Below are 57,671 nucleotides of genomic sequence, written 5' to 3' on the forward strand. Positions count from 1 at the left end.
CCCCCTCGCGCCCGGTTCGGGGTCTTCTCGTATACGGCGGGGACGGTAGTGCTCTACCGGTGGTGGGGATGCTTGGGGCTGGCTGGCAACGGCGGGGATGGTGATCTCGCCGGTGACTCGGTTGGGCTGGTTGCGGGGGTGGTGTGCTGGCGGGGATGTGGGGTGTGGGGAAGGCATGCGGGGGTGGTGGGATGCTGGGTGTCCAGGGCATGGGGATGGCATGGGGATGGCCTGGGGGTCGGCGGTGGGCTGTGCGGCGGTGAGCCTGCGCCAGATTTCCGCCGCTAGTGCTTCTGTGACGGTGCGTTGATGGCGGCGCAGGAAGCTGCCCCCGGTGATGTCGTACGGCTCCGCAGCGTCTGCGCGCCGGTCGGTGACGCTGCGTTTCTCTTTCCCGTCGAGGTCCAGGAGGAGGCGGAGCGCGCGTGCTTCGCTCCCGCCGATGGCGGCAACGCTGGCTTTGATGATCGCGTGGGCGGTGAAAGCCCTGCGGAGAAGCGCGTCGGGTTCCTCGGGCTCAACTCGCGGCGGAACGATCATGTCTGTTAGCTGTCGGCGTACATCAGGGGTGATCATGTAGGTGGGCAACCGGATACCGTTGCGGTAGCAGAGGGTTAGGACTGTGGTCAGTTCTGTCACGTCGGGGGGCATGGCGATCCTTTCTTGTCTCGTGTTGGCGCGTCCGCGTGGTGTCCGGGTTCCGTCCGCGTGCCGTCCGGCCACTGACTATGCACGGTGCGTGTCTGTGCTCCGTCTGCGTTCCGTCCGGGTTGGGGACATGTAGAGCGGACTGCGTCCGTGGCTGGTCTGGGTCTGGTCTGTGAAAGAGCCGCGGACAAGCCGCGTCTTGTCCTAGGACGTGGGATTCCTGGTCCGCAGGATGGGGTGTGTGAGGCGGTCGGCTTCACGGTCTTCGTTCCTGGAGGGTTTTCCCATGCCCCGTTACTATGTGCGGACCAGCTTCGGGTTCGGCTGGTGGGTAGCTTTCTTTTGGTGCCTGTACCTGAGCCTTTTTCTGTTTTCTGAGGCGTCGGCCGCGATCCCGTTCATCCTCGTCGCCGTGATCGTCATTGCCGTGATCCGGCTGGTCGGAAAGGCGATGTGGTGATGCGGCGGCGTGTCGAGCTGGCCTCCGAAGAGATATCCCGGCGTCATCAGGCGCTGTTCGTGCTGGCGCTGGTGGCGTGGTGCGCGGGGATGTGCGCGCTGTCGTTGGCGGCGACGGTGGTCGTGGAGGTGCTGCACCGTCCGGGGCCTGGTCCGGTGTCGGTGACCGTCGCGGCCGGTGATGCCGGTGATGCCGGTGATGCCTGGTGAGCGTGGAGAGTCTGCCGGATTTGGACATGCTGTGGATGGGGCTGTGCTCCACGATCCGTCACGGCGCCACGGCCGCACGGTTGGGGGCATATACCCCCGTGGTGGTGGATGTGCTGGAGCCGGGGGTGACGCCGTGGGCGGCGCGGATGCTCGCGGCTGAGGATCTGATCCGGAACGCGGCGGCGGGGCTGGATAGTCCGGAGGATCGGGCGGTGCGGCTGCTGCTCGGGCTCTCCCCCGGAACGGCGGGTTTGCGCGTCAGTACGCGGCGGGNGCGGGCGGCGGNTGCGCTGCGGNTCGCACCGGCGAGCCTGCGGGGTGACCGTGAACATGCGTTGATGTGGGATCTCGCGGTGCAGGTATGCAAACTGCTCCTCCAGCGTTAGCACGAGGGGCACGGGCGGGGTACAAGGCTTTCCTGTACCCCGCTTTTCCGTGTGCCGGGTGCGCTGGTTGTGCGTGCGGACTGCGTGAAAAGCGGGTGGCCGGCTGGCGCACTTTTCACGCACAACCTAGAAGATTTCGGCGCACTACCCCGGGAGACCATGAGATCAGGCCGCTGACGGGCGGCACCAGAAGATACCAATGATCAGGGGTGACGCGATGCGGGTGATTCCCGTGGACGTGACGGCGTTTTCCGTGGTAACCGCAATGGGTCCGGCTGCGCCGGTGATAGACCGAGAGTCCGGCAGCCAGCGAGGGAACGCGGATGGGCTGCCGTTGTGGACCGTGCCGGTTGCAGTCGCGATGGCGGACGGCACAGCGGAAGTGATCACGGTCCGGATCGCGGGGGAGGCGCCGACGGTACAGCCGGGGACGCCGGTACGGCTGACGGGCCTGGTGGGCCGCTCCTGGCAGATGCAGGGCCGTCACGGCATCTCGTACTCAGCGGCCTCGATCACCGGGGTGTCAAGCAAGAGCTAGGGCTACCCGGTTCGGGGGTGGCGGTGCCCTGACCGTGTGCCGCCATCCCGGCCGGTCCTGCTCGTGCGCGCAAAGGAGTAGGTGTGTCGGTGCTACGGATCCGGCCCGGCCGGATGCGGAAAGATCAGTTTCGGCTGTCGTTGCGGCCGTCGGTGCCGGAACTGCTGGTCCGGTACGGCCTGCGGCATATCTGGGGATGGCGCCGTGAGGTGCTGGCGCTGCTCGTGCTGCTGATGGTGCCGCAATCGATCATCGGCCGGTTCGGTTCCTTCTGGGGACGGGGGCTGCTCCTCGGCCTGGTGCTGGTCGTGCTGGTCGTGCCGGTGCTGCGCCGGGCGGTGGTCGGCTGGCTGCTGGGTGGGCGGCTGCGGCGACGCTGGGCGGCCGCTTGCCATGCCTGCCGGGTGGAAACACCGTCTGCTGGGGGCGGTGGGCGTGTTCCCCGGATACGGCGGGCGCGGCGGGGCGCGGCGGGCTGGCATCTGCGGCTGGTCCTGTCACCAGGCCTGAGCGTGGACGATCTCCAACAGGCGGCGGGGAAGCTGACGGCCACGCTGAAGCTGCGGGAGGTGCGGATCTCTCCGGATCTGGACCGGGCGGACCGGGTCGGCCTGGTGTTGGTGCGCCGTGAGGTGCTGGGCCGGGCAGTCCGCGCGGATCTGCTGCCCGCCGGTGCGGCCGGTGAGCTGGACGCCCTACCGATCGGGGTGCGGGAGGACCGCCGGGCCTGGCTGCTGCCGCTGCGCGGGTCGCATGTGCTCATCGCCGGGGCCACCGGGGCCGGTAAAGGCTCGGTCATCTGGTCGATCATCCGGGCGCTTGCCCCGTCGATCCGCGGGGGCGTCGCGGAGGTCTGGGCGTGTGACCCGAAGGGCGGCATGGAACTCGCCTTCGGGGAACCTTTGTTCGCGCGTTTCGCCGTAACCGCGGCGACGATCGCGGATCTCCTCGAAGATGCCGTGACGGTCATGGAGCGGCGCACGGGCCGGCTACGCGGGGTGGCCCGGTCCCACACACCCACCCCGGACGATCCCCTGATCGTGATCATCATCGATGAGGTCGCGAGCCTGACGGCCTACGTATCCGATGCGGAAGTCAAGAAGCGGATCGCGGTTGCGCTGCAACTGTTGCTCTCCCAGGGCCGGGCACCGGGGGTCGTCGTCGTCGGTGCGCTGCAAGACCCCGGCAAGGATGTGTTGCCGTTCCGGGACCTGTTCCCCGTCCGGGTCGCGCTCCGGCTCACAGAACCAGTACAGATCAACATGGTGTTGGGAGAAGGTGCCCGGGATCGAGGCGCGCTTTGCGACCGCGTTCCCCGGGGCCTGCCCGGAGTCGGCTACGTCCTGGTGGACGAAGACCCGACCCCCGTCCGGGTCCGCGCCGGATGGCTCACCGACGACGACATCCGGACCATGGCCGCGCAGCACGCTCCGGTCCATCCCACCACCCCGATGGAACCGGCGGAAGGGTGGCGACCACAACTGCCCTCGATGCCCTCGATGCCGTCCATGCCCCCTTGCGACCCCCGCGCAGCCTCCCCACCCTGCACCACCCCCACCGGTCCCCGGGACGTGGACGACCCGACGATTCCGCTGCGCGCATGGCGGCGACCCCCGCCACCCCCGGCGCTGCCCCCGGCTCCCCCGCCGGTCACCGCGGACGACGGCTCACCAGCCGCTGAACAAGCATGGGCGCGCTGGGAAGAGCAGTTTCGGCGGTCCGACTGACCATCTCACGCCGATGACCGCGGCGCGTTCCCCCTCCATCTGATTCCCGCATGTGGGTGGTGTGGCTCTGCCACACCCGAAAGGAGTCACGGAAAGTGGCGGAGTCCGTACAGGTTGCGGTAGCCGGTGGCTGTGTTTCTCCGATTCGCCTGAAGGGCCACACCGATCATGTGGATGTCACGTCCGGGGAGGTGCGGCGGGCGTTCTCGGCGGCGGGTCTGCCCGGCGGGGNGGTGCATGTGCGGTGCAACAACCGGCGGGAGTCGGTCTGCCCGGCGTGTTCGGCGACGTACAAGCGGGATGCCCGGCGGATCGTGCTGTCCGGGCTGGCCGGTGGCACGAGCGTTCCCGACACGGTCAGCGGTCATCCGGCGCTGTTCGTGACGTTGACCGCGCCGAGTTTCGGGCCGGTGCACTCCCGCCGGTCCCGGGGGAAGCGGGGTGAGGCGCGGGCGTGCCGGCCTCGGCGGAGCGAATGCCCGCATGGACGGCCGGCGGGCTGCCACGCCCGGCACGGGGACGGGGATCCCACGCTCGGACAGCCGCTGTGCCCGGACTGCTTCGACTATCCGGGCGCGGTCATCTGGAACTCGCTCGCGCCGGTGCTGTGGAAGGCCACCCGGGACGCGACCGAATCCGCCGTAGCGGCGGCGGCCGGTCTGACGGTGGCCGGTCTGCGCCGTCAGGTACGGATCACCTTCGTGAAAGCCGTGGAAATGCAGGCCCGGGGCCTGGTCCACCTGCACGCCGTCGTCCGGGTCGACGGGCGCGGCGAGGACCCGGATGACCTCGTGGCCCCGCCCGGGTGGGCGACCACCCGTCTGGTTGCCGACTGTCTGCGGGCTGTCGTGGCAGAGGTATCGGTGACAGCGCCCGACCCGCACGATCCGGCCGGAACGCTGGCGGTGCGCTGGGGGGTGCAGGTCGATATTCGGCCGGTCGCGTTGGATGGACCCACCACCTCGGGGAAGATCGCTAACTATCTGGCGAAATACCTGACGAAGTCCGTCACGGCCGGGGGGCTGCTGGACCGGCCGGTGCGTAGCCTCGCCCATCTCGCCCGGCTCCCCCTGCACGCGCATGCGCGGCGGATGGTGGAAACCTGCTGGCAGCTTGGCACCGATGAAACGTTCGCGGCGGCNCTCGACGAGGCGGCCGGACGGCTTCCGGGCCGGTTGCCGGGGTTGCTGCGTTGGTCCCACGCGTTTGGCTGGGGTGGACACTGGATCACGAAAAGCAGGAAGTACAGCACGACGTTCGGCGCGTTGCGCGGCGCGCGGCGGGTCTACGCACGGCTGATCGGCGGGGCGCTGTCCGGTCGGGGGNTGGTGGNTGCGTTCGGCCGTCCGGACGGGGACCCGAACACGGTGGCCGTCGGGGTATGGCGGTATGCCGGGCGGGGCCTGCTCACCGATGGTGATATCGGTCCGGCCGGTGCGGGACCCCCTGTGTCACCTGCTGGGAGGTCAGCCCCTGGGCGGGGTGAGCCGTGAGCATCGACACGATGCTGCCGTTTGACGACTGGGACCCCGGCGGCGGCCGGCGCGAACCGGCCGGGCCGGTGGCCGTGCCGGAAGAGATGAGCACCGAAGGTGCCGATCCGCCTGTCACCCCGACCATCGGGCCAACCGCCGGGAAGGCCGTCACGCCGCGACCGGTGGGGGTGGGCGGGCGGGCCGCCGGACAGCCGTCCGCCACCCCGGGGCATAACGGACAGCGTTCGAATGGTTTTGTTCCGCCGTGTAAGGGGGTGCGGCGGGGGATACCGTCTCCAGACGAGTGGGGACGGGTCCAAGCGGCTCACGCGCCGCGCTGGTCGGCCCGGCAACGCGCGCACGCGGCTGCCCCGGTGTGCTCATCCGTGGCCGGACGATCGGCGTGCCGGTGTGCTCGCCACCGTGCCCGCGAGGGTCATCGACGGCCGGGTCGAGCACACGGTCAGCCCCGACAACCGCCGGGGCTGGCGCGGCCGGGATGTCGGGCTGGGCCTCGTCGTCGCCGTGTCCGCCCGTGGCCTTCATCAGCGTCACGAGCGCGAAGGCGACGACCGGCCACACCGCCATCGCCGGACGCCACGCTCCCGGATGGCCGGCGAGCCTGCCGCCGTCGCTGCGGACCAGGGCGGCGGTCAGGTTGCAGGCGGCGGAGAAGCCGAACGCGGCGATCGTGACGAGAACTGGCCAGAACAGACCGCCGCCGGTCCGGCGGCGGTGGCGGACCTCGAGGACGGCGGCGACGGCCATGGCCTCGCCGGTGCCGGTGATGACGACCGCAGCCCACAGCGGCTGGCCGGCCCACTCGGCGACGCGGCGACCGTGTGGACGCCGGCAACGGCGAACGCGCCGGCGCCGAGGAGGAACGGCAGCGCCCGGCGAGCAGTGCGCTCAAGCCAGCCCGGCCGGTGAAACGTGATCACTGGGATTCCTCCTTGCGGTCGAGCGCGGCGACCCGCAGGTCGAGGTCCGCCAGCACGGCGCGCCCTTCGCTGATCGCGGCAGCCGTCTGTCTGGACAGGTCCGGGTCGTCGGCGACGAGTCGCCGGGCAGCGGTCCGGACGAGGAAGGCGACCTCGGCGGCGACGTTCGTCCGGGCGACGGCCAGCGATGCCCGCTCGTCCGCCAGGCCGCTGGCCGGCTCGCGGGTGCTCACTTCCGCCACCCCGCTCCGTGCCTGCGCCGGCCACAGCCACGGCGGTTCATCGGGCATCGCCCGTGAGGTTGTCGGCCTCGGCGCGCAGGCGGTGCCACGAGCCGATCAGGGCTGATCGGTGTTGCCGCAGGTCGTCGAGGTCGGCGTCGGGCGGTGTGTCGCCGCCGTGGATCACCTGCTCGGTGGCGGTGATCGCGGCGTCGTAGTTGTCGGCGAGGGCGCGCAGCTGCGCGGCCAGGACTCGGCGGTCGAGGTCGGCCGGTTCCCGGTGCGGCCCGGGCAGCTTGGCGCTCATCGGGCCGTCTCGCTGGCGGTCCACTGGGCGGTCGCGCCGAGCGCCCTCAGCTGGGCGGTGGTGTGCCGCTCGGCGCTGTCGACCCGGGTCCAGATACCGGCGCCTTCATGTCGCCACGTCCAGCGGGCGCCACCGATGACGACCTCGGAGATAGTGCCCTCCGGGTCGTCGTCGCCCGGCTTGCCGTGGTCGTAGCTGCGGGTGCAGCCGCACCAGCGGCAGCCGCCCACCTCGTCGACGTCGCTGTGCTCAGCGCCCAGATGGCCGCACGGCGCGCCGTCGATGCCAAGGCAGACCACCGAGTCGACGCCTGCCAGGGCAGCCGGGGCGAACGCGACCAGCGATCCGCAGGCCCCCGCCTCACGCCACCCGTCGCCGCGGTGCTCGGCGACCAAGGCGCCACACTCGCAGCGCTCCACCACGATCGGCGGGCTGGGCGTCTTGTCCGTCACGGGCCCTCCTGCGCCGACATGTCCTGGGCTGGCGTCTCCCACGGTAGAGGGAACTGTATAGACAGTCAATACCGTCACTCTGGTAGTGACTGTCAAGACCGTCTCCCAGTACGGTCTGGCCATGGCGCCCGAGGAGCGGATCTACCGGAGGATCGAGGCGGACCTGCGCCGTCAGATCGCGGACGGCACCTTGCCGCCAGGCGCGAAGCTCCCGCCTGAGAAGGCGCTCGCCGAGCAGTGGGGGACGTCGCGGCCGACCGTGCGCCAAGCGCTCGCTCCGCTCGAAGTCGAGGGGCTCATCGACCGGCGGCCACCCTTCGGGACGTTCGTCCGGCGCCGCCCAGCCCTCGACACCCAGCACGTCATTCGAGACCGCGCTGTCTACCGTGACGAACGCGGCTACTACTTCGACCCCGCCGCGGTCGACTGGGTCGCGCTCGTCCCGCCGTCGCTGTCGCGCGGCCCGGCCCCCGCCGACATCGCGCGGATACTCCGCCTACCCGACGCGAACGCCGAAGTCGTCATCCGCGACCGGCGGATGGGGCCACCAGGGGGTGAAGTCCTCCAGATCGCCACGTCCTACATCCCCGCCGACCTGGCACACGGGACCGTCCTCGAAGCGATCAACAGCGGGCCAGGCGGGATCTTCGACCGCATGGAGCAGGACATGGGACTCCACCTGTCCTGGGAGGATCTCTACGGCGCGCGGATGCCGACCGGCGACGAAGCCGCGATCCTCGGGATTCCCGCTGGCGTACCCGTCTTTCGGATCATCTGCGTCACGCGCGATGAGTCCGGCCGCATCGTCGAGGTCAACGACCGGCGGATGTCCGCGGAATGGTTCATGGTCGCTCGCCCTCTGGCGAGGGCCGCCGAGGCGTAGGCCGTCNGGCCGGCCGGCGACCNCCCGCCGGCCGAGACGGGACCGCCGGTCATGAGGCGACCGGCCCGAAAACCGACCACTCTGCGTGGTCACCATTCGATGCCGCGCAGGTGCTCCCTTCGGTGCGCGCTTCGTCGCCGCGCTCTTCGGGGATACTCCCGCCGGACCGCTGCCGGTTGCTGTCTGTGACGTCGATTCGCCACACCCAGGGGCCCGCCATGCTGGATTTCTCGGATCGGACTCCGGCCTTGCGCTTCGCGCGCTTGAGCTGATCGGTGCTGAACCCGTCGGCTCGGCCGGCCTTCTCGATGTCCCTCGGCGACGCCTCGCCACCGTGCCCGGTCAGGTAGTCGCGTAGCCAGTCGGCGGCTTCCGCGCGGTCGGCTTCGGCGTCGGGGTCGGGTGCACTGGAGGAGCTGAGCACGTCGGCGACGGTCCGGTCGGTGCGTCCGGTGAAGTGGAGCCGGCCGACGTGAGACGTGCCGCGCCCGGTTTCGACGACCGCGCTCGCGATGCCGTAGGTGAGCGAGGGGAGATCGTCCCTGCCGAGCGAGTTCTTCACCTGCGTCATGACACGACCGCCGGCAGCCGAGGCGTCCTCCGAGTCGTCCCGGGCGAAGCCGAACACGGCCCGGGGAACGTCCTTGAAGGCCCCGGAGCCGGTGATGAGCTGGGCTACATCGGTGCCGCTCGACTTGTTGAAGTGGGCGATTCCCAGGATGACGGCGCCCGTGCGGTCCGCGATCCCGGCCAGCGGGTCCAGCGCGCGGCGAACCTCCCGGGTTCGGTGGCTGTCGAGTGTGGCGTCGAGCGCCGACATCAGCGGGTCGATCACGACGAGCGCGGCACCGAGATCGGTGATCGTCTCTTCGAGTAGGTCGTTGTCGACCGGCAGGGAGAGCGCGACCTCGGCGTCGTCGTCCTGGACCACGTCGAACCGGGCGACCTTGGAGCGGTCGGCACCGGCCGCGATCAGACGCGGGACGAGGGTGTGTTTCCAGGAGTCCTCGACGGCGGCATAGAGCGCCGGCCGTGGCGTGCCGTAGAACGAGCCCGGGAGCAGGCCACGGCTGACCTGAGCGGTGATCCACAACCCGAACGAGGACTTCCCGGTGCCCTCTCGGCCCGCGGCGAGCGACAGAGCACCCGCCGGGATCCGCCCCTCGCCCTCGTCCGTCCAGGCCCACACGACCGGCTCAGGGTCGATCGTGTCTGCCCACGTCACGCGGGCGCGCCGGCCCGAACGAGCAGGGCGGCCCCGCGAGGCGAGCACCTTGACGACGTCGCCGGCGACCTGGTCGACGTCAGCGCCCTTCCCGATCCGCTCGGCGGCGAGCGCGAGCGCCTCGGCCGTCCGGCGCCGGTCGCCTGCAGCCGCCACCTTGGCGACGTAGTACGGCACCATCGCCAGGTTGGGGACCACGGCGACCATGTCCGTCAGATCGGTGCTCTGAAGACCGTGATGGGGCGTGGCCCGATCCGCTGCCGCGCGGCGTCCGACCTCCGCCCACACGGCGCTCGGGTCGGGTGGGACGTCGGCCGCCCAGAGCTCGACGATCACCCGGTAGATCACCCGGTGGGATGGCAACCGGAAGTCCGCGCCTTGGTCGAGCCGGGCGATCGCGTCGACCATCGTCGTGGGGTCGGCGTACATCAGCGCGCCGAGCACGACCCGCTCGGCGTGAACGATTTCGTCCTCGTCGGCGGTGCTCACCGGCTGGCCGTGCCGTCGGTGCCGCGCGGCCGGCGCCTGCGCCAGCGGGTGGCAGGCGCGCTGGAGACCACGTCGAGGCCGATCTCCCACAGCGCTCGGTCCTCGACCTCCCAGGTAGACCAGCCGGCCGTCGAGGGCCTGGCCGAGGTCACGCGGCGGTCGGCTCGATACCGAGCAGCTCCAGCAAGGGCCGAACGGGGACCAGCCAGCGATCGCCGTTGTGGATGACGCGGGTCGGCCAGGTACCGGCGCGGACCATGGCCCTGGCCTTGGTCAGCCCCATGTCGAGGATCGACGCCGCCGTCTCGACGTCCACGATGACCGGCAGCGCACGCAACTGCTCAGCGCTCCACTGCCCCTGCGCGCCCGGATCTCGGCCACACTCAGCCGACCCCGCTGCCCCATCTCTCCCGCCCCGGCATCCTGTGCTCCCACGCGCAGCCTCCCCGGTCAAATTGGATCAAATTATGAGCATCTGTGAGTACAGACCCAGAACTACCCGTACGATCGCCACATGTCAACTAGGACCGGGCGCGATCGCCTACTGTGCCTGTATGCACAACCCCGACTGGTCGGAGAGGCAGGCCCGAGTGATCGGCGCTGAGATCCGGCGCCAACGGACCCGCCTTGGACTGAGCGCGCAGCAGGTGGCCGACCGCTGCTCGGAACTGGGACTCCAGATCAGCAGATCGCTGATCGCGAACACGGAAAACGAGCGACGGCCGGGCGTGACCGTCGCCGAGCTGGTCGTTCTCGCCGCGGTGCTCGGGGTCCCGCCCCTGCAACTGCTGTATCCGCTCGGCCACGTCGAGACCGTCGAGGCTATGCCCGGCCGAGTGGTCCCTACCTGGGACGCGGCGCGGTGGTTCGCTGGCGATGCGTCGCCGGATGGCCTACCGCCGTGGGCTCAGGTCAGCACGCAGGAGATCTTTCGTAGGCACGCAGCCGAGATCAACTACACCATCGCCGCGCGAGGTGAGGCTGAGCGCGTCGCTGAGAGGGTGGCGAGCGCGAGAGCCCGCATGGTGCCCGGCGGCGTGTCGGACGGTGAATATCACGCTGCGAGAATGGCTGCCAGCCGCGCACTCGAAAGCGCGACCAGCGAACGTTTCATTGCGGAGAAGACTGCTCGCCGGGCGGCTCAGTACCTGAAGCGGCTTCGGGACGCCATCCGGGCGACCGGCCTGACCCCGCCGCCGCTGCCGCCCAGCCTCGCCGATGTCGACAGCCTCGATCCAGGCATGCCTGAGAACGTGGGTGGGGGTCCAGCACCGAGCGGCTCCGACTGGCTGCGTGTACTCCTCTCCGAGCCGGAGGAAGGCGAGTGAAGCCGACGGTCAAGCATCTGTGTGGGTGCCGCGACCCCGAGACCCGGACGGCATATCCGTACGGGCAGTGCCCGAAGCTGTCACAGCGGGGCCATGGGTTCTGGGAATGGCGCGTCTACGTGCCCAAAGAACTGCAGACCCTCGTCGGCAAAAAGGAGCTGAAAGGCAGGGAGCCGTCGAAGACGGCGGCGGAGAAGGCTGCCGACGAGGCGATCGGGACGGTCCGCGCCGGGCAGCGCCACGCCGGCGGCCTCACCGTCAGGACCTACCTGGCCGAGCAGTGGCTGCCATCGAAACGAAAGCTGCGGCCGTCCACCCGGGCGCGCTACGAGCAGTTCATCCGGCTCTACCTCGTCCCGTACCTCGGCGACCTGCCGCTCGCCGGACTCCAGTCCCATCACATCGACACGATGTTCCGCCGGATCGAGGAGACCAACCCGACCCGGCGTAACCCCGTCGGGCCGGCGACGCTCGGCGACATCCGCGACATGCTGCGGGCGACGCTCGGCGACATCCGCGACATGCTGCGGGCGGCGCTGAACCACGCGCTACGCCAGCGGATGATCCCCTTCAACCCCGCCGTGACTGTCGAACTGCCCGAGCACGCGGCACCCGAGGTTGAGCCCTGGGAGGCGGAAGACGTCGGCGTCTTCCTCGACGAGGCGGCCGGCGAGCGGCTCTTCGCGCTCTACGAGCTCGCCGCACTGCATGGGCTGCGCCGCGGCGAGCTGTGCGGGCTGACCTGGCCCGACCTCGACGTGCTCACCGGGGTCCTACGGATTCGCCAGCAGATCACCCGGTCGGGCAAGGAGACGCACGTCGGGCCACCGAAGACGTCAGGCAGCAAGAACAAGGTCGATGTCGACGCGGGCACAGTCGACAGCCTGCTCGCCTGGCAGGTCGCCCAGGAGCAGGAGCGCGCCGATGTTGGCCTGGCGTGGAACAACGGCACGCTGCCGAACGAACACGGCGTCCCGACGCAGCTCCGCGACCTGATCTTCACGCGGCCAGACGGGCGCCACCTGGACCCGGAATACGTGACCCGGCACATGCACGTCATCGCGAAGCGGGCCGGCCTGCTGGGCACAGTGAAGGTCGCCGCGGCCGTCGGTGCGACCGAGGTAGCGATCGGGAACCTCTACCGGAAGGCCGCCGGCGACTGGAACGTCTACGTCGGCCGGGAGGACGCCGGCCACACGGTGCGGGTCGTGGGCGCGCACCGGGTAGGCGGCCGGTATCTCCTCACACTCGCCGAGCCGCTGTCGGTCGTCCTCGATGCGGGGACCGAGCTTGGCCGAGGGCTGCTCCCCCGCCGTCGTCTCCACGATCTGCGCCACGGAAGCGCCAGCATCCAGCTGGCCGCAGGCCTCGATATCACGATCATCTCGAAGAGGCTTCGTCACTCTTCGCCAGCGATCACGGGGAAGATCTACGCGCACATGCTTCGGTCGACGGGCCAAGCCGCGGCCGAGGCGGTCGCCGCGGCGATCCCTCGCCGTAGGCGCGTCGCCCAGCCATCGCCCAGCGAGCCTCCGGCCGGACCCCGCGTGGTGCGGCCGGCTGGCGTCGATGCTGGTCAGGGCACGAAAAAGGCCCGGCCAAAGGCCGGGCCTCTCGTGGAGGTGGCGGGAATCGAACCCGCGTCCTCCGGCCCCGACACAGGGCTTCTCCGGGCGCATCCTGCTACTTGTTTCTCAGCCTCGTCGGACACGCAGGCAAGCCGACATAGGCTCAGTCGCTGTTTGATGTCCCGACCGACCCCGCGACCAGGTCAGCCGGTGATCCTCCTAGCGACGTCAGATTCTGGGCCGGAGGCTCTCCCAGACTGACGACTACCTAGTCCCTCTTAAGCGGCGAGCGCGTAAGTGGGGGTAGTGGGCTGCGTCTTGTTGGCAGCTGTTGTTCTGAACGGATCGTTAACGAGATAACCGCTCATCCTCGGCCCGCTTCCCCTGCCTCGACGTCCGGAGTCGAAGCCGGTCACCCCCAAGTTCTGATCAGTTACGACGTTTCAGTGTACCGCAGACGCAGACGCAGACGCAGACGCAGACGCAGACGCCGGCACCAGCCAACAGACGCTCCTGCCAACCCGACCCATCGCGCGCGTCACTGCGTCCAACGCTCGGACGCCGGCTCCATGTTCCCACGTCGGGCACCCCGCGTACCAACGGGTTTCCGATGTGGCGGCTGTGGCGGGCGTGGCGGCCGCGCGTCACAGCGGCCCGGCCCCGTGGGCATGCCGTCGCGGGCAACGTCGTTGTACGGAGTTGTTGTATGGATAACGGCTACCAGACGACCAGCGCCTCGGGAGATCACCGTGGAGATCAAGGAACTGGGACATCTCGTCCTCTACGTCCGGGACATCGAGCGTTCCAGCGCCTTCTACCGGGACGTACTCGGCTGGCGGCAGATCTTTCCCGACCCGGCGGGCGCGGACGGCAACCCACTGCGGGCCCCGGCCGCCGCGTTCTCCTCCGGACGCACCCACCACGAGCTGCTCCTCATCGAGGTCGGCGAGGACGCGGCGGCCATACCCCAGGGCCGGCGGGTGGGATTGTACCACTTCGGGCTGAAGGTTGGCGACAGCGACGACGAGCTGCGCGCGGTGCTCGCCCGTCTGCACGACGCGGATGTGACCGTCGTCGGCGCGTCGGATCACACGGTCACCCACAGCTTGTACATCCTCGACCCGGATGGCAACGAGATCGAGCTCTACATCGACGTTCCCGGGGTCGACTGGCGGAGCACTCCCGCGCTCGCCGCGGCTCCGGTCCGTCCGTTGCGGCTCTGATCAGATCAGAAGATCAGATCAGAGCCGCCGAAATCAGAGGCGCCGGGAGTTCCCGCCTTCCGCCGCACGGGCCGTCGCTCGGTGAAACTGTGCCCATGCGACCGTCCCCCGACCAGCGTCGGCGGCTGCCGACTCTGCTGGTGGCGTTGGCGATCCTCAGCGGTCTCGTCGACGCGGTCAGTTTTCTCGGACTCGGCCGGGTGTTCGTGGCCAACATGACCGGAAACGTCGTCCTGCTGGCCTTTGCGCTGGCCGGGGCCCCGGGCCTGTCCGCCGACCTGTCGGCGCTGGCCCTGGCTGGCTTCCTGGCCGGAGCCGTCATCGCCGGACGGATCGGCACGGTGACCATAATCGGCGGTCGCCGCTTCTCGTGGTTGATCATCGCGATGGCCGCGCAGACCGGGCTGATGGCCGGCGCGCTGATCGCCACGCTGGTCACCCAGGGACTCGGTACGGAACCCGAGATCCCCGAGATCCCCGGGGCCCGGCCCTATGCCGTCATCCTCCCGCTGGCCCTCGCGATGGGCCTGCAGCACGCGACGGCTCGGCGGATGGCCGTTCCGGACATCCCGACGAATGTGCTGACCAGCACGTTGACCGGGATCATCATCGACTCCCGGCTCGGCGGAGGAACGGGCCGCGGTGGGGCGCGGCGGACGCGGCGGTTCGCCGGCCCCGTCGCCATGTTCGCCGGAGCCCTGATCGGGGGCCTGTGCCTGCTCCATCTCGGCCGGATCGTCCCGCTCGTCCTGGCGACCGGTACCGTCGCCGGCTGCCTGATCGCCACCGTGACCGGCACCGTTGCGGCGCCATGATCAGGAAGCCGGAGAGACTTCGCCACCCGCGCCGCCCGGCCTGGTCGCACGGCGCCGCTGCCGGATGACGACCGTCGTGTCGAGACCGCCCTCGCCGTCCGCCTGGGCAGCTGCGAGATCCCGCTCAGCCAGCTCGATCATCGGCAGCGGGATACCACGCCGGCCCGCCTCGGCAAGGCAGATCCGCAGATCCTTGCGCATCCAGTCGACCGCAAACCCGAAATCGAACTCGTCGCGCACCATGGTCTGACCACGATTCGCCAGGTACCACGAGTTGGCGGCGCCGCCGGCCACGGCGGAAAGCACCAGATCGGTGTCCAGACCGGCGGCAATAGCAAAGTTGATGGCCTCGGCCGCCCCTTCGACGGCTCCCGCCACCAGAATCTGATTGACCATCTTGGTGAGTTGTCCGCTACCGACCGGCCCGATCCTCGTGATGGTCGCGCCGTAGGCGGCGAGCACCGGCCTGGCCCGCTCGATCGTCTCAGGATCCCCACCGCACATGATGCTCAGCCGGCCGGCCATGGCACCCGCCTCCCCGCCGGAGACCGGGGCATCGACGAAACCGACGCCGACCTCGGCGGTGCGCGCCGCGATCTCCTCCGCAAGTTCCGCGGAGGTCGTCGTGTGATCGACGATGATCGCACCAGGCCGAAGCGCCCCCAGCACCCCGTCGGCACCGAGGACGACCTCGCGGACGTCGTCATCGGCACCGACGCAGAGGCAGACGACGTCGACCTCGGTCGCCGCGGCGGCGGGCGACGGCGCGATCCGGCCGGAATGTTCCTCGGCCCAGCGTGCCGCGGTCGCGGCCGTGCGATTGAACGCGGTGGTGGAGAACCCGGCCCGAACCAGGTGACCGGCCATGGGAAATCCCATCGTGCCCAGTCCGACGAAGGCAACACGCATGAACGTCACTCCTGTTTCGCCCCCGATGGCGTCCACCGGGATCGGTCGGTCATGAGAGTCGGTCGGTCATGAGAGTCGGTCGCCACCGCCCCGACATCCGATACCCCCGACATCCGATACCGGGGTGCAGACGAAGGCCCAGGGAGCTCCACGCAGCCTCGTCATCACCACGGTGACGGCCGGTCCACCGGGAATCAGATCACGACGGCGGGGTAGCAACCGGCGACGGATCTCCTCGACGTCGCCGGCGAGACCGCGTCGCCGGACGTCCAGCGACCNGATCTCACGAGACCGCAACAGGTCCGCGATCCGGCGCACGTCGAAGGGCAGCTCGGCCTCGATGCACAGCAGGCGGGCGAAGGGGGTCGTCACTGCCTCGTCGGAGGTCAGGAAGGCGATCATCGGATCAATCTGCCAGGCTCCGAGGCGCCGCCCGAGCTCGCCGATCAGGCCCGCCCGAGTGACCGCCGGGCTCGGATCGTGGAGGAACCGGCCCGGAGCCGCTACCCGACCGGCTAGCTCGCCGACCCGACCCACCCGACCCGCCCGACCTGTATCCGCCGGGACGACTGGATCCGGGGTCCCGGTGAGGCTCACCGGCGCTCCCCTGGCCCGCAGGGACGCCGAGCCGCCCGGCCCGGGCAGCACAGTGGCGCGACGCGGGGCGGTCGCGAGGGCCGGTGAAAACAGTACGGCCTCCTTGAGATCCCGTCCGTCGGCCACGAACTCGATCTCCCAGCCGGGGGGAACCAGCTCCGTCGCCAGCCCTGGCGCGGCCTTCACCGCGACGGCCGCAACCTTGTCGGCAAGCCCGAAGCACCAGGCCAGCGGCGGCTCGCTCGCCCGCGACACCAACCGACGGTCGCCGGCACGCCGGGCCGGATCGACGAACACGGCGTCGCATCCGGAGAGGTCCACCTCCCGCACGTCGGACAGGCGCGTCTCGAGGCATCCCGTCGGCACGGTCGATCCCGTGGGCGGCGCGGTCGTGGGCAGCACCGTCGTGGGCAGCACCGTCGTGCCCTCGACCGCGTGGACGGCGACGTTGAGCGCGGCCATCCGCAGATGAACCGGATCCCGGTCGACGAGCATGATCTCCCGGCCCCGCGCGAGGGCCAACGCGTCCCCGCCGATCCCCGTGCACAGGTCGGCGAGCCGGCACAGACCGGCGAACCGCGCGGCCCGATGCTCGGCCGCCGCCTGCGAGGACGCTTGTTCCAACCCGGCTCGGGTGAAGAACATCCGATCGGCCCGAGCAAACTTGACCATCGCGCGCCGCCTCAGCTCCGCCTGAGTGAACGCGGCGGCGAGGAGCGCGGGGGACACGCCCTCGGCGCGCAGGCGGGCACCGACAGCCAGTTCCCGGGCCGCGCCTCCACCGGCACGCTCATCCTCGGCAAATGCCGCGACCGCCGCCGCCAGCACCGCCTTACCCTGGGCGCTCAGCAGGGCCTCGAACTGCGCCAGCCGGTCGCCGTCGGAGGCGGTCACGGCGACCCGGATGCTGCCGGAACCGGCGAATCCGCGGCACGACGACGAAATAACGACGACGGGAACATCGACAGAAACGTCGACAGGAACATCGGCGGCACCACGGACGGTGTCATGGACGGCTGGCTATCAGAGGTAGCGCCCCTTGGCTCGGCGGCCCATCGCCCGGCCGATCTCCCGGGCCGCGTCCCGCTCCGCGATCGCGTGCCGTTTGTCGTAGGACTTGCGGCCACGCGCCAGCGCAATTTCGATCTTCGCCCGCCCGTCCTTCCAGTAGAGCGAGAGCGGGACCAGCGTGAGCCCACCCTCCTGGGTCTTACCGACCAGCTTTTCGATCTCCGCCCGGTGCAGCAGCATCTTGCGCTTGCGGCGGGGAGCGTGGTTCGTCCAGGTCCCCTCGGTGTACTCGGGGATGTGCACGTTGTGCAGCCAGATCTCACCATCGCTGATCTGGGCGAACCCGTCGACGAGCGAGGCCCGCCCGGCCCGCAGCGCCTTCACCTCGGTGCCACGGAGCACCAGCCCAGCCTCGTAGGTGTCGAGGATGTCGTAGTCATGCCGGGCGCGCTTGTTCTGCGCGATCAGTCTGCGCCCCGTCTCCCTCGGCACTGTCCTGTCCCTCTTCCCACACCGTTCGCGAAATCTTCTCCGAACCTACGTCCTGCCTCCCGCGTCGGTGACACGCCGGCTCCACCGCGAGGACACCCATGGTATCGATCATGTGAGCGCCATCGTCGGTCGCCGGCGTGGCCCGGGTGACGTCGCCGAGCGCTCCGTAGGGCGACGAGCGCCGTCAGCGCGCCCCGCGGAGGAGCCGCCGCGGCGGCGCGACCTGGGCGTTCAGCACCTTCCACCTCCTTGCTCGGCTGTCGAGCTTGCTCGGCCGTCGAGACGATGGACTTGATGACGATGGACTTGATGAACGGTGCCAGCGAGTACTATACTCGAACACAAGTTCGATGGCCAGAGTGTTCAGGCGGATCGGCGGCGATTCCTGCCGGCAGATCCAACCGCTCCCTCTACGCGCCCATGACAGGCGGCATGATGCATCCAGTGACCAGACCCGGTTCATCGCTTCGGCCCGGCTCACAGTCCAGTCCGGGCGAGTCCAGTTCAGGCAAGTCCAGCCCGCGCGAGGAAGCAGAGGCTCTGGGCCCCCGCGACACCGGAGTCGACGACCGTGGTTCTCTTTCCCGTCATCTGGACTCATCGATGGTTTATGGTCGTCGTGTAGCTGAACTCGACGCGGACGGATGTCTCCGGGCAGATGTGGAGATCGGTCGGGAGATCGCGCGCTGGGAGGCGGCACGGCTGCTCGTGAGAGCGAGGTTCGCGCAGCTACGGCCGCCCACGGAAGAGGATGAGAGCGGGGTTGCTAGGGGATTTCACGAGTTCGCGGGAGACGAACTGGCCGCCGAGCTGAGAATGTCATCAGCGGCGGGAAACAAACAGTTGGGTTTCGCGGTCGGCGTCGTCCGCCGCATGCCGGCCGCGCTGACTGCCCTGGAACATGGTGAGCTAGATTCCCAGCGGCTGACCGTGCTGGAACGACTGACAGCCAACCTGTCGGACGACCAGGCCGCGGACGTGGCGGAGACGGTTCTGCGTCGGGGTGGGCGGCCGAGCCACGCAGCGTTCGCGGCCGCCGTTCGACGGCGTGTGGTGCTGGTAGACCCTCAGGGCGCGGAACAGCGTCGCCGCAGGGCGACGAAGGCGCGTCGGGTGACGGTGCGGGCCGAGCCGGATGGTATGGGCCGCATCTCGGCCTCGCTTCCGGCGGACCGCATGCTCGCGGCGTTTCGACGAGTGGACCTTCTGGCGAGGAGGGCGGGCGGTGCGCAGGACGGTCGCGGGCTCGAGCAGCGTCGGGCCGACGTTTTCTACGACCTGCTGATGGGGCGGGATCGTGACCGTGTAAGTATCGAGATGCAGGTGGTCGTGTCGGCTTCCTGTCTGCTGGGTATGTCGGAACAGCCGGCGGAACTTCCCGGTTATGGCCCGATACCGGCCGGACTCGTTCGCGAGATGGCCGAGAACCCCCGGTGCACATGGCGGCGGATACTGATGGATCCGCCGGAAGGACGAGTTCTGGAGGTCAGCCGGCGTCGCTTTCCCTCGGCCGCCCTGGCTCGTCATGTTCGAACTCGAAACCCTACATGTGTCTTTCCGGGATGCGAGCAGCCTTCCATTCACTGCGATCTTGATCATACCAGGCCGCATCGTCGAGGTGGCCAGACGAGCGAGCAGAACCTCGGGCCAAAATGCCGGAGGCATCACCGGCTGAAACACTCGGGTGAAAAGCGGCCTAGGCGTGACGCCAAGCAAGGAGCTACGAGAAGACCGGGGCGGCCGGGCACATCATCTCCTGATCAATCCACGCAGAAGGGATGGTCCGTGTGCCAGCCCAGGCCTGGACATTTCACCTGGACGAGCCCGGAGGGACGCCAATATGAGGTGTCACCCAAAGATTATCTCAAGGAAGTATTCATCGAGGATGATGTCCAGTTCGAATCGAATCGAATCGAATCGAAGCGAACCGGGGCCGAGCGACGGATGACGCCTCAGACCCGCAGATGACGGCGGAGCGCCACCGAAGCCATCACGGCGGCGGCGAGCACACCGACCCCCAGCACGACGGCCGCGGTCTCCCAGACCGCCGACCAACCGAACAGGGGGAACATCGTCTGCTTCGCGAACCGGCCGTCCACCAGGTAGATCTTGGCCAACGCAAGCACGCCCGTGGCGAGCAGCCCGCCAACCAGCCCCACCGCCGCGATCTCCAAGACGAACGGAGCCCGGATTGTTCCGTTGGAAGCACCGACCATCTTCATGATCGAAGTCTCCCGTCGCCGGGCGTGCGCCGAGATCCGGATCATCGTGTAGATGAGGGCGAAGGACGCCAGGGCCTGCACGCCGGCGAGGGCGAAAGCGCCCGCTGTGAAGGCGTCGAGGAACCGGTACAACGGGTCAAGCAGGCCGCGCTGGTCGCGAACAGCTTCCACCCCGTCGAGGCCGGTGTAGGTGACGACGATGTCGCGGGCCGCTCGCGGATCGGTAAGCGTGAGTCGTAGCGCCGCGGGCAGGTCGTCGGGTCCGACACCGGCGAGGACGTCGGGCGATCCACGGAAGTCCCGGCGGAAACGGTCGTACACCTGCTGTTTGCTTTCGTACCGCACGTCGGCGACCAGTGGATCCGCCGCGATCTCGGCATCGAGGGCAGACCGCTCGCCCGGGGTGATGCCATCGGAGAGATCAACGACGACCTCGATCTGGTCGAGCAGGAAGTCGTCGATGGTGTGCACCTGCGCCCGCAGGAGCAGGCCCGACCCCAGCAACGCCAGGCAGATCGTGACAGTTATGATCATGGCACAGGTCATCGCCAGGTTGCGGCGCAGGCCCGTCCACAGCAGCGACGCCAGCAGACCCGGTCGCATCAGCGGACCCGGTCGGCCGGCACCCTGGGCCGGGGCCGGGGAATCATCGGCACCGCCAGATCATCCTGGTTGTAACGTCCGCGAGCCTCGTCCCGGATCAGCGCGCCGTCGCTCAGCTCGAGCACCCGGCGGCGCATCGCGTTGACGAGCGACGCGTTGTGGGTGGCCATCACGACGGTGGTGCCGGCCTGATGAACAGTGTCGAGCAGGTTCACGATCTCGATGCTGGTGTTCGGATCGAGGTTGCCGGTCGGCTCGTCGGCCAGCAGGATCCGTGGACGGCCAACGAACGCCCGGGCGATCGCGACCCGCTGCTGTTCGCCTCCGGAGAGTTCGTCGGGATACCGGTCCGCCTTCTCCGCGAGGCCGACCAGGTCGAGTGCCTCCGGCACGACGCTGCGCACGACATGCCGAGGACGGCCGACCACGTCAAGGGCGAACGCGATGTTCGCCGTTACGGTCCGATTCGGTAGCAGGCGAAAGTCCTGGAAGACACAGCCGACCAGCCGGCGCAACTGGGGCACCCCGCGGTCCGGGATCCGCGCGACGTCACGGCCAGCCACCAGCACCCGGCCGGACGTCGCTCGTTCCTCCCGCAGCAGCAATCGCAGCAATGTGGTCTTACCCGATCCGGACGGACCCACGAGGAAGACGAACTCACCGACACCGATCTCCGCGGTGACATCGACCAGCGCCGGCCGGTCGCCGTTCGGGTACCGCTTGCTCACGGAACTCAAAACAATCATTGCGCCTTCCCGCACGCCTATGACTTTCAGTAGCCGTATGGTAGGGCGTGACGAAGGTCGGGGACCGCAGGTTACGCCCGACCGGAATCTCCGGGAACAGCCCGGACGGGTCGCCGCCCGCCCGATCGACCTTTGACGGAGCGGCACGCCACCGTGCGCGGGCGTAACGTGGAAGTCGATCGTGCGCGTCGCCAGCGGTCGTGCTCCATCCGGAACGTCCGGGTGTTGTCCCCCATCCCGGGGAAGTGCGACGATCGCCCGATCATGGCATCCGTCACGGGTGGGAAGGAGGCGCCATGGGCAGCGAGGATCTCGTCTGCGCGCGCTGCGCCGGACTAGTGGTCGAAGGCCGGTGTCCCACCTGCCGCGCCTCGCGCGAGTATCTGCGCCAGAACTTCTTCCAGATGTCACCGCAGGTGATCGTCGCACTGATCGCAATCGTGATGCTACTGGCGGTCCTCGCCGCCCGTCACGTCTCCTGAGCCCGGCCACGCTGGGACCGCCCCGACGGTACCTATCACGCCTGCAAGTCGATCACGTAGCGTAACCACATCTCCGATTACGATGACCGCGGGAGAACTGATCGCGGCTTCGGCCGCGAGCTGGGCGATATCCACCAGGGGCCCGATGATAATCGTCTCATCGGCTGTCCCGCCAGCGTGGATCACCGCGGTCGGAGTCTCCGGCCGGCGGCCCCGCTTCACCAGCTCGTGACTGATCTCAAAGAGTGCCCCGACGCCCATCAGCACGACGACCGTGCCCGGACCGGTAGCGAGCGCGTCCCAGTCGGCAGTGGAACCGGGATGCGAAGGATCGATGTGGCCGCTGACGACGGCCACGTCCTGGGTGATGCCCCGGTGGGTCACCGGGATCCCGGCGAGCGCGGGGACCGCGACGGCGCTCGTCACCCCGGGGACGATCTCGCAGGGCAGGCCGGCCGCGGCGCAGGCCAGAGCCTCCTCGCCGCCACGACCGAAGACGAACGGATCGCCGCCCTTGAGCCGGACGACACCGAACCCGCGCAGTCCCCGATCGACGACCACCGCGTTGATCTCGTCCTGGGTCAGGTTGTGACCGTGCGGCGCCTTGCCCGCATCGATGATCTCGGTACCGGGTCGCACCTCGTCCAGCAGTTCACGGGGAGCCAGCCGGTCGACCACCACGACATCCGCAGCTTGGAGCAGCCGTAGACCGCGTACGGTGATCAGATCCGCCCGCCCGGGACCGCCACCGACAAGGGCCACCCATCCGCCCGGGGCTGTCTGCGCACCGGTCATCTTCGTCCCCTCCCGCGTCGGCTTTCTCCCAGTGTGCGGCCTGACCAGCCCGTTCGGGGCCGATCACCGTAGCCGACCGTTTCGGCTGATCGCCCGACTGATCGCCTCAGCTGACCGGCCGGGCCGCCGCGACGGGGCCGACCAGCACCCGACCGTCCTGCACCTGCACCGGGTAGACGGGGATGCGCACCCCCTCGGCATCGAGGCACTCCCCCGTCGCCAGGTCGAACGCCTGCTTGTGCAACGGCGAGAAGACCACGGCCCGGTCTCCGCGGGAGCCGACGAGACCCCGGGAGAGCACGTTGGCCAGGCCGATCGGGTCGGCGTTGCCGACGGCGAGCACGGGACCGTCGCTCAGCCGGAAGATGGCCACTTGGGCGCCGTTGACGAGCGCGGCCACGCCGCGATCGGGAGTCAGATCGTCCAGGGCACAGATGTCGGTCCAGATNATGGCGGCCTCCAAATCGTCCGTGATGCGCCTACTTGCCTATCCAGAGGCTTTTGTGTCCGTTTCGTCCCTCTGGATAGGCAAGGAGCCTGGATAGGCAAGGAAACGGTCAGCCACCACGGGTAGCGTGGCACCGGCGATGAGGGCCGCCCGCTCGGCCGGGCGGGCCGGCCGGGGCTGGCCGCGTTCGAGGACGTGGATGACGTCGGGGTCGGCCCCCTCGGGGGCGTTGACGAACGAGGCGAACCGGCGCAGTGCGACCGGATCGGCCAGCGTCGTCTTCCACTCGTCCTGATAGGTCGCGACGTGGTAAGCCATGGCCGTGTCAAGCTCGGCGCAGATGCCCAGCGAGTCGTCGACGATGACCTCGCGGACATGCCCAAGGCCGCCGTCGAGGCTCTCCACCCACGGCGCGGTGCGCTGGAGGCGATCGGCGGTGCGCACATAGAACATCAGAAAACGGTCGATGTAGCGGACGAGCGTCTCGGTGTCGAGGTCGGAGGCGAACAGCTCCGCGTGCCGGGGCCGATGACCGCCGTTGCCGCCCAGGTACAGGTTCCAGCCCTGCTCGGTGGCGATCACCCCGACGTCCTTGGACCGCGCCTCCGCGCATTCCCGGGCACAGCCGGAGACCGCCATTTTGATCTTGTGAGGGGATCGCAGGCCGCGGTAGCGTAGCTCCAGGTCGACGGCCAACGTGGTGGAGTCCTGTACGCCGTAGCGGCACCAGGTCTCCCCGACGCAGGACTTCACCGTCCGCAACGCCTTGCCGTAGGCGTGTCCGGACTCGAGTCCGGCGTCGGTCAGCCGCTTCCAGATCTTCGGCAGCTGCTCGGCCCGGGCGCCGAAGAGGTCGATGCGCTGCCCGCCGGTGATCTTCGTATAGAGGTTGAAGTCCCGGGCCACCTCGCCAATCAGGATGAGCGTCTCGGGCGTGACCTCGCCGCCGGGCAGCCGGGGGACGACCGAGTACGTGCCGTCCTTCTGCATGTTCGCGAGCAGGTGGTCGTTGGTGTCCTGCAAGGCGGCCTGCTCGCCGACTAGGACGTACCCGTTGTAGAGGGAGGCAAGAATCGAGGCCACCACCGGCCGGCAGACCTCGCAGCCCCGGCCCCGACCGTGCTCGGCGATCAGCTGCGAGAACGTCGTGATCCCCCGCACCCGGACGATCTCGAACAGTTCGGCCCGGCTGACGTCGAAGTGCTCGCACAGCGCCTTCGACACTTCGAGGCCCGCGGCGGCGAGCTGCTGGCCGAGGATCGTCCTGAGCATCGGCACGCAGCTGCCACAGCTCGTGCCCGCGTTGGTGCACCCCTTGATCCCAGCGACGTCGGTAAGGCCATTCGCGCTGATCGCGGCGCAGATCTGACCGTGGGTGACGTTGTTGCACGAGCAGATCTGCGCCCCGGCGGAGAGCGCCACCCCGGCCCCGGAGCCGCCGGCCCCGGCGACGTCGCCGGCCGGCAGGATGAGCCGCGCGGGATCGTCCGGCACGACCCCGGCGGAGCCGACCATGGCCCGCAGCGTTCCGTACTCCCCCGCGTCGCCGACAAGGATGCCACCGAGGACGCTACGCGCGTCGTCGGAGAGCACCAGCTTCTTGTAGACCTTGGCCACCGGGTCGGCGAACGTGATAGGCAGCGCACCGGGAGTCGTCCCGAAGGCGTCCCCGAAGCTCGCGACATCGACGCCGAGCAACTTGAGCTTGGTCGACATGTCGGCGCCGGTGAAGGTCGCGTCGCCGCCAAGCAGACGGTCCGCGACGACCTCGGCCATCGCGTATCCGGGCGCGACCAGCCCGTACACCCGTCCGGCCGCCAGGGCGCACTCGCCGACGGCATAGATGTGCTCGTCGCTGGTGCGGCAGCCCTCGTCGACGACGATGCCACCGCGATCCCCGACGTCGAGTCCGCACTCGCGGGCCAGAGCGNCCCGNGGGCGGANCCCCGCCGAGAACACGACGACGTCGGTGTCGAGGCCGGCCAGCCCCTCGGGGTGACGGGCGAAGACCATTCGGGCGACCCGCCCGTCGGCATCGGCCTCGATCCGCTCGGTGGCCGTGTCGGTGTGGACGCCGATCCCGAGCCCGGTGATGTGGGCTCGCAGTGTCTGCCCGCCGGCCTCGTCGACCTGGGCCGGCATCAGCCGGGGCGCGAACTCGACGACGTGGGTGGCCAACCCCAGGCTACGCAGCGCGTTCGCCGCCTCCAGGCCGAGCAGGCCGCCACCGACGACCACACCGGTCCCGGTCCGGCTGCCGCGCGCCGAGGCGGAGATCGCATCCAGGTCCTCGATCGTGCGGTAGACGTGGCAGCCGGTGGCCTCCCGGCCGGGTACCGGTGGGACGAACGGGTAGGAACCGGTCGCAAGCACCAGCGCGTCGTACCGGTAGGTGCGGCCGGCACCGGTGGTCACCGTCCGGGCGGCCCGATCGACGGCGACGACCGGTTCACCGAGACGCACTCGCAGCCGGGGGTGCTCAAGGAATCCGTCCTCGACGAGGCTGAGGTCCTCCGCGGTGGCCCCGGTGAAGTACGCCGAGAGGCCCACCCGGTCATAGGCGGGCCGAGGTTCCTCCGCGAGGACCGTGACATCCCATCGCCCCTCGACGTCGCGGTCCCGCAGCGCCGCCAACAACCGATGCCCCACCATGCCGTGGCCGACGACCACCAGTGATCGAGAAGACATCCGCGCNCCACCCGCACGTCCGAACCGATGGGTGCCGGTCCGAACGGGCACCCGCTACGGCCAGAACCGTACGAACCCAGGATGTCAACGCTGACTCGAAGTCAGGTCGGTCCGGCTACAAGGCATGCACTCCACGACACGACGGGATGTGAGATGCCCGACGAACGCTCGATGCGGACGTCGTGAATACGCAACGGTGCCGGTTAACACCGGCGTTGCACACCGGCAAGCGCGTGGACATGGCCGTGTCCGATCCTGCGGTGACCGGGGGATCGGCGCGGGACCCCAGCCCAGGAGGTAGCCTTGTGACAATCCGTAGTCCCGGGCGGCCCGACGCTGGCGACCGGTCCGGCGCACCCGGGACCGCCGGAACACCCGAAACCACCAGCCCGCCCGAAACCACCAGCGCACCCGGGATGTTCCCGGCGTCGGCGACATCGAGGGAGCCGGCCGTCAGCGCCGCGCTGCCACCGCTGCTCGGCTTCACCGTCGGGGTCACGGCCGCGCGTCGCCGCGACGAGCTCGCGAACCTCCTCGAACGGCGCGGAGCCCGGGTGGTCCATGCCCCGGCCCTGCGCATAGTGCCGCTTGCCGACGACAGCCTGCTGCTCGCCGCGACCCGGGAGTGCCTCACCCGGCCGCTGGACGCGGTGATCGCCACGACGGCAATCGGCTTCCGCGGCTGGGTGGAGGCCGCCGAGGGCTGGGGGCTCGGCGAGCGGCTGCGCGACCGGCTGGACGGCGCCCGGCTGTTCACCCGCGGGCCGAAGGTCACCGGCGCCGTCCGGGCCGCGGGGCTGACCGAGTGCTGGTCGCCCCGCTCGGAATCCGGCGCCGAGCTCGTCGCCCATCTGCTCACGGAGAACCTGGCCGGGCTGCGCATCGCGGTGCAGCTACACGGCGAGCCATTGCCAGACATGGTCGAGGGACTGCGCGCGGCGGGTGCCGAGGTCGTCGAGATACCGGTGTACCGGTGGGAACCACCGGACGATCTGCGGCCGGTCCGCCGGATGGTCGAGCTCATCGTCACCGGCGGGGTCTCCGCGGTCACCTTCACCAGCGCGCCCGCCGTGGTGAGCCTGCTACGGATCGCCCGGGAGATGGGACAGTTCGACGAACTGCTGACCGCGCTGCGTGGCGAGGTACTGCCCGCGTGCGTGGGTCCGGTCTGTGCCGCCCCCCTCGAACGGCAGGGCGTGGCGACGGTGACCCCGGACCGGTTCCGGCTCGGAGCACTCGTGCGCACGCTGTCCGACGAGCTCCCGCGTCGCCGGGTGCGGACCGTCGAGGCCGCGGGGCACGTGCTGCGGGTCCAGGGCGGGGCAGTGATCGTCAACGGCGAGCCGGTGATGCTCGCACCCAGGACCGCGGCAGTCCTCGACGCGCTGACCGAGCGTCCCGGCCGGGTGCTGTCCCGAGCCGAGCTGCTGCGCCGGACGGGCACGGCCGGGCTGACCGACGAACACGCGGTCGAGATGACCGTCGCCCGGTTACGCACCGCGCTGGGACCGGCCGGCTGCGCGGTCGAGACCGTCATCAAGCGGGGCTATCGGCTCGCGGTCGTGTGAGAGAGCACGCGGTAACCGCCGGGCCCCGGACTCCAGTTTCCCGCGCCCCCGTCGTCAGGCGCCTCGGCCGAGCCGCCAGCGCGCCGCTCGATATGTCCGCCACCCCGACTGCAGTCCTCGCCGGACGCTGAGCAGGGCGTCGCGATGCCCCTGGGAAACGAGCCGAAGGATGTCGGCCGCCCCAGCGGCCCGATTGACGATCAATCGGCTGATGGCGAACCGGGACAACGTCGGTTGATGAATGCGGTATCCGACCTCACAGGCTGATTCGAACCCGGCGGCCGCGACGACATGGCGCACCGCCGCACAGTGATAACCGAAGGGGTAGCAGAAGCTGTCCGGACGCCGGCCGGTTCTCTCCTCGATCAGCCGCCGGCTGGCGGTGACGTCGTACCGCGCCAGAGCGGTCGGCACCACGTCGAGCTCCAGATGACGGTGACCGTGCGAGCCAAGCTCGATGCCCTCCCCGGCGAGCGCGGCGAGGTCGGACCAGTCCAACAGGGGGAGGTTGCGCTCGGTGTAGCCATCCAGCCAGGTGGCGCGCCGGCCGACGAAGGCGGTCGGCACATACAGGGTAGCGCTGGCCCCGATCGCCCGCAGAGCGGGCACCGCGGTGGTGACGAAGTCCTCGAAGCCGTTCTCAAAGGTAATCACCACCTGGCGGCGGGTGGGATGTGCCAGCGCGTCAGTGAGACCGGTGAGGTGGTAGCCGCTTTCGACGAGGGCCTCGAGCTGCTCGGCGAAGGCACCGGGAGGGACCTCCCAGCGTCGGAAGTCCGCACTCACCGAATCACCGACGCCGTGGTACATAAGGACGGGCAGGGGCATCGTGGGCGCACCCTCGAACACGCCGCCTGCGGCGCCGGACGCCGCAGGCGCCAGGGAGGTCACGGCGTTCCCGTACCGGCGAGACTGGCCATCTTGCCCGGATTTGCACCGTTATTTCCACACATATACATGCGTGCATTCGTGTGCAGGGACACAGACCGCACTCCCTCCGCGACAGCGGTTCGCAATTGTGAACGACCAGGTGACACGGGCGTACATCCCATCGGGTGAAGCAGTAGGCGGACCAGATCAAGACACCGAAACTAAAAAATCGAACGGTCCGCGAACTACCCGGAACTCTACACGTGTATACCCGGCATGCCAATGGCGTCAGGAGATCCGGTGGAGTCCTTCCCCGACGCCGGGCCGGGCCGAGCCGCCGGCCGGGCCTACGTCACACCGACGTTCCCACCACGGCCGGATCTTTGTCTTTTCACCGTCCGTTCCCCGAGAGGCAGGCGACATTCGGATGCCGTCCCGGAAACGGGGGATCTCCAGACCCCCGAACCCCCGGAACTCCGAACCTCCGGAACTCCGGAACTCCGGAACCGGAGCGCCGGGCGCCGGGCGCTCATCGTCTCGCCGGGCCACGAGCGCCCGGACGGTGCGGCGAGGCTTGCCCGCTCAGTCCGGAACCAGACACATCCCAGGCGTCGACAAAAGCTCCGAAGAACCCTCTCACGCCTGGTTCTCAACCGACCGCCGCCACCGGATCTCCGCGTCGATGAAATCATCGAGCTCGCCGTCGAGAACACCGCTGGTGTTCGAGGTCTCGGTGTCGGTACGCAGATCCTTCACCATCTGGTACGGGTGGAGGACATAGTTACGGATCTGCGATCCGAAGGAGACGTCCTGTGGCCCGCCGGTGATGCGCTGTTTCTCCGCCGCCTCCTCGGCCCGCCGCCGCTCCAGGAGCTTCGCCTGCAACACGATCATCGCGGCGGCCTTGTTCTGGAGCTGGCTGCGCTCGTTCTGACACGTCACCACGATGCCCGTGGGCAGATGCGTGATGCGGACCGCGGAGTCGGTGGTGTTGACCCCCTGCCCACCCGGACCGGACGAACGGAAAATATCGATACGCAGATCCTTGTCGTCGATGTCGACGTGGTCGGACAGCTCGACGACCGGGGTGACCTCGACCCCGGCGAAGGAGGTCTGCCGCCGGTTCTGGTTGTCGAACGGCGAAATCCGGACGAGCCGGTGCACCCCGTGCTCACTGCGCAGCGTCCCGTACGCATAGGGCGCCTTGACCTGGAAAGTTGCCGACTTCAGACCCGCCTCCTCGGCCTCGGAGGTGTCGAAGACCTCCGTGGCGTAGCCGTGCCGCTCGGCCCACCGCAGGTACATCCGAAGCAACATCGCCGTCCAGTCGGCCGCGTCCACCCCGCCGGCCCCGGCCGAGAGCTGCACGATCGCGTCCCGCTCGTCGTACTCGCCGGACAGCAGGGTCCGAACCTCGAGACCGGCGATGTCACTGGACAGCCTGGGAAGATCGGCTGCGGCCTCGGCGAGCAGATCCTCATCGCCGAGGTCCGCGGCGGCGGCGATGTCGTCAAGACGGCGACGCAGCCCCTCCACCCTGGCGATGTCCCCGCGCGTCGACGACAACCGGCGGGTGACAGCCTGGGCCCGGTCCTGATCGGACCAGAGGTCGGGGTCCGCGGCCTGACGCTCCAGATCCTCGGCGCGACGGCGCAACCCCTCCACGTCGAGAACCGTCTCGATGCCGGTCAACGTGGCATCCAGCTGTTTGATCTCCTCGGACAGGTCGACGGCCATGCTGTTCNCCTTNCCGGCGGCGCCNGGGGCCACCGCCACAACGGATCTTGTCCGCCCGGACGGGAGCCGGCCGAGTTCGCATCGGCGTCGCGCCGAGCCCCGACGGCATCCCCGCGACCTCCCGACGGCATCCCGACGGCATCCCGACGACGCCTCGACCGGGAAACATCATCGTGGCGAAACATGCAATGGCTCGACGACACGAGGATGAAACATTCGCGGGATGCCACGAGCATTTCGGCCAACCGACGCCCGCACTGCGGACAATCGTTACGGCGGCCCCGGGCGGTCAGGCGGTTCAGCCGTCCGACAACAACCTCCGACAACAACCGATACCAATCCCTGAAGAGACACGTACCACATCGCCGAGTGCGCACAACTCGACGCGTCCGCGGCCCCCAAACGATACCTTCGAAGGCGGCGCTTCGCGCACGAATACGTGAACGCCGGGTTTCGTCGGGACAGTGCGGCCCCGCGACCATATGGGTGTCGGCCATGGAGAGCCCGGATGCGGAGAGCTCGGACGCATCGACCGGTGCGCGCGTGTGCACCGGTCGATGTCGCCGGGACGGGACGAAGACTCAAGGACCGACCCCTACCACGGGAAACCGACCACTACCACGGGAAGAGGAGGAAGGCCGCCGTGAATAACCGGATCCGTCGTCCGAGCGATCGGATCACGCCGTTAGCGGCGGCGACTCACCGCCCCGTCGCGTGCCAGCGGAAGGCCGCGATCATTCCCGCAGGAGCACGGAGGGTCCCATCGTGTCGGAGGTCCCGGAGGTCGCAGACCGACGCTCTGTCCTGGTTGCCACCGGCCTCGCGGCGGTGGGCTCCGTGAGTCTGCGCGGCGACGCGTCCGGCCTGCACGAAGCCTGCATGGCAGCCCTGACCGCGACGGTCAGGGCCTACGAGACGTCTGATCTGATCACTACCACGTCCGCCCTGGTCTCGCTGGAGCGCACGACACAGACCGTGCCCCGGGAGCACCGGCTGCGCGGCCGGCCGGCGCTGGAGTGGATGCGGCTGCACGCGGCGGTCACGACGGTGGCTGCTGCCACCGCCTACGACCGCGGCAAACACTCCGACGCCGCTGCGCGGGCCGACCGGGCCGCGGCGCTCGCCCGGGCGGCCGGGGACGGGCCACTCGCCGCCCGCGCCCTGGCCCTGCGCGCCCGGGTGGTCCGCCCACACAGCCCGGCGGTGTCCTTGCAGATCGCCGGGGCGGCGGCGCGGATCGCGGGGCACAGCTCCACCCGGGCCCTCATCGCCGGGAAGGTCGTCACCAGCGCCTGTGCGGCGACCGGCGACCGGGCAGGCGTCCGGGACGCCGTCGCCAGAGCCTGGCAGACGATGGAACGGCTCGACGACACCGCCCACGGCTCGCCGGGTTTCTCGCTCGACACTTACTCCCCGGCGGATCTGGCCTTGGCCTGCGCCGAGGCCCTGACCACCGTCGGCGCGGCCGACGAGGCCACGCCTCACCTGGAACGCGCCTCGACGTTGATCACCGGCAGCGGCCAGACGGGCATGGTGGTCTCGGTGCGGATGGCGCAGGCCCGGGCCGCGCTGGCCCGGGAGGTCCCGGATCGCGACGAGGCAGCCCAGCACGCCGCTCAGGCGGTGGCGCTGTCCGCCGGGCGGCCGGCCGAATGGGTGGCCCGGCTGGTCCGGGACGTGTCGGATCTGGCCGAGCGCCGCACCGGCCACGGTCTCGACGATCTCATGGACGCCACCTCGACCTGGTTGCATCAGGGGTCGGAGGAAAGCCAACGGGTGACGCGCACGCAACCGGCGCGGTTCGGCGTTCCGGCGCCGGCCGGCGTCATGGTGCAGCGGGCTGGCGGACCACCGACTGTGCCTGCGCTCCGGCACGTACCGTGACCGGACCCACCCCGAGGGAGCCGACGACCGGAAGGTCGACCACACGCGTGCCCTCCACCTCCACCGTCGTCGCGTCGACGAGGGTGGAGGTGAGGATCGTGCGGCCACTCGGATCGGCCCGGCGCTGGTACTGATCGACGGTCGTGGCGATGTCGGCGAGGGGCAGGCGCTCGAAGGCGTCGGTGGTGGTGTAGATCGCGTTCTCGTCGATGCGCTGGGCAGCGGCCAGCGCGGCGCCGTCGGCGGCCGAGGCCACCGACCGACGAGCGAGGTAGACGGCGGACACGTCGGTCACAACGACCACCAGCATCGCCGCGACCATGAGATACCCCAACGTCAGCACGAGAATGGTCCCGCCGTCCGCGCGGTTGGTCCCGTCCGGGCGGACGACTCCGTCCGGGCGGACGACTCCGTCCGGGCGGACGACTCCGTCCGGGCGGACGACTCCGTCCGGTGTTCCGGTCGACCCCGTTACTCCGGTCGACCCCGTTACTCCGGCCGACCCCGTTACTCCGGCCGACCCCGTTACTCCGGCCGACCCCGTTGCTCCGGCCGACCCCGTTGCTCCGGCCGACCCCGTTGCTCCGGCCGACCCCGTCCCGCCGCTGGTCACAGGCACATGTTTGGTCACGGGCACGCGTTCTCCTTGCTGACGCTCCTGCCGGAAGGCCGAACAGGCGAGGCCGGAAACCCACTGCCCCAGCAACCCTATTAGCAACCCTATTGTGGAAGAATAGCAGCCCCATTGCGGGAGAATACGGTCATGCGGCACTGATCCGCCTTACTACCGGAGTCATCGACCGGTTCCGCTCGATGGACGTCAACGGCGGCGCACTGATCGTGGGACACGTCGTGGCGAGCGTGCTCGCAATCTCGTCTCGACGGCGCTGGTGTTCGGCGTGGCCTTCGCCATCGGCTTCCGCTCGCCCGCGGGCCTCGGGCGGTGGCTCGCCGCTGTGGGCGTGCTGGCGCTGTTCGTACTCTCGCTGTCCTGGCTGCAGGGCTTCGCTCGTAACCAGCAGCCGCGTGCGGGTCAAAACCATCTTGCCGTACGGCGCGCGGACAAAGTACTCACCTCACCCCTGACGATCGCGTACACCTCTAGGCTCCGAACCCGTGCACCGGGAGACTTCCGCACCACGGATCCGATATCCGGATCTCACCTCGTCACGGCCGCGGACGATCGCGCGTCCGTCGGCCAGGTTCGCCGGCAGGCTCCTTTTCCCATACCCAGAAGGGGATCATCCAAGTGACCACGGCTGCCAAGACCACGAACGTGTTCGATTTCGCGCCCAATGACAGAACACTGCTCGACGCGGAGATCGCCGCTCTCGAGAATCTCGAGAGCGGCGACTTCAAGAATCTCCCGCCGGCGACCGTGGCAAAGTTCGGGGAACTGCGGGGGGCGGGGACCTTCACGGCGACCAGGATCCCCGGAGCCGATGCCGACGTCCAACTCGACGCCGGCGTGCTGGTCCCCCTCAAGCCGGGGCCGCACCCGGTTGTCATCATGCCGGCTCCGCTGGCGCCGACGGGATGGAAGTCGTATCCGGGGATGCTCCTGAACTTCGCGCTCAAGGGATATCTGGCGGTCGCGTACAGCGAGCGTGGGATCGCCGACTCCACAGGGAAGATAGACGTCGCCGGTCCGCGGGACCGGGCGGACGGCTCGGCCGTGATCGACTGGGTACTGAACACCTATCCCGACCGCGCGGATCAGGATCGGATCGGGTTCGCGGGGTCGTCCTACGGCGCCGGCCAGAGCCTGATCATCGCGGCGCATGACGACCGGGTGCGGGCCGTGTGCGCGCAGAGCGCCTGGGCCGATCTGGGCCGATCGCTGTACGAGAACGAGACACGACACCTGCTGGCGTTCGAGGAGCTCGCCAAGCTGTTCGGCGAGGAGAACCTCTCCGCCGAAGTCAGGGAAATCTTCGACGACTTCCGGGCGAATCGGAATATCGAACGGCTGCTGGAGTTCAGCGCGGTCCGTTCACCGGTTACCTATCTGAACGAGCTCAACGCCAGGAGGGTCCCCATCTTCCTCGGCACCTACTGGCACGAGACCATCTTCTCGGTACCCGCGGTGGTGGAGTTCTTCAACGCATTGATCGGTCCCAAACGTCTCCTGGTACTGATCGGAGATCACGGCGGCGACGAGATCAAGGGATTTCTCGGCGGCATCAGTCGTCCGACAGCGACGACCTTCCGCTGGCTGGACCGCTTCGTTGCCGACGAGGAGAACGGCGTGGAGAACGACGGCGACGTGCACACCGAGTACATGCACAACCTGTTCACGATCAAGAAGCTCGCCGACTGGGACTCGTACACGCTGCCGCCGCGACGCTACTACCTGAACGCGCCGCTGCCGGGGACATCGGACGGCTCACTGACGCCTCAGCCCAACTCCGGGTGGAGCCACACCTTCCGGGCCGGCACGGACACCCCAGCACTGATAGCCCCGGCCCTGGTAAAGACCGGCGTCCTCGAAAGACTGGGGGCTCCGATCGTGTACGAGACCTCGGAGATCTCCCGCGAGGACGCCGCGGNGTGGTCGACCGAACCGCTCACCGCACCGAGTCAGATCACCGGAACCGTCTCGGCGCATCTCACGGTCACCCCGTCCGCGAAGAGCGCGACGCTCGTGGCGCACCTGTTCGACGTCGACCCGGGTACCGGTAAGGCAAAAATCATCACCAGCGCGCCCTTCACCCTGCTCAACGACCGCGAGGGAGAGACGCAAACGATCGACATCCACCTACAGCCGGCCGACTACCGCATCACGCCGGGCCACCAGATACAGCTGGTCGTGGACACCAAGGACAGGTTCTTCGGCGACGCCACCGTCACCAACAGCAAAATCGAGATCTCGTCCACCGACGGCTCCTCGTCCTACCTGAACATCCCGCTCGACGAGATTCCGCTCGAGAACGACTAGCCGACCGGATCCCACGGCGCACGCCTACCCGGGTGCGGAACCGTGGTCGCGGTCCCGCACCCGGGCTCGCCCCCCGGGTGCGGGTCGGAAGGATCGGATCGCGCCGCAGCACGATGTGCTGGTCCATCGTGCGTCGTCAAGCTCGACTATGATTGCATCGTCCTCGACGGTATCGCGGTCTGTGATGGTCGGAGGTTTACATGGCGCCTGCGCCACGGTTTCATCGGGTCGCCGCACTGCAGCGGCGTTTCGTGGACCGCGAACCGGTGCTGGCGGCTTTCGCCGAAGAGCTGACCCATCTAGGTGACGGTCCACGGGTCTTCAACGCCATCGGCGTGGGCGGTATAGGTAAGTCACGACTACTGCGCGAGTTGAAGGACCGGGCGGCAACCCGGTATCGAACGGCATCACTCGATCTGCAGGTGCACTCGTTGCGCCAGCAGGAAGACGCGCTGGCGGTGCTACGCAACGAACTGGGGTCGCAAGGGGTACACTTCGATCGCTTCGACATCGCCTACGCAGTGCTGTGGCAGCGGCTACACCCACATCTGCGGTTGAACCGTTCGGAACTGGCATTCGTCGACGAGAGTTCCATTCTCGCGGATATCGCCGACACGATGACCGGAATTCCGATTTTCGGTACGGCCCGCGGCCTTATCAAGCTGTTGGAGCGTGGCGGCTGCGACATACGCCGCCGCCTGCGGGTGCGGCGCGATCCCACCCTGGCGACACTCGACGACCTGCCGAACAGTGAGCTCGCCGACGCCGTCACGTTTCTGTTCGCTGAAGACCTTCGGGCTGCCAGCCAGGACAGACAGTATGTGATCATCCTTGACAGCCACGAGGCACTGGTGCCGAGCCCGGTACGCACCGGACGGGCGCAACTCGCGGATGCCTGGCTACGTGATCTCGTGGCACAGCTCGACCGCGGCCTGGTGGTCATCGCCAGCCGGGAACCGTTGCGGTGGGAACTGACGGATCCCGACTGGGACGGCCTCATCGAGATATGCGACATCGGCGGCCTGCCCATGGAAGCCCGGCTGGAACTCCTCGACACCGGTGGGATCACCGATCCGTTCCAGCGCCAGACAATTGCGGACGCCAGCGCAGGTCTCCCATTCTATCTGAACCTGGCGGTGGACACGCACCTGCAGACCGGTGGGCGGGTCAGCGGTGCCCTCGTGTCCCAGCAGGAGATCTTGGCGCGCTTTCTTCAGCATGTCGCCCCGGAAGAGATTCGATCACTGGAGGTCCTGAGCCCGGCGCGAATCTTCGACTATGATATTTTTCGGATGCTGACGGCCACGTTCCATCTCCCGGGACATCGCATCGCCTGGGAATCCCTCACCGCATATTCATTCGTATACCCGGCGAACACCGCGCTGCGGTTTCATCAGCTCATGGCCGCAGCCCTGCGGGAACGGCTTTCTCCGGGCACTACCACCGACATCCACGCCCTGCTACAGGGACTGTGGGAGAACCGGGCCGACCAGGCGACCGGCCAGGACAGCGGCGCTCATGCCGCCCGCGCCCTGCGGGAGGCCGCGTATCACGCCCTGCGGGGTCGGCAGATCAGCGGCGAGAGCATCCTCGGCTATGCCGACCACGCGGTTCGCCGTGGGGGACACAGCGCAGCCCAAGGCATCACCGAGGACCTGCGCGCCCGGCTCAACGACCAACCCGACCACGACAACCTGCCCGAAGCGCTGCGGTGCCTGCAGGCTGAGGCGGCGATTCGCCTCGGCGACGCGGCCACGGTCACGGCGCTGGTTCCCGAACCGGTCACCGCTCTGGCCATCGACACAATGGTCGGCGCGCGGCTCGCCGTGGCCGCCGGACATGGTCGACGCATCGCCGGTGAGACCCGGGCCGCGCTCGACGCCTACACCCAGGTCTGGGACCACGCCACGGGGGCATCCCGGCTGACCGCGGGCCTGTGGGCCGCCGACCTTCACATGGCCCAGGGCCGGTTCCGAGACGCGGAAGCACTCGCCACCGACCTGAGTGCGTCCGCTCCGGGGCAGGACACCGAGTTTCACGGAGACGTGGCCCGGATGCGTCACCTCGCCCACCGGTTCGCGTTCGAGTTCGACGCCGCCGCCCGCTATCTCGACGAGGCCGCCGCCCACTACGCCGCAGCCGATAGCGTTCTCGGGTTGGCCAACATCCAGACCAACCGGGCCGAACTCCTCGCCTATACCCACCCTGCCGAGGCCATCGTCGAGGCAGGCCAGGCGATCGAGATCCAACGCGAGATCGGCGCCCATCACGAGCTCGGCAAGGCGTATACCGCTCTCGCCATCGGGCAGCTCCGATGCGGTCAGCTCGACGAGGCCGAGACCTCCCTACGGTCCGCGTGCGCCGCCCTCGATGGGGTCGGGTATCGCTCCGGTCGAGCCCGCGCCGAGTTCTACCGCGCCCTGGTCCATGCTCGCCGGGGTCAGCTCGACGAAGCGGTTTCCTCGCTCCAGTGGAGCGTCCGCGAGCTGGAAGCAGCCGACGTCTACCCGACAATCATCCTCTGCTCGGCGCACGCACTGTCCATCCTCGGCATCGATGACGGGCAGGTGACCGCCGCCGCGAGCCGGGCACGGGCAGGAATCCAGCCGTTCGGCACGCTTACCGATCTTGACGCCCGCGTCGAGGACTTCGTCGCCGACCTGCTCAACGGGCACACGTGGCGGCCCGACGAACTGTACCGGCAGGCGGTCGGGCGCCCCGATGCCGCGTCGGGTTTCTACAATCACAACATCCGGATGGACACGCCGGCCGGAGACGTGATTGTTCGTATCCCGATTCCGGGCAGCGACATCATGGACCTGATGATCTGGCCGGAAGGGGACGTGCTGCGCGCCATCCGCGGGACCGTGACCCACGCGCCCCGTCTGCTCTACGCCCGCATGCAGCCCCGCTATCAGATCNTGGAATTCCTTCCCGGTCAGCTCCTCGACAACACCGCACCACGCGGCACCCGTGTCCCCGACCACGTCATCGGCGACGTCGTGGAACTCTTCGGGCAGCTCGGCCTCGTCCCGCGCGAACGCCTGCCGCAATCGCCGCCAGGCTGGCCGGCGGACGGGCGGACCGCCGACTTCGCCCGCCGCCTGTCCGCTGTCACCGCAGGCGTGCATTCCCGGTTCCTTCCCGACTTCGGCGATCTGTACGCCGAGTTCGGCATCCCCATCGACGCGCTCACCGAGATCAACAGTCGATGGACGACGCTGCACCCGCGGCCTTTCCGCCTTCTCCATACCGACATCCACCGCAAGAACATCATCATCTCGGNTGGCCAAGCCTACTTCCTCGACTGGGAACTCGCCCTGTGGGGCGATCCGGTCTATGATCTTGCGGTCCACCTGCACAAGATGAGCTACCAGCCCGACGAGTCAGCCGCACTCGTCCATGGGTGGACCTCCGTTGTCAACGGTCCGGCCACCGAGGGATGGCAGTCAGACCTCGACACCTACCTCTCCCACGAACGGGTGAAGTCCGCCATCGTCGACACCGTCCGCTACACAAAAATCATCACCGAAGGAAACCTCAGCCGCGATGACACACATGCATTCATCGACAAGCTCGTCAGGAAACTCGCCGCCGCGCACGCCGTACTCAGCAACCGAGTTACCATCGACCACGAGGCCGCCGCAGCCCTCATACAGCAGTGGGCCGGCAGACGCCGATAGCCAGCCCAGCAAGAACGGCCAGGTGTCCGCGCGGATCGACATCAGTGGAGTCCACGGACGTGGTGTACATCGCGTGGCGGCCGAGTTTTGGGGAGCCAGTCACGCTTCAGGGACCGCAGACCGGACTCTGCTCCCCCAAATTCGCCGACCTGGCGCGCCGAGCCGAGTTGCTCCCCGAGCCGGACAAGTCCTTCGCCGCCAAAAAGTCCACCGGACCCCGTAAAACCTTGCGATCCCGCGTAACCCCGTGAACGTACGAAACCCCTGCTAGGGCTGGGTTTCCCGCCTGTCGGCGCGGAACTGATCAATCACTACGGTGAACTGGCCGTTAACCGTGACATCGGTAATGCCGGAGAACAAGGCGCCGGTTCCCGGCAGCGCCACGACCGTACGGACACAGACGACGAACGACGCGCCCGGCTCCAGGGTTGCCGCGCCGTCTCCGGGATCCCCCGCACCACAGTCGGCGCCCTCGGGAGCGAACCGGACCTGTGGCGCGCCGGGGACGCCCTGGTCGGCGAGGGCGAGCTGCGCGGCGAGCCGCGCCCGGTCCATGCCCTGCGTCTCACTGTCCGCGGTGGCGAACGCCCGCCCGGCCTCCCGGGCGGCCTGGGTCACCCCGAACGCCGCGCGCTGCACCGCGAAGACGCACAGGAACAGGTAGACGAACGGGATGAGCAGCACGACGGACAATCCAACGAATTCGATCATCGCCGAACCGTCGTCGGCCCTGGTCGCCCGGCCTTCCTGTCCGGGCCCGACAACGCGGCCTATGCGACCGACGCGGCGCACGAAAGCCACACAACCTGNCCTGATCATCATGATCGCCCGCGGCAGGGAGTGCAGGATCGCCCGCGCGACCCGATCTCCCGCCACGCCACCCCTCGTCACGGCAGTTCCTTGAGCGCATGGCCCTTCACCGTGATCGTGATGCCGTCGCCCAGTGGGACCAGGACGAGCGGCACGGCAACCCGGCAGGTGACCTCCGCGAGCGGCGTGCCACCCGGCCCATCGACCTGCGCCCCGGTGCAGACGGCGTCGGACCGTCCCGGGATGGTCCGCGCGATGAGGGCCTGGGCGTAGGGACCGCCCTCGCTCGCCGGTACGCCGAGGTTGGCCGCGTGCCTGGCTCCCTCCGCGGCGTCCGCCGCGAGCGTGTTGCGGATGTGCAGCACCAGGCCGACCTGGATGATCCCCAGGATCAGGAAGAGCAACAACGTCCCCACCAGGATGAACTCGACGACGGCCGATCCGCCGTCAGCCGCGTCAGCCGCGTCCGAGGCGTCCGAGGCGTCCGAGGCGTCCGAGGCGTCCTCGACGCCGTCCTCGACCGCGTCCGGTCGGTGCCCGGTTCCCCTGGGGCCGCCGTCGATCCCGTCCGGCCCCGCGGCGGCCGCGAGCTCAGCCNCCACCGCCGATACCCGACACCGAGTTGATGGCCGAGGTGAACAGGTTCTGCAGGGCGGGCGTCGCCAGGGTGGCGATCGCGACCACCAGCGCCGCCGTCATGACGGTTATCATGACCCAGCCGGGGACGTCCCCCCGGTCGCGATCATGGCGGCTGCCCGATGCGACGGCTGACCGCCAGGCCCGCCATCTCGCTTTCACGGCCTGCCCTGTTCGTCCCATGTCTCCTCCTTCAGGCTGGCTGATCCGACCTCGCCGGACGGACGCGTCCACCCCGCGGGCGGCCACCTGCGCGCCCCCGGACACTCACTGCGCGATCACGGTGAAACTCACCAGGGCCGGGTAGAAGGCAAAAATCACGGTCGTCGGCAGGACGAGGAACACGACCGGGATCATCATCGCGATCTCCTTGCGGCCACCGGCCTCCAGCAGCTGCCGCTTGCCCGCCTCACGCGCGTCGACGGCCNGCGCGCGCAGGATGTCCGCCAGCGGCGTCCCCCGTTCGATCGCGACCGCCATCCCGTCGACGAACCGCACTAGGGGCGCCAACGCCGTACGCGCCGCGATGCCCTCCAACGCCTGCACGAGGGTGGCCCCGGCGCGGGCGTCGGCCAGCGCAAGCCGCAGCTCGCGCCCAAGCTCGCCGTGGGTCAACCGGCTGACCCGCTCCAGCGCCCCGATGGCCGACTCCCCCGCGGTCACCGCGAGCGCCAGCAGCTCCGCGATCGTCGGGAACTCCAGCAGCATCCGGTCCTCGCGTTCGGAGATCGCCCGCGACAGCCAGTAGTCCCGGGCCACCACCCCACCGGCCGTGCCAGCGACGATCAAGGCGACACTGACCAGGGCCGGCGGGCCGACGCCGAGCAGCGCGCGCAGCGCCAGCAGGAAGGCGCCGATCAGCGCCCCGCTGGCCGCGCAGATGACCTGCTGGACGCGGAACTCCTCGATGCTGGTCCGTCCGCCGGCCTGGGTCAGCCGGCGTTGCAGGGCGGCCCGGCCCCCCAGGAAACGGTCGAGTCGACCGGCGGCGTCCGCGAGTAACGGGCGCGCGAGCGCCTCGACCGCGGCGAGGCCCGGCCGCGGCACCCCCCGCGGCCGGTCGTCGAGCAGCCTCGAGGGTGTGGGGGTGTCCCGCAGGTAGGGATCGATTCGGTCAGCGAGGTGGATGCGCCGGGCCCGGGGGGAGCGGTAAACGATGATGACCAGGCCCAGCCCGACGAGGAACCCGATCAGCGCACCGCTGGCGACCGTGGTCACAATCCCGCCNCCCGGCCGGCTGCCGCTCCCCCGCGCAGCACCCGGCCCTCCTCCGGCAACCGGCCGATCCGCTTCATGAGCAGGTAGGCGAGGGCCGACACGGCGCCGCCCACCACGAGCACCAGGACCCCGGTCGGGCTGTCGTAGGCCCGCACGTTCTGCCCCCGGGTGGCCAGCAGGAGCAGCACGATCCAGGGGGCGGCGAGCGCGAGTCGGGCGGCGTTCACCGTCCAACTCTGCCGCGTCTCAAGCTCGGCGCGGGTGCGGGCGTCCTCCCGCAGGAAGGTGGACAGCGTGCGCAACAGCCGGCCGAGGTCGGTCCCGCCGACCTCCCGGGCCATCCGCAGCGACTCGATGATGCGGTCGGCCACCGGATCGGCGAGCTCGTCGGCGAGGCGGTCCAGGCAGGCCGAGAACGACCCGGTGGCGCTGTAGTCCTCGCCGAACCGGGTGAAGGCCGGTCGCAGCTGCACCGGCCCCCGCACCCCCACCGCGGCCAGGCCCTCGGGCAGCGACATCCCGGCCCGCACCGCGCTGGACAGGTTGTCGACGACGTCCGGCCACAGCTCCCGCAGATCATGCCTGCGGGCATGCCGCCGACGGACCACGAGAGCTCGGGGCAGCAGACTCGCAAACACGACGAAGGCGCCGGCCAGCGACACGGTCTCGGTGAATGCCAGGACGACCAGGCCGACCAACAGGCCCAGACCCAGGCTAATCATGACGAACTGGCGCGGGGTCACGCCGCGGATGCCCGCCTGGGCGAGCAGGTCGCTCGTCGACCGTTCCCAGCGCGCCGTCGCCGACCAGGCCGGGAACCGCGGCCGGCCGCTGGTGACGATAAGGAACAGACCCAGACCGAACAGCAGGCCGAGGAAGATGCCCATCAGCGCTCCGCGGCGATCTCGGGCCAGCCCCCGCCGGGCCGATGATGATGGTAATCATGGTCGCTCTGGGCCAGCAGGGCGGGCAGGTCGTAGCCGGCGCGGGCGAACCGTTCGGGATGTGGCGGGAAGCCGTCGGCGCGGACCAGTCCGTCCGCGCGCGAGCGGTAGATCTGGGCAATCTCGATGACATCCCCCTCCGTCCGGCCGGGCAGCGCGACGACCTCGGTGACGCGGCGCCGGCCCGAGACGTCCTTCTCCAGATGGACGACGAGGTCCACGCTGGCGGCGACGGTGGGCACCACGAAGGCATGGCTGACGTTCTCGCCGGCGAGCAGGGGCAGGGTGCACAGCTTCGTCACGGCCTCGCGAGCCGAGTTCGCGTGCAGGCTGCACATACCGGGCAGCCCGGAGTTGAGCGCGATCAGCAGGTCGAGCGCCTCCTCTTGGCGAACCTCGCCGACCAGGAGCCGGTCCGGGCGCATCCGCAGGGCCTCCTTGACCAGCCGGCGCAGCCGGATTTCCCCGCTGCCCTCCAGGTTGGCCTGCCGGGTCTGCATCGCCACCCAGTCGGCGGCCCGCAGCTTCAGCTCGAACACCTCCTCGCAGCTGATCACCCGTTCCCGGGCCGGGATGGCCGAGCCGAGACAGTTGAGCATGGTCGTCTTGCCGGCCTGGGTGCCGCCCGCAACGATGATGTTGAGGCNGGCGACGACCGCGGCGTCCAGAAAGGCGGCCGCTGCCAGCGTGATCGTCCCAAGACCGACCAGTTCGTCCAGGCTCGACGCGGACAGCACAAACTTACGGATGTTGATCGACCAGTGCACCCGGGTGACATCGGGGATGACCACGTGCAGCCGGGAACCATCCGGAAGCATGGCGTCGACGAACGGGGTCGAGAGGTCCACCCGCCGGCCCGAGGACTTCAGCATCCGCTCGACGAGGTCCTGGACCTGATCGGCGGTCAGAATGGTCGTCGTCAGCTCGCTGCGACCGGCCCGGGCGACGAATACCCGGCCCGGCTCGTTGATCCAGACCTCCTCCACAGTCGGGTCGTCGAGGTGGCGTTGCAGCGGCCCGAACCCGGCAACCGCGTCATAGACCAGCCGGGCGGTGACGTCCCGGTCGACGACCGGGGGAAGGTCGCTGACGAGAGCCCGTTCCTCATAGTCGGCGAGCACCTCGTGAACGAGCTGACGCACCTGCGCCGGGTCCCGCACGGGATCGAGAGAACGCCGCCGGACAAGCTCTCTGACCTCGTCCTCCACGAACGATGTCGCGTCCAGCCAACTGCCGCGTGCCACCGCCACGAAAACCGCTGCTCCTCCGACTTTCGTCTCTTCCCGCCCCAACAATTGCCACGAAGCGTAGAAAGAAGGTCACTGGTAAGCAACCCCCGACGTCGGGGGCAGACGCAACAACGTTCGCACAACCCCCACCGAGGGTGTGGAGCGGGTAGGACTCAGGTAGGCCACAGCCCGTACAGGGTCCCACCTTGACCACCAAGACTGCTACTCTCCGCAGTCAAAAAGCGGCCGCGGACCGGACATTCATCCTCGCTCTGCGCGCATATCGACTGCACCGACGGTGCACCAACCGCCCCGGAAACGCCCGCGCGATTTCTCCCTCGAAACGACGCCGAGGCGATAGCCTTTCGGCGGTCCCTAACCCGAACATCCCTGTAGTCGATATCGCATCGCTGGGTCGACAGGCGGANCCCCCCCNCCCCGCCGGTCTCATCCAGCGTCCCACCAACGCCTGCCTCGGGGGTCCCTTCCGTGTCCGGTCAGCCAACAACCAGCGCGGTCGTCAGCCGCTCGCGAGAACCTCATTCGGCCACCAGGGCGGCGTTGCCCCCGACGCATCCCCGGCACGATCCCCCGGGGGGGAAAGGGGCATCACGATGAGTGGCGCCCGGGATCCCCGATCGTCAGACATGTTCGACACGACCGCTTGGAAAATGTTCTGGCGGATTGTCGAAAACTGCCCGGTCGCGGTATTCGCCACCGATACGGCAGGCCGGTATCTCTTTGTGAACCGGCTGTGGTCCGAGTTGACCGGCGTTACCCGCGACGAGGCGGTCGGACGGGGATGGCAACGCATTGTCCATCCCGGCGACGTAGCGAACGTCGGCAGCCGATGGCGGCACCTCGTCACGCACGGCGACGGGTTTTCGATCCAGGTCCGGTTGATCCGACCGGGCGAACCACCCTGCGACGCGGTCATGCAGACGGTGGTGACCTCGGCAGGGGACGGTAGACGACGGATCGTCGGCACCCTCACCGTGCCGTCGGCCAGTGCGTTCGAGAACGCCGCCGGGCCGGTGACGGGTGTGCCGATGAAGGGTGNGCCAGTGTCCTCGCCGCGGGTCCAGGGGCGTCGCTCCCCGATCGGCCCATCGTCCGCGGACCAGCCCGATACCGACGACGTCGCTGTCCGGGAACGAGCCGAACCCGACGTCGCCTCCCGCGAACCGGCGCCTCACGAAGCGGCCGATCTCGAACACCTTGACGACGAGCAGGCCGAACTCGACCGCCTTCACCGTCGCGAGGCGGCTTTCGAACTCGCAGCTCTCGATCCCGACCTCCTCGACGGACACCTGCTCGGTCATGATCTCCTCGGCCTCCAGGCCCTCGCCGCCGATGGGGTGCCCGCGGGCGATCTCGACAGGTTCGGCGTGTTCGACGGACCGGACCCGTTCGACGGACCGGACCCGTTCGACGGACCGGACCCCTGTGATCTGCCGGACCAGTCCGATCGGGGCGATCGGGGCTGGGAATGGTCTGTTCCGCTTCCCCGCCGGCCGGTTCCCGGCGAACCGACGCCAGGCCGGGCGACATCCCGTGAATCCACCGAGGATCGGCCCACGGTCGGGTTTCCCCGCGGGACGCTCCCGCCTGGAGCGGAGTGGCGCGCGGCCGTGGCCCTGCATCGCAGCGAGAACGACGACCTGCGTCCCTTCGGACGCGCCAGGGGCTCGAACCACACCTGTGGCTGCCTGTTCTCCGAGGCCCGACGGATCGAGGAGGCATGCCGGGACCGGGAACGCTGGCTGACGACCCTGCTCGCCGAACTGACGACCGCCGTGCTCATCGCCGACCGGGACGGGCGTGTGGTGGCGGTGAACCAGGTGTACTGCGATCTGTTCGATCTGGCGGACCTGCCCGTCGACCTGGTCGGAACGGACTGCCGGCTGCAGCTGCGTCCCCGGCCCGGGCTGGTGGACGATCCATCCGGATTCGCGACGCGCCTGGACATCCTGCTCCGCCGACGGCGGACGCTACGCCGGGAGACGGTGATGTTCGCCGACGGACGGGTGTTCGAGCGTAGCCACATCCCGCTGACCGCGGCCGACGGCTACCGCGGCCATGTCTGGCTCTACTGCGACGTCACCGACCGCCGGATCCTGGAGGCTGAGATCGAGGGACTCATCTCCGGACTGTGACCGAGCGGGGTGGAGGGCGGTCCGGTCAGTAGACGCCGCCGTAGTGCCGGGCCTGCAGATCCTGGGCCTGGCCGACCCAATCGTCGGAGACGATGCGGTCACCGAAGCCATCCAGCCGGTGAGCGAGCCGCTCGACGTCGGTATCACCCATTTCGGCCAGCTGGCTGAAGGTTGTGATGCCCAACGCCCGCAGCCGGGCCTCGATCACCGGGCCCACGCCGACAATCTCCTTGAGGTTGTCGCCGCCCGACCGCACGGGATCGAGGAGACCGTTCCACCGCGGCGCGGGTTCCAGCACGACCCGGCTACCCGTGCCCGGCTGGCCGCTGGCCCCGTTCGTTCCACCGGTGCTCCTGCCACCGGTGCTCTTCACGCCGCCGCCACTCCCCTGACCACTCGACGGCGGTCCGCCCAGGGCCGGTGGCCGGTTCTTCGTGGCAACGCCGCTCGCCTGGACCGTCGCCCCCGAGACGTTCGGCTCGGGCGACAGGGCCAGGCCGTGCGCGGGCAGCGCGCTCTTCGACGGCCCCGCGTCGTTCGGGGTGACCGCGAGGTTCGACGGGACCACGCCGCCCGCGGCAGCAACCCCGACCGCCTCGGCAGTGGGGGCGGCCTCGGCAGTGGGGGCGGCCTCGGCAGTGGGGGCGGCCTCGGGATGCTCGGCACCGGCTTCCTCGTCGGAGGAGGCCTGGCCCAGAAGCGCCTCGGATTTCGCGATCCGCCCCAGCAGACTGAGCCGTTCGGCCGCCCATTCGGCCTGGTGCCGATCCAGCCGGGTGGTCATGGTGGCCACCTGGCGTTGCGCGTCCTCCGCCTCCGTACGGGCCATGGCCAGCCGGGAGGAGAACTTGGCCGCCCGGCCCTCGGCCTCGACGAGCTGTCTGCGCAGCAGCTCGGCCTCATGGGCGAGCTGCGCAGCCGAGGGGCCGACGGGATCACCGCCCGCCCCCGGAGAGCCCGCCGGCACCGGGCCGGCGGCACCCGAACCGGCGGCACCCGAACCGGCGGCACCCGAACCGGCCGGGAGGGCCTGGGCCGCGCCGGGTGTCACGGCGTACGCCCGGGCCCGCAGCGCCGTTTCGATCTCCTCGACCCGGGCGCCTGCGATCACAGCATGGCGCTCCGCCTCGGCGATTCGCCGTTCGGACTCCGCGGCACGCTGTTCGGCGACAGCGAGCCGGGCAGTTAGATCCGCCTTCTCCAGGGCGACGTCGTCACGCTGCCGGCGCAACCGGGCGATCAGCTCGGCGGCCTGCCCTGTGCCCGTGCCGCGGGCGCCCGAATCGGGGACACCCGTGTCGGCGTCGCCGGTGCCCGCCGGCCCGGCGTTTACCCGGTTCACGTCGTTCGCGGCTGCCGCCCGATCGGCCGACGGGACCGCGCCGGGGCGGGATTCGTCGAGGTCCGGTCCGGTGCCGGCCGGTGTCTCCCCCGATCCCGCCCGATTTCGCGCGGCGTCGGCGTCGGCGTTGCGGGCCTGCCGGCGCAGCGGCGCGATCAGGAAGACCCATGCCAGCGCCGCACCAATGAGCATCGCCACCAGCACGTACGCCAGGATCTGCCCGGCGAGGTACAGCATGGGCTGCCAGCCTCCTTACCGCGGTGGGTCGGTCGAGATCACACCTGCCAGCGGGGGTGACATCTCGGTACGAAGGTTGTGGAAAGTGGAGCCCCCTCGGCGCCATCCAGGTGGTGACCCGGTCGCCGCCGCAAGGCTCCCCAGCATTATTCGCAACGCCCGACATCGGCCGCACCCGGGGAGGTTCAACCGTTGGCCACGTCGATCTCCCTGGGTGGGAAATCACCGTTCACGGACGTCAGACGACGAACAGCACCCCAGGGAGGAGCCTGGAAAGACAACCACGAGGGCCGCCCGTCGGGAACATTTCACGCCAGCTGGTCACCAGTCCAGACAGCATGCCCCAACGAGCCGTCAACGTGCGTGGTCTCCTCCCCCGTGCGGGGGTGACCTCCACCGCGCGGGGGTCACCCCCGCGCACTCAACATCCGCGTCTCCGCCGGGGTCAGAGAAGATCGGGAAGCTCCTGAGGCGCGAACCACAGCAGTTCGAAGCCCTCGACGCTGTCCACGGTGAAGGCGGCGTCATCCCCACCGAGATCGGCCTCGACGATGCACTTCGCCGCCGCCGCGACCGCCGCGACGACCTCCTCGTCGTCTCCGTCGTCGACATGGATGGCCTGCGCGGCCGACCACGGCACCGGGAAGTCCACCTCGACGGCACCCCGCTCAAGATCGTCGCGTACCCGCACCTCGCCGTCCGCGACATCGGCCACGAAGACCACGCGCCGGCGCGGCGCGGACGGGTCGGCGTCCAGCAGTCGCAGGCTCGCCCGGCCGGCGTCGTGCAGCGCCGCGTACTCCAACTCCTCCTCGGACTCCGACTGGGCGTACCACTCACGCGTCGCGGGGGTGACCGCGAATCCGGTGCCTGGGGGGATGCGCGCGGATTCCCAGACCGATCGGGCGACGGCCAGCGTGGACGGGAGATAGATGCGCACCCGCTCAGTGTGCAACCAACCGGGGCGAGCCGGCCACGAGGACCCGGTCAGCCACGTGAACCCAGTCAGCCACGAGAACCCAGTCAGCCACGAGAACCCGGTCAGCCAGCCAGGCCGAGCCCGAGCCGGCCCCCCCTCGCCTCGGCGTCGTCGGTGGCCCCGTCGTCGGTGGCCCCGGCCACGCCGGAACGGGCGGAACGGGCGGCGACATGCAGGGCCTCGCCCGTCGTACGCAGCGCCGTCTCGAACACCTGGGCCCGCCGGGTCAGATCCATCACGTTTCCGCCGATGACCTCGAGGTCCTCCGGACCTGGGCAGAGCACCGTCACCCGGGTGCCCGCCGCCTCCACCATCTCGACCTCCCGCATCAGCCGGCGGGTGGCGGCCCGGCGGACCTGGCGTTCGACCCGGGCCACCGTGCCACGGGGTCGGTCGAGTTGGAACGAGCAGGCCGGGGCGAGCACCAGGATCTCCGCGAGGCCCGCGTCGGCAAGAAGATCGACTGATGCGGGCGATCGGGTTCCGCCGTCGACGAACCGCTGGCCGTCCACCGTGACCGGGGCGTACCAGCCGGGAATGGCACACGACGCCATCACCGCCTCGGACAAGGTCGCCCGAGGCGCATCGGCCACGCCGAACAGCACGCGCTCACCGGTGTCGAAGTTCATGGCCACCACCCGCAGCGCGGGCCTGGTCGGCCATTCGGTCGGATCGAGGCCCTTGCGGTCCATCGCCGCGGTCACCAGATCGCCGACCGCGGAGATCTTCCCACGGCCCTGTGGAAGCATCGCCGCCAGCGTGACCATCGGCGAGGACCGCCGGGGGTGCCGGGCGCTGGCCGTCAGCAGCCTCGGTGAGCCCATGCGCATCCGGGGGCGCGGGGGTAGGGAGGCACCGAGGTCGCGGTAGTCAAGAACGGGATCACCCGCCTCGTAGATCCCCCGCTCGGAATTGGCCATCACGTCGATGCCGATCCCCAGACCGAGCAGGGCCGCGACCACCGAGCCGGCGGACGTGCCGACCACCAGGTCGGCTCCGCTCAGGTCGCGGCCGGTCGCGGTCTCGACCGCCCGCATCGCGCCGATCATCCAGGCGGAGCCGAGCACTCCACCGGCCCCCAGGACCAGACCTCTGCGTGGGGCCCGTTTCCTGGTCATAGTCCACCTCCCGGCGCGGCGACCGGGAAGGGAGACGCATCGCGCTGGGATGCCCGCCGCCCGGCATGCTCGCTGCCATGTGGGCCGCCCGGTCGCACCTGGGCCGGGCCGCCCACGAACGGCGTGCCCGCCGCGTCGGGACGGCCGGGGATGGGCCAGTAGCAGTCCACGGTCCGCGTTGACCGTACCTTGCTGCTCTCGGCGCTCGAAGCGCCCGGGCAGTCCACCGGACTACTCCGGCGGCTCCTCGCTACTCTCTTCGGGGAAACTGGTCTCCAGCACTCCCCAGGTCCGCAGCCGCTCGGCGAACTCCTGGGGGGTCGTGTCGTGGAGCAGGGCGAGCGCACGCNCGTCGCCATCCCGGATGGACAGCACGCGGCCGGCGTAGTCGTCCCGTTGGCGCTGGATCTGGGCGACCCACCGACGAACGAGAGCAGAGGAGTCCGGCGGAGCCTCGCTCAGCTTCTCCAGGTTGAGCACCGTACGTGGGCGACGCTCCCGCGGCGGCAGCTGATCCTCGTTGGGCAACAGCGCCGAGACCGGGACTCCGTAGAATCCCGCGAGTTCGGAGAGCTGATGCACGCTGATCATGCGGTCACCGCGCTCATAGGAACCAACGGCAGCGGTCTTCCACCGCCCCCGCGACTTCTGCTCCACTCCCTGCAGCGACAGACCCTGCTGTATCCGAATCGCCCGCAACCGGGCGCCCACGGCCTTCGCGTACTCTCGGCTCACCCGACACACCCCCAGCCGTCTCGAACGAGCATCACGTACCTCTCGTCGCGCCCATAGGAGATCAAGGTACGACTCGTGTGGCGCTGGCGAGGCATGCTCCCACTAACGTAACGTTGCCGAAAGAGACCGCTCACAGATACATATACGATGCTACGTTGCGCGACTTTCTTGTGCGACTTCTCTCGCATCTCAGACTCTATGAATTAAGAAAGTTACTCTATGTAGTAAATCTTATAAGATCGAAAGCTATCAGCAAGATCCCTCTCACGACTTGACCGAAGTCCCTCCACATAGCGATGCCCCTAAATTGCTCGCCGTAACCGCTCCCACTACGCCGGGATGATGGTGCGAATACTTTATGTCACGGTTACGCCAAGGGCGTAACCGTGAGTTGCCGACACCGCGCGAGCGATCAGCCGAACGGCAGCAGGCCCAGCGGCAGGCCCAGCAGGGGATGCGGCTCTGGCTCGTACGTCGGGACGGCCCACCCGCCCACCAAGATCACCGGGCCTGGCGCCGCAGGCTCCCCCGCCGACGGCGGGGAGCCGCCGGGCGGCCAAGCAGCCGGCCAGCCAGCTCCCTGATCGCCAGCCGGGCCGGGGAGGTCGGAGCGATGTCACGCAGGAGCTGTCCGGCCACCTGGGCGGCGTCCAGCCCGGCGAGGTCGTAGGGCACCAGGGCCACCGGCTCGGTCCCGGTGTGGCGCAGAATCGCCCGACTGACCTCGCGGGCCGGGTCCGCGCCCACAACCGAGGCGCGCAGCCGGTTCACCACGACAAGCGGGTCGACGGCGGGGACGGTCTCCCGCAGGTCGGACAGTCCCCGCACGAACCGGACCAGACCGACCGGTTCGGCGGACGCCACCGCCAGCACGACGTCGGCCGCGCCCAGCACGGCTAGCGTCGCTCCGTTACGCCGGGGCGCGGAGGTGTCGAACGACAGTTCCTCGTCCGTCTCCAGGCAGAACCCGCAGTCCACGACGACGAAGGACGCCAGACGCCGGGCCATCGACAGCACGGTCTCAACGGATGCCGGGCGTAGCTCGGGCCACCGCGAGGGGCGGGAGATGCCGGGCAGCACTCGCAGGCCGCCGCCCAGATCCCGGCACAGTACGGCGAGCCGGGGCACGTCCAGCAGCCCCTGGTTGGCCGACCGGGCCGCCGCGGCCAGACCGGGGGCCTCCTCGAGCAGGCCGACGAGCTGCCCGACCGCGCCGCCGTAGGAGTCGGCGTCCACCAGCAGGGTGGAGGTCCCCAGCCCGGCGAGTTCGGCGGCCAGGCACAGCGCGATCGTGGTGCGTCCCGGCGCGCCGGCCGGACCCCATACCGCAATCACCCGGCCCACCCGGCCGTCGCCCGGTTCGATCGGCCCCACACCGTCGGTGACGTCGATGGCCGGGGCGAGCGGCCCGAACCCGACGAGTGGTTCGCTGTACGAACCGGACGCCCAGGTCGCCGGCGCGGCCGCGTTCGTCGCCAGCGCCCGGGATGCCTCGACGACCGCTCCCGCGATGACCTCCGCGGTGGCGTCCGAGGGGATGACCGCGGCCACGCCGAGTTGCCGCAGCCGCCGGTCGCCGTCCTCGTCGCCGGGGGCGGTCAGCCCGACCACCGCGATGCCCGCCATGGCCAGGCGGGTCAGCGCATCCCGGTCGAGCCGGCGCAGGTCCGCGGACAGCAGGGCGGCCCGGGCCGCGCCGGTGGTCGCCGCGGCCAGCAGGTCCGGCAGGTCGACGCAGCGGCGCACCACCGTAACCCCGAGGTCGCGACGATCGAAGGCCGAGACCAGGCCGGCCTCGACCATCGCATCGGTGACAGCGGTGAGGATCGGCAGGCTCACCGGCCGTACCCCGGCACAGTGGTCGGTCCCGTCGAGCCGACCTCACCGCGGGAGTCGCGCTCAAGCTTCACGACGTCGACCCGCTCGCTCTGCGAGGCCGCGACGGCCTGGATGGCGTTGTCCACCGGCACGCGCAGCGTCAGCGAACGGTCCCCGCTGGTCAGCTTCTCGAGGCTGACGAACTCGACGTCGTGCAGGACCAGCGCCTCGGCCCCCGCACCCGCGGGCGCGGCCGGTGTGCTCCGGCCGGCCTGCTGATCGCCCCCGGTAGTGCTCGGCGCTGCGGCGCCGCTCTGGAACACGAAGACGTCCACATGGTCACCCGGTCCGAGGGTCGGCAGCCGCCCGGCCTTCACAATGATCGGCACCAGCCGCGTCGGCTGGGTGTTCTGGCCGGCGAAGTCGGGTCCGCTCACCAGCTCGCCGGTGTCCACCGGCCGCGCCAGGGTGGCGCCGATCAGGTCGTCGAGACGGCTTCCCGGGTAGTAATGACCCGAGGTCCTCTCGTCGAGCCTGGCCGATACCGTGGCGAGATCCCCGGCAACGATGATGTGCCCGGCCGGCAGGTCCACCTTGGCGACCACCCACTGGCGGGTCGCGTCCGCGCTGGCGAACAGCCGCGCCCCGACGACCACCGAGACGAGCACGAGCAACACCCCGACGAGCAGCCGGGAGTCGCGCCACCGTCGGCGGGTCAACCGACGGGCCGGGGGTGATGTCGGTGGCGGGGACGCCTCCGGGCGGGCCGGTGCCGCGGCGAGCTCGGTCACCGGGAGACCTCCCTCTTCTCCTAGCCGGACCATTGGTACATGTTCGCACCTTCCGGTCGCAGAGCGTACGCGGTCGTCGGCCCTGAGCCCAGCCAAACCAGCGAGGAATCGGCTGCGGACCGAACGGGATCCGTCGACATCTGGGCCATGCAGGCGCGGGTGGCGGACCAGTCCAGTACCTGCGAGCACGGGCTTTTGGCGGTATCCGCGTGCACTTATCCACAAGCACACGCATCCGGACGCGATGAGCGGTGGTATCTCTGATACACACATGAGGAGAGACATCCGCCCTCAGAAGGAGGACTTTGATGAACGACCGCTTCCTTCAACTCAGCGATGTGGCGGACATCCTCAACATCTCCTCCAGTCAGACCTACGCGCTTGTCCGCTCGGGCGAGCTCCCCGCCATCAAGATCGGGGGGAGGGGCCAGTGGCGGGTGGAGCGCACCGAGCTGGAGGCGTACATCCAGCGCGCCTATGAACAGACCCGGGCCTTCGTCGCAGCCAATCCGATGAGCCGTAACGAGGCTCCGCCCGAGGACTAGGCACAGTAGGCGCGGCGAGGTCAGTGGATCCGACGAACGTAGGCGATCGCGTCGAGGGGGATGGTCCAGCCGGAGCGGATCTGGCCGCGCCGGGCGAACTCGCCGACGGCGTGTTCGGCCACCTCCAGGAAGTCCGAGCCGACCCGCACCGGCGTCCCGTGCAGGGTCACCCCGTCCACCAGCATGAGCGTGCACGCCGAGCGGTCCCGGACGAGCCCGCGCAGGACGTACCGCAGATCCAGCTTGGCCGCCAGCGGACCCTCATGACCCGGCTGGGCCGAGACCACCGGCAGGTTCTCCACGGCCAGCAGCGACCGCACCGGTACCAGAACCTCCGTCGCGCCGGGCTCGGTGATGAGCAACCAGTCCATCCCGAGGGCCGCCAGGGTGCCGTGCAGGATCTCGGGAGCGCGCTGACCACCCACCACCCGGCAACGTGTCGGGTGTCCGACGACGGGTCGCATCCGATCGATCAACCGCAGGTAGGCAGCCTCCCGTCGGCTGCGGTCCGCGAGCTCGGCGGAGAGCTCGGCGGCCTCGTTCGCCTCCCACTGCAGCTCCAGGTCGGCGAACAGATCCTCCCATCGCATCGATACCCCTTCCCATAAAGGTAGATTTCGCCCACTTCCCCCAGTTGCCCCTCACTCCCTACACAAGCAGGGTTGACAGCGAGATTTCAGGGGTTTACACAAGCAAACATAGGCAAACGAACGAGTTCGACAGCATCCGGCGGACAGGAGCACCCACAATGATCGCGAGGGCGGCTCGACAGACGCTGGCGCGGTTCGCCGGCGCGACCGCGGCCGCAATCACGGCGATCATATTGATCGTTTTCGGCCCCCGGCTGGCCGACCTGCCGGAGAGCGTCGAGGCCGCCCCGGAATGGTTCGCCGCCGCGCCCGAGCAGGCGCTGGCCACGATCATCGGGGGCGTCGCCTGGGTGTGCCTGCTCTGGCTGTGCCTGGGGGTTCTGCTCGGCGCGCTGTCGGCTATCCCCGGCGGAGTCGGCCGGCTCAGCGCGGCGCTGGCCCGCCGGATCGTTCCCCGCACGATCCGGCGGATGCTCGAGATCAGCCTCGGAGTGACACTCGTCACCGGGGTGGCGCCGATCATCGCCGCGGTCCCGGCCTCCGCGGCCACCGGACCTGCGGGGACCGGTGTCAGTGCGGGCGCCACCGCCGCACTGCCCGATCTGGACCGGCCCACCACCGTCGGCCATCCCCCGAACCCGATAGCCGGCTTCCCCGACCTCGATCGCCCCCCGGCCGGCACCTCCGCCGGTCACGCCCCCGCGACACCCCCCGTCTCCTCCACCGGCCCCGTCTCCTCCACCGGCCCCGTCTCCCCTGCCGGCCCCGTCTCCCCTGCCGGCTCCACGTCCTCTCCCGAACCCGGTGCCGGTGCCGTCCCGGCGACCAGCCCCACCCCAACGATCTCGGTTCCCGGTCTCGGTGAGGCGATCCCCGTCGTGGACCTGCACGAGACCACCTCGGCGGCCGGCTCGCCAACGCCGCCCCCAGCCCCGGTTTCCGCCGCCGGCGGAAACCCGGTGCACACCGCCCCTGACCCCGGCGCCCTCACTCGGCTCACCACGGCTCGCACGACCACAGCCGGCTGGCCGGACCTGGACCGACCCGCCACCACCTCCCCGAGCAGCCCGGCCGCGCCCGGCGCGGCCATCACTCCGACACCGTTCAACCCGACATCGTTCAACCCGACATCGTCCGGACCGACATCGTCCAACCCGACATCGTCCGGACCGGCGGCTCCGATCGCATCGGTACCGGCCCGGGATCCGATCGTGCCGCCGGCCCCTCGTGGAACGGGCAGGCCCATGAGCCTCCCGGGTACCGACCGGACCTCTCCCGGCGTCGAGGCGGCGGAAATCGTCGTCCTCCGCGGCGACAGTCTCTGGTCCATCGCGGCCCGTCATCTCGGCCCGAACGCGACGCAGGAGCAGATCGCGGCCGAGTGGCCACGGTGGTGGGCCGCCAACTCCGACCTGATCGGCCACGACCCGAATCTGATCTTCCCCGGCCAACGNCTGAAACCNCCCCCCGGGCCCTGACCCCGCCCACCACTTCCGGAGCCTGCCGTGACCGCCACCTACGCCCTGACCCTGCCCCGGCGTCCAGTTCCGGCCCCCGGAATGCGCCGCCTTCCCATCACCCCCCACGAACCGCCCTATGACGACGAGGCCGGCTCCTCGTCGGCCGGCGCCCCGACCGGCTCGTCGACAAGGCCGCCCCGACCCCGGGTGCGGCCGGCCGGACGCACCACCGCCGATCGTCCAGGCCGGCCCGTGACCGCCCCGGGAGGCGGCGGACGCCGCCGTGGCGGCCCGTCGGGACCCGGCGGGCCGCCACGCGGCCGTGGCGGTGCGGACGGCCAGACCGAGCCCGGTGGCACGACGGTCGATCGGACTCCTCGGCACCTCGCCATGCCCGAGCGCACGGTCACGGGCACAGGCATGGGATCAGCGGCGTCACACGCGGTGCCGGGTCTCGATCCGGTAGCCGGTCCGCGGCCGGGACACCCCGCCGGGAGCCGGACGAACCCACCGCCCCGGGAAACGGCGGTGGTCATCGTCAGAGCGATCGTCGAGACGCTCGGCGGGGNGCGCCCGGCCTCGCATCTCGCCGGATGGACGACGCCCCGCCTGCAGAACGATCTCGAACGCATCGTCGCCCAGACCACGGATCGCAGGCGGGGTCAGGTCCGCAGCGTACGGGTCAGCGAACCGCGCCCCGGAGTCGCCGAGGTCTCGGCGGTCATCAGCCGAGGTGCCCGGGTGGCCGCACTCGCGCTGCGCATGGAGTCGTCCAGCGGACGCTGGCGGGTGACGACCCTGCAGGNGGGTTAGTGCGGCCACCGGTCCCGGAGATGGATCACTCGGTGTTGCGGCGCGCCGGGTCGCCGTGGCAGCGCTTGTACTTGCGGCCCGACCCACACGGGCAGGGCGCATTGCGAGCGGGACGCGTGCCCGCACCGGGCTGCGCCGTGCCGGCCTCGCCGCGGGCGGCGCTGAGCGCACCGTCTCCAGCCGGGCGGCCCAGTCCCGACCTGCCATCCACCGTCGTGACCGGCCCGGATCCACCGTCGACCGACGGCGCGGTGTAGCGCAGGCCACCGGTCGGCCGCCGCGGCTCGAGCCCCTTGACGAAGACCGGCAGCGGTGCGGACGGAACCGGTGAAGGGGGTGGCGGAGTCTGACGGGCCGCCGCGGGGCGAACGGGCTGCGCGTCCGCGACGGGACCGGCGCCGTCCGGAATCGTCGGCACCGCCGGAGCGGGCAGGGTCGCGGCTGCGGCCGGCGGTGCGGGAGCAGCGGACACGGCCGGCTCGACGCCCACCGACGTGGCGGCCTCCTCCTGCCCCGCAACCTGGACCTCGACGTTGAACAGCAGCCGGACGGACTCCTCCTTGATGCCCTCCATCATCGTCTGGAACATGTCGAAACCCTCACGCTGGTACTCGACCAGCGGGTCCCGCTGTCCCATCGCCCGCAGCCCGATGCCCTCCTGCAGGTAGTCCATCTCGTAGAGGTGCTCGCGCCACTTGCGGTCCAAGACCGCGAGGACGACCCGTCGCTCCAGCTCCCGCATGATCGGTTCGCTGTCGGGGCCGTCGCCGAGGTCGAGTTCCCGCCGGTCGTACGCCTCCTGCGCGTCGACCTGGATGTCCTCGAGCAGGTGATCGGCAGTGAGCCCGTCTCGATCATCGACATCGGGTGCCACCACACCGACCGGGTAGAGCTGCCCGAGCGCCGTCCAGAGCGTGTCGAGATCCCACTCCTCCGGGTACCCGTCGGCGGTGGCGCCGCGCACGTATCCCTCGACGGTGTCGTCAACGAAGTGACGCACCTGCTCGTGGANATCGGCACCGCCGAGAACCTTGCGGCGCTCCTCATAGATCACGGTGCGCTGCTTGTTCATGACCTCGTCGTACTTGAGGACGTTCTTGCGGATCTCGAAGTTCTGCCCCTCGACCTGGGTCTGGGCCGACCGGATCGCCCGAGTCACGATCTTCGATTCGATCGGGACGNCCTCGGGGATGTTCAGCCGATCCATGATGCCCTCGACCGCGGCCGCGTTGAACAACCGCATGAGATCGTCACCGAGGGAGAGGTAGAAGCGCGACTCACCGCGGTCGCCCTGCCGGCCGGCCCGGCCACGCAGCTGGTTGTCGATGCGCCGGGACTCGTGCCGCTCGGTGCCGAGCACGTACAGGCCGCCGGCGTCGACGACCTCCTCGTGCTCGGCCTTCACCGACTGCCTGGCCTTCTCCAGGGCCTCCTGCCAGGCCGCCTCATAGTCCTCGGGGGTCTCGATCGGCGAGAGGCCGCGCTGGCGCAGCTCGGCCTGGGCAATGAACTCCGGGTTACCGCCGAGCATGATGTCCGTACCACGACCGGCCATGTTCGTCGCCACCGTGACGGCGCCCTTGCGGCCCGCCTCGGCGATGNTGGCCGCCTCCCGCTCGTGGTGCTTGGCGTTGAGCACCTCGTGCGGCACACCACGCTTGCGAAGCTGCTTCGAGAGGTAC

Annotated in this window: 52 protein-coding genes, 1 other RNA gene and 3 pseudogenes (1 of these 56 running past the window's edge); 21 read left to right on the plus strand and 35 right to left on the minus strand. The window is 69.7% G+C overall.

Features of this window, described 5'->3' with window-relative positions; genetic code table 11:
* A pseudogene (locus ALLO2_RS26970) lies at window positions 1–651 on the minus strand (hypothetical protein); the annotation flags it as partial.
* 298 nt (window positions 652–949) lie between these two features.
* Between ALLO2_RS26970 and ALLO2_RS26225 the strand changes: the two are divergent.
* The 5 genes from ALLO2_RS26225 (at window position 950) to ALLO2_RS07255 (ending at window position 5,461) form a co-directional block, all read left to right on the plus strand.
* Complete coding sequence (locus ALLO2_RS26225) at window positions 950–1,108, plus strand: hypothetical protein (protein ID WP_232234956.1); 159 nt, start codon at window positions 950–952, stop codon at window positions 1,106–1,108.
* On the plus strand, window positions 1,108–1,317 hold the full coding sequence (locus ALLO2_RS07235; protein ID WP_023839944.1) for a hypothetical protein: 210 nt from the start codon (window positions 1,108–1,110) through the stop codon (window positions 1,315–1,317). The genes ALLO2_RS26225 and ALLO2_RS07235 overlap by 1 nt, the downstream gene beginning before the upstream one ends.
* A gap of 618 nt (window positions 1,318–1,935) precedes the next feature.
* A complete protein-coding gene (locus ALLO2_RS26975; RefSeq protein WP_232234957.1) occupies window positions 1,936–2,241 on the plus strand; it encodes a hypothetical protein in 306 nt (101 codons plus the stop codon).
* 83 nt (window positions 2,242–2,324) lie between these two features.
* Complete coding sequence (locus tag ALLO2_RS07250) at window positions 2,325–3,968, plus strand: FtsK/SpoIIIE domain-containing protein (protein ID WP_023839941.1); 1,644 nt, start codon at window positions 2,325–2,327, stop codon at window positions 3,966–3,968.
* Window positions 3,969–4,063: 95 nt separating this feature from the next.
* On the plus strand, window positions 4,064–5,461 hold the full coding sequence (locus ALLO2_RS07255) for a replication initiator (RefSeq protein ID WP_035730797.1): 1,398 nt from the start codon (window positions 4,064–4,066) through the stop codon (window positions 5,459–5,461).
* 150 nt (window positions 5,462–5,611) lie between these two features.
* Here ALLO2_RS07255 and ALLO2_RS25445 read toward each other — a convergent pair whose 3' ends face one another.
* The 4 genes from ALLO2_RS25445 to ALLO2_RS07275 form a co-directional block, all read right to left on the minus strand.
* Window positions 5,612–6,211, minus strand: a complete 600-nt coding sequence (locus ALLO2_RS25445; RefSeq protein ID WP_023839939.1) for a hypothetical protein — start codon at window positions 6,209–6,211, stop codon at window positions 5,612–5,614.
* A 169-nt stretch (window positions 6,212–6,380) separates the two neighbouring features.
* A complete protein-coding gene (locus ALLO2_RS07265; protein ID WP_134351164.1) occupies window positions 6,381–6,617 on the minus strand; it encodes a hypothetical protein in 237 nt (78 codons plus the stop codon).
* Window positions 6,618–6,663: 46 nt separating this feature from the next.
* Window positions 6,664–6,912 carry a hypothetical protein gene (locus ALLO2_RS07270; RefSeq protein ID WP_023839937.1) on the minus strand — a complete coding sequence of 83 codons (249 nt, stop codon included), beginning with the start codon at window positions 6,910–6,912 and terminating at the stop codon, window positions 6,664–6,666.
* Window positions 6,909–7,364, minus strand: coding sequence for a hypothetical protein (locus tag ALLO2_RS07275; protein ID WP_023839936.1), 456 nt, complete (start codon window positions 7,362–7,364; stop codon window positions 6,909–6,911). The genes ALLO2_RS07270 and ALLO2_RS07275 overlap by 4 nt, the downstream gene beginning before the upstream one ends.
* 85 nt (window positions 7,365–7,449) lie before the next feature.
* Here ALLO2_RS07275 and ALLO2_RS07280 point away from each other — a divergent pair, with 85 nt between their 5' ends.
* Window positions 7,450–8,247 (plus strand): GntR family transcriptional regulator, encoded by a 798-nt coding sequence (locus ALLO2_RS07280; RefSeq protein ID WP_023839935.1) that lies wholly within the window; start codon window positions 7,450–7,452, stop codon window positions 8,245–8,247.
* Between the two features lie 49 nt (window positions 8,248–8,296).
* On the opposite strand, the gene ALLO2_RS07285 is transcribed toward ALLO2_RS07280, so the two are convergent.
* Genes ALLO2_RS07285 through ALLO2_RS07290 form a run of 3 tightly spaced genes read right to left on the minus strand, consistent with a single transcriptional unit; the run spans window position 8,297 to window position 10,298 of the window.
* The gene (locus tag ALLO2_RS07285) at window positions 8,297–9,961 is read right to left on the minus strand and encodes an AAA family ATPase (protein ID WP_023839934.1); all 1,665 of its coding nucleotides are present in this window, start codon (window positions 9,959–9,961) and stop codon (window positions 8,297–8,299) included.
* Complete coding sequence (locus ALLO2_RS25450; protein WP_157493295.1) at window positions 9,958–10,113, minus strand: hypothetical protein; 156 nt, start codon at window positions 10,111–10,113, stop codon at window positions 9,958–9,960. The genes ALLO2_RS07285 and ALLO2_RS25450 overlap by 4 nt, the downstream gene beginning before the upstream one ends.
* Entirely contained in the window at window positions 10,110–10,298 is a 189-nt protein-coding gene (locus ALLO2_RS07290) for a hypothetical protein (protein ID WP_023839933.1), read from the minus strand. The genes ALLO2_RS25450 and ALLO2_RS07290 overlap by 4 nt, the downstream gene beginning before the upstream one ends.
* A 217-nt stretch (window positions 10,299–10,515) precedes the next feature.
* Between ALLO2_RS07290 and ALLO2_RS07295 the strand changes: the two genes are divergently transcribed.
* Together ALLO2_RS07295 and ALLO2_RS26980 are read left to right on the plus strand one after the other, a co-directional pair.
* Window positions 10,516–11,289: a helix-turn-helix domain-containing protein gene (locus ALLO2_RS07295; RefSeq protein WP_035730706.1), complete on the plus strand. Its 774-nt coding sequence runs from the start codon at window positions 10,516–10,518 to the stop codon at window positions 11,287–11,289.
* Window positions 11,290–11,408: 119 nt separating this feature from the next.
* Window positions 11,409–11,633 (plus strand): annotated as a pseudogene (locus ALLO2_RS26980) (site-specific integrase); the annotation flags it as partial.
* Between the two features lie 492 nt (window positions 11,634–12,125).
* Here the strand turns inward: ALLO2_RS26980 and ALLO2_RS26985 are convergent.
* Complete coding sequence (locus ALLO2_RS26985; RefSeq protein ID WP_070982750.1) at window positions 12,126–12,626, minus strand: hypothetical protein; 501 nt, start codon at window positions 12,624–12,626, stop codon at window positions 12,126–12,128.
* Between the two features lie 277 nt (window positions 12,627–12,903).
* Window positions 12,904–13,277: a transfer-messenger RNA gene (ssrA, locus tag ALLO2_RS24080) on the minus strand.
* 329 nt (window positions 13,278–13,606) lie between these two features.
* Between ssrA and ALLO2_RS07305 the strand changes: the two genes are divergently transcribed.
* Together ALLO2_RS07305 and ALLO2_RS07310 are read left to right on the plus strand one after the other, a co-directional pair.
* A complete protein-coding gene (locus ALLO2_RS07305) occupies window positions 13,607–14,080 on the plus strand; it encodes a VOC family protein (protein ID WP_023839931.1) in 474 nt (157 codons plus the stop codon).
* Window positions 14,081–14,175: 95 nt separating this feature from the next.
* On the plus strand, window positions 14,176–14,895 hold the full coding sequence (locus ALLO2_RS07310) for a YoaK family protein (RefSeq protein ID WP_011435257.1): 720 nt from the start codon (window positions 14,176–14,178) through the stop codon (window positions 14,893–14,895).
* On the opposite strand, the gene ALLO2_RS07315 is transcribed toward ALLO2_RS07310, so the two are convergent.
* The 3 genes from ALLO2_RS07315 to smpB form a co-directional block, all read right to left on the minus strand.
* A complete protein-coding gene (locus tag ALLO2_RS07315) occupies window positions 14,896–15,804 on the minus strand; it encodes an NAD(P)-dependent oxidoreductase (RefSeq protein WP_011435256.1) in 909 nt (302 codons plus the stop codon).
* 66 nt (window positions 15,805–15,870) lie between these two features.
* A complete protein-coding gene (locus ALLO2_RS07320) occupies window positions 15,871–17,295 on the minus strand; it encodes a hypothetical protein (protein WP_035730708.1) in 1,425 nt (474 codons plus the stop codon).
* A gap of 129 nt (window positions 17,296–17,424) precedes the next feature.
* Window positions 17,425–17,904, minus strand: coding sequence for an SsrA-binding protein SmpB (smpB, locus tag ALLO2_RS07325; RefSeq protein ID WP_011435254.1), 480 nt, complete (start codon window positions 17,902–17,904; stop codon window positions 17,425–17,427).
* Between the two features lie 435 nt (window positions 17,905–18,339).
* Between smpB and ALLO2_RS24085 the strand changes: the two genes are divergently transcribed.
* Window positions 18,340–19,872, plus strand: a complete 1,533-nt coding sequence (locus ALLO2_RS24085; protein WP_023839930.1) for an HNH endonuclease signature motif containing protein — start codon at window positions 18,340–18,342, stop codon at window positions 19,870–19,872.
* Here ALLO2_RS24085 and ftsX read toward each other — a convergent pair.
* Entirely contained in the window at window positions 19,857–20,729 is an 873-nt protein-coding gene (ftsX, locus tag ALLO2_RS07335; protein ID WP_011435252.1) for a permease-like cell division protein FtsX, read from the minus strand. The genes ALLO2_RS24085 and ftsX overlap by 16 nt on opposite strands.
* Entirely contained in the window at window positions 20,729–21,475 is a 747-nt protein-coding gene (gene ftsE / locus ALLO2_RS07340; protein ID WP_011435251.1) for a cell division ATP-binding protein FtsE, read from the minus strand. Before ftsE ends, ftsX begins: the two co-directional genes overlap by 1 nt.
* Before the next feature lie 296 nt (window positions 21,476–21,771).
* On the opposite strand from ftsE, the gene ALLO2_RS07345 reads away from it, so the two are divergent.
* Window positions 21,772–21,957, plus strand: coding sequence for a hypothetical protein (locus tag ALLO2_RS07345; RefSeq protein ID WP_023839929.1), 186 nt, complete (start codon window positions 21,772–21,774; stop codon window positions 21,955–21,957).
* On the opposite strand, the gene cobA is transcribed toward ALLO2_RS07345, so the two are convergent.
* The 3 genes from cobA to nirB all read right to left on the minus strand — a co-directional run bounded on the left by cobA (window position 21,922) and on the right by nirB (window position 25,888).
* Window positions 21,922–22,752, minus strand: coding sequence for a uroporphyrinogen-III C-methyltransferase (cobA, locus tag ALLO2_RS07350; protein ID WP_011435249.1), 831 nt, complete (start codon window positions 22,750–22,752; stop codon window positions 21,922–21,924). The two genes, ALLO2_RS07345 and cobA, sit on opposite strands and share 36 nt — an antisense overlap.
* 106 nt (window positions 22,753–22,858) lie before the next feature.
* Window positions 22,859–23,203, minus strand: a complete 345-nt coding sequence (gene nirD / locus ALLO2_RS07355; RefSeq protein WP_011435248.1) for a nitrite reductase small subunit NirD — start codon at window positions 23,201–23,203, stop codon at window positions 22,859–22,861.
* A 36-nt stretch (window positions 23,204–23,239) separates the two neighbouring features.
* On the minus strand, window positions 23,240–25,888 hold the full coding sequence (gene nirB / locus ALLO2_RS07360) for a nitrite reductase large subunit NirB (protein ID WP_035730813.1): 2,649 nt from the start codon (window positions 25,886–25,888) through the stop codon (window positions 23,240–23,242).
* A 416-nt stretch (window positions 25,889–26,304) separates the two neighbouring features.
* Between nirB and ALLO2_RS07365 the strand changes: the two genes are divergently transcribed.
* Window positions 26,305–27,456 (plus strand): uroporphyrinogen-III synthase, encoded by a 1,152-nt coding sequence (locus tag ALLO2_RS07365; RefSeq protein WP_011435246.1) that lies wholly within the window; start codon window positions 26,305–26,307, stop codon window positions 27,454–27,456.
* Between the two features lie 54 nt (window positions 27,457–27,510).
* Here the strand turns inward: ALLO2_RS07365 and ALLO2_RS07370 are convergent, their stop codons facing one another.
* Both ALLO2_RS07370 and prfB read right to left on the minus strand, forming a co-directional pair.
* Complete coding sequence (locus tag ALLO2_RS07370; RefSeq protein ID WP_011435245.1) at window positions 27,511–28,347, minus strand: polysaccharide deacetylase family protein; 837 nt, start codon at window positions 28,345–28,347, stop codon at window positions 27,511–27,513.
* Window positions 28,348–28,962: 615 nt separating this feature from the next.
* The gene (gene prfB / locus ALLO2_RS07375) at window positions 28,963–30,063 is read right to left on the minus strand and encodes a peptide chain release factor 2 (protein WP_011435244.1); all 1,101 of its coding nucleotides are present in this window, start codon (window positions 30,061–30,063) and stop codon (window positions 28,963–28,965) included.
* Between the two features lie 765 nt (window positions 30,064–30,828).
* Here prfB and ALLO2_RS07380 point away from each other — a divergent pair.
* On the plus strand, window positions 30,829–31,947 hold the full coding sequence (locus ALLO2_RS07380; protein ID WP_011435242.1) for a hypothetical protein: 1,119 nt from the start codon (window positions 30,829–30,831) through the stop codon (window positions 31,945–31,947).
* Here the strand turns inward: ALLO2_RS07380 and ALLO2_RS26990 are convergent.
* The gene (locus tag ALLO2_RS26990; RefSeq protein WP_049761044.1) at window positions 31,889–32,296 is read right to left on the minus strand and encodes a pilus assembly protein TadG-related protein; all 408 of its coding nucleotides are present in this window, start codon (window positions 32,294–32,296) and stop codon (window positions 31,889–31,891) included. The genes ALLO2_RS07380 and ALLO2_RS26990 overlap by 59 nt on opposite strands.
* A gap of 440 nt (window positions 32,297–32,736) precedes the next feature.
* Between ALLO2_RS26990 and ALLO2_RS28065 the strand changes: the two are divergent.
* The 3 genes and pseudogenes from ALLO2_RS28065 to ALLO2_RS07395 all read left to right on the plus strand — a co-directional run.
* Window positions 32,737–32,945: pseudogene (locus ALLO2_RS28065) on the plus strand (ABC transporter permease); the annotation flags it as partial.
* Window positions 32,946–33,196: 251 nt separating this feature from the next.
* Window positions 33,197–34,885, plus strand: coding sequence for a CocE/NonD family hydrolase (locus tag ALLO2_RS07390; protein ID WP_035730716.1), 1,689 nt, complete (start codon window positions 33,197–33,199; stop codon window positions 34,883–34,885).
* Between the two features lie 200 nt (window positions 34,886–35,085).
* Window positions 35,086–38,568 (plus strand): aminoglycoside phosphotransferase family protein, encoded by a 3,483-nt coding sequence (locus ALLO2_RS07395; protein ID WP_035730718.1) that lies wholly within the window; start codon window positions 35,086–35,088, stop codon window positions 38,566–38,568.
* A gap of 267 nt (window positions 38,569–38,835) precedes the next feature.
* On the opposite strand, the gene ALLO2_RS07400 is transcribed toward ALLO2_RS07395, so the two are convergent.
* The 6 genes from ALLO2_RS07400 to ALLO2_RS07425 form a co-directional block, all read right to left on the minus strand.
* Window positions 38,836–39,279, minus strand: a complete 444-nt coding sequence (locus ALLO2_RS07400; RefSeq protein ID WP_035730816.1) for a hypothetical protein — start codon at window positions 39,277–39,279, stop codon at window positions 38,836–38,838.
* 176 nt (window positions 39,280–39,455) lie between these two features.
* Window positions 39,456–39,941: a TadE/TadG family type IV pilus assembly protein gene (locus ALLO2_RS07405; protein WP_369808133.1), complete on the minus strand. Its 486-nt coding sequence runs from the start codon at window positions 39,939–39,941 to the stop codon at window positions 39,456–39,458.
* A gap of 28 nt (window positions 39,942–39,969) precedes the next feature.
* On the minus strand, window positions 39,970–40,197 hold the full coding sequence (locus ALLO2_RS28070) for a hypothetical protein (RefSeq protein ID WP_023839919.1): 228 nt from the start codon (window positions 40,195–40,197) through the stop codon (window positions 39,970–39,972).
* 84 nt (window positions 40,198–40,281) lie between these two features.
* Window positions 40,282–41,232, minus strand: coding sequence for a type II secretion system F family protein (locus ALLO2_RS07415; protein WP_035730724.1), 951 nt, complete (start codon window positions 41,230–41,232; stop codon window positions 40,282–40,284).
* Window positions 41,229–42,119: a type II secretion system F family protein gene (locus tag ALLO2_RS07420; protein WP_035730726.1), complete on the minus strand. Its 891-nt coding sequence runs from the start codon at window positions 42,117–42,119 to the stop codon at window positions 41,229–41,231. The genes ALLO2_RS07415 and ALLO2_RS07420 overlap by 4 nt, the downstream gene beginning before the upstream one ends.
* Window positions 42,119–43,426: a CpaF family protein gene (locus ALLO2_RS07425; protein ID WP_035730729.1), complete on the minus strand. Its 1,308-nt coding sequence runs from the start codon at window positions 43,424–43,426 to the stop codon at window positions 42,119–42,121. The genes ALLO2_RS07420 and ALLO2_RS07425 overlap by 1 nt, the downstream gene beginning before the upstream one ends.
* 626 nt (window positions 43,427–44,052) lie before the next feature.
* On the opposite strand from ALLO2_RS07425, the gene ALLO2_RS07430 reads away from it, so the two are divergent.
* Window positions 44,053–45,561: a PAS domain-containing protein gene (locus tag ALLO2_RS07430; protein ID WP_369808131.1), complete on the plus strand. Its 1,509-nt coding sequence runs from the start codon at window positions 44,053–44,055 to the stop codon at window positions 45,559–45,561.
* Window positions 45,562–45,586: 25 nt separating this feature from the next.
* Here ALLO2_RS07430 and ALLO2_RS07435 read toward each other — a convergent pair whose 3' ends face one another.
* From ALLO2_RS07435 to ALLO2_RS07460, 6 genes are all read right to left on the minus strand, one after another.
* On the minus strand, window positions 45,587–47,140 hold the full coding sequence (locus tag ALLO2_RS07435; protein ID WP_011435230.1) for a hypothetical protein: 1,554 nt from the start codon (window positions 47,138–47,140) through the stop codon (window positions 45,587–45,589).
* A gap of 445 nt (window positions 47,141–47,585) precedes the next feature.
* A complete protein-coding gene (locus ALLO2_RS07440; protein WP_023839918.1) occupies window positions 47,586–48,080 on the minus strand; it encodes a hypothetical protein in 495 nt (164 codons plus the stop codon).
* Window positions 48,081–48,181: 101 nt separating this feature from the next.
* A complete protein-coding gene (locus ALLO2_RS07445; protein ID WP_011435228.1) occupies window positions 48,182–49,237 on the minus strand; it encodes a patatin-like phospholipase family protein in 1,056 nt (351 codons plus the stop codon).
* 231 nt (window positions 49,238–49,468) lie between these two features.
* Window positions 49,469–49,972: a transcriptional regulator gene (locus ALLO2_RS07450; RefSeq protein ID WP_035730733.1), complete on the minus strand. Its 504-nt coding sequence runs from the start codon at window positions 49,970–49,972 to the stop codon at window positions 49,469–49,471.
* Window positions 49,973–50,473: 501 nt separating this feature from the next.
* Window positions 50,474–51,811, minus strand: coding sequence for a chromosome partitioning protein (locus tag ALLO2_RS07455; RefSeq protein ID WP_011435226.1), 1,338 nt, complete (start codon window positions 51,809–51,811; stop codon window positions 50,474–50,476).
* On the minus strand, window positions 51,808–52,581 hold the full coding sequence (locus ALLO2_RS07460; RefSeq protein WP_011435225.1) for an SAF domain-containing protein: 774 nt from the start codon (window positions 52,579–52,581) through the stop codon (window positions 51,808–51,810). The genes ALLO2_RS07455 and ALLO2_RS07460 overlap by 4 nt, the downstream gene beginning before the upstream one ends.
* A 308-nt stretch (window positions 52,582–52,889) precedes the next feature.
* Between ALLO2_RS07460 and ALLO2_RS07465 the strand changes: the two genes are divergently transcribed.
* Window positions 52,890–53,126 carry a helix-turn-helix domain-containing protein gene (locus ALLO2_RS07465; protein WP_011435224.1) on the plus strand — a complete coding sequence of 79 codons (237 nt, stop codon included), beginning with the start codon at window positions 52,890–52,892 and terminating at the stop codon, window positions 53,124–53,126.
* Window positions 53,127–53,146: 20 nt separating this feature from the next.
* On the opposite strand, the gene ALLO2_RS07470 is transcribed toward ALLO2_RS07465, so the two are convergent.
* Window positions 53,147–53,716 carry a hypothetical protein gene (locus tag ALLO2_RS07470; protein ID WP_011435223.1) on the minus strand — a complete coding sequence of 190 codons (570 nt, stop codon included), beginning with the start codon at window positions 53,714–53,716 and terminating at the stop codon, window positions 53,147–53,149.
* A 158-nt stretch (window positions 53,717–53,874) separates the two neighbouring features.
* Between ALLO2_RS07470 and ALLO2_RS27925 the strand changes: the two genes are divergently transcribed.
* Together ALLO2_RS27925 and ALLO2_RS28075 are read left to right on the plus strand one after the other, a co-directional pair.
* The gene (locus tag ALLO2_RS27925; protein WP_011435222.1) at window positions 53,875–55,194 is read left to right on the plus strand and encodes a LysM peptidoglycan-binding domain-containing protein; all 1,320 of its coding nucleotides are present in this window, start codon (window positions 53,875–53,877) and stop codon (window positions 55,192–55,194) included.
* Between the two features lie 402 nt (window positions 55,195–55,596).
* Window positions 55,597–55,989 (plus strand): Rv3235 family protein, encoded by a 393-nt coding sequence (locus ALLO2_RS28075; RefSeq protein ID WP_369808134.1) that lies wholly within the window; start codon window positions 55,597–55,599, stop codon window positions 55,987–55,989.
* 25 nt (window positions 55,990–56,014) lie between these two features.
* On the opposite strand, the gene secA is transcribed toward ALLO2_RS28075, so the two are convergent.
* Window positions 56,015–57,671, minus strand: partial view of a preprotein translocase subunit SecA gene (secA, locus tag ALLO2_RS07485; RefSeq protein ID WP_035730737.1) — the 3' portion only. It continues 1,328 nt past the right edge of the window; 1,657 of the gene's 2,985 nt are visible here — the last part of the coding sequence; its start codon lies off the right edge, out of view; the stop codon is at window positions 56,015–56,017.

Origin of the sequence: Frankia sp. Allo2 (assembly GCF_000733325.1) — a bacterium.
Taxonomy (GTDB): Bacteria; Actinomycetota; Actinomycetes; order Frankiales; family Frankiaceae; genus Frankia; species Frankia casuarinae.

Bases quoted from the DNA above. Each gene is read 5' to 3' on its own strand.
- ALLO2_RS07235 (WP_023839944.1), top strand. From the start codon at position 1,108: ATGCGGCGGCGTGTCGAGCTGGCCTCCGAAGAGATATCCCGGCGTCAT.
- ALLO2_RS25445 (WP_023839939.1), bottom strand. From the start codon at position 6,211: ATGGCCGTCGCCGCCGTCCTCGAGGTCCGCCACCGCCGCCGGACCGGC.
- ALLO2_RS07270 (WP_023839937.1), bottom strand. From the start codon at position 6,912: ATGAGCGCCAAGCTGCCCGGGCCGCACCGGGAACCGGCCGACCTCGAC.
- ALLO2_RS07295 (WP_035730706.1), top strand. From the start codon at position 10,516: ATGCACAACCCCGACTGGTCGGAGAGGCAGGCCCGAGTGATCGGCGCT.
- ALLO2_RS07310 (WP_011435257.1), top strand. From the start codon at position 14,176: ATGCGACCGTCCCCCGACCAGCGTCGGCGGCTGCCGACTCTGCTGGTG.
- ALLO2_RS07315 (WP_011435256.1), bottom strand. From the start codon at position 15,804: ATGCGTGTTGCCTTCGTCGGACTGGGCACGATGGGATTTCCCATGGCC.
- ALLO2_RS24085 (WP_023839930.1), top strand. From the start codon at position 18,340: ATGCATCCAGTGACCAGACCCGGTTCATCGCTTCGGCCCGGCTCACAG.
- ftsX (WP_011435252.1), bottom strand. From the start codon at position 20,729: ATGCGACCGGGTCTGCTGGCGTCGCTGCTGTGGACGGGCCTGCGCCGC.
- ftsE (WP_011435251.1), bottom strand. From the start codon at position 21,475: ATGATTGTTTTGAGTTCCGTGAGCAAGCGGTACCCGAACGGCGACCGG.
- ALLO2_RS07345 (WP_023839929.1), top strand. From the start codon at position 21,772: ATGGGCAGCGAGGATCTCGTCTGCGCGCGCTGCGCCGGACTAGTGGTC.
- cobA (WP_011435249.1), bottom strand. From the start codon at position 22,752: ATGACCGGTGCGCAGACAGCCCCGGGCGGATGGGTGGCCCTTGTCGGT.
- ALLO2_RS07365 (WP_011435246.1), top strand. From the start codon at position 26,305: ATGTTCCCGGCGTCGGCGACATCGAGGGAGCCGGCCGTCAGCGCCGCG.
- prfB (WP_011435244.1), bottom strand. From the start codon at position 30,063: ATGGCCGTCGACCTGTCCGAGGAGATCAAACAGCTGGATGCCACGTTG.
- ALLO2_RS07400 (WP_035730816.1), bottom strand. From the start codon at position 39,279: ATGATCGAATTCGTTGGATTGTCCGTCGTGCTGCTCATCCCGTTCGTC.
- ALLO2_RS07435 (WP_011435230.1), bottom strand. From the start codon at position 47,140: ATGCTGTACCTCGCCGGGCAGATCCTGGCGTACGTGCTGGTGGCGATG.
- ALLO2_RS07445 (WP_011435228.1), bottom strand. From the start codon at position 49,237: ATGACCAGGAAACGGGCCCCACGCAGAGGTCTGGTCCTGGGGGCCGGT.
- ALLO2_RS07465 (WP_011435224.1), top strand. From the start codon at position 52,890: ATGAACGACCGCTTCCTTCAACTCAGCGATGTGGCGGACATCCTCAAC.
- ALLO2_RS07470 (WP_011435223.1), bottom strand. From the start codon at position 53,716: ATGCGATGGGAGGATCTGTTCGCCGACCTGGAGCTGCAGTGGGAGGCG.